Origin of the sequence: Mycolicibacterium insubricum, from assembly GCF_010731615.1 — a bacterium.
Lineage (GTDB): Bacteria > Actinomycetota > Actinomycetes > Mycobacteriales > Mycobacteriaceae > Mycobacterium > Mycobacterium insubricum.
Window position 1 is genome coordinate 685040 of record NZ_AP022618.1, and the last position, 57671, is coordinate 742710.

The window sequence follows — 57671 nt, forward strand, 5'->3', positions numbered from 1 at the left end:
ACGCTACGCGCGGGCCCCCAACTTTACAAGTATTGATGATCTGTAACGCCGGGCCACTATCATGGCGGCATGCCCGACACCGAGAGTGCACAGGCCTGGCGGGAACTACTGTCCGCATTCGCCGACCTCGACCAGAACTTCCTCGCCGGGCCCAAGGAGGTGCGCGGACAGACCGCCGTCGCCGAGGGCTACCGCAACCTCGCGACCATCCTCGGCGTCGCCCTGGACATGAATCTGTTCGCCGACCCGGTGGCGCCGCGATTCATCGACAACCTCACCCCGACGCGCCCCGACCGGCGCTGGGGCGGGGACAACACCGACTGCTACTACAGCTACGCAGTCATCGATCCCCGTCGTACCTACCGGGTCAGTGGCACCCCGGGCGACAGCGCCATGTACTCGGTCACCGTCTACAACGAACCCGAACCGGGCGCCTGGCCCAACAAGACCGTCGGCCTGCTGTACGACACCGATATGCTGCCCGGCGACGACGGCAGGTTCTCCTGCCTGCTCGGCCCCCGCCGCCCCGACGGCTACGACGGCCCGTTCATCGAGCTGAGCGCGGACGCCCACGGCGTGCTCACCCGCGACTACCACCGGTTCCCGGCCGAGGAGGCCCGGGTGGACTGGCACATCGAGGTCGTCGACCACGCCGGGCTCGACGTCGTGCCCGACCACACCGATGCGGGCGTGGCCCGGTCGCTGCGGGCGGCGTTGCGCTTCGCCCAGGACGTCTACGCGCTGACCCCGCTGATCCTGGCCGGCCAGAACTTCCTGGCCCCGCCGTATCGGGCCGGCGATGCCACCCACGGCTACTCGATGGCCGACGCCTGCTACTGCTTGGGAGGGTTCAACCTCGAACCCGGCCAGGCCGCGGTGATCACCGTTCGACACCCGCGGTCGCGGTTCTGGAACTTCACCCTGTGGAACCAGTACATGGCGGCGCTGGACGTGGAATACGGCCGCGGCGGAATCAATATCGGCACCGCCGTACCCAACAGCGACGGCAGCGTCACCATCGTCATCGCCCGCGAACAGCTCGAGCACCCCAACGCCCTGTCCACCAAGGACCACACCGAGGGCCTCATGTCGTTCCGCTGGTTCCACGCCGACGAGCTCCCCGACCAACCCACCCTGGACGTCGTCGCGATCGCCGATGCACCCCGCACCGTGAGCTGACCGGCCGGAATCGCCCACTACCCTGGTGACGGTGTCCGAATCGTCGCGCCGGGAGATCCGCGTCCTGCGGGATCGCCTGGACACGCTGACCCTGGCGGACGCCGCCCGGCTCGGGCGACGGCTGCGCGGCCTGCGCGACCCCGGCCCGCAACAGCTGGAACGCCTCACCGAAGCGTTCGTCACCGCCGAGGCCCGCATCGCCGCCCGGCTGGCCGCGATGCCGACCATCAACTACCCGGAGCTGCCGGTCAGCGAATTCCGCGACGAGATCGCCGCCGCGATCACCGCCCACCAGGTCGTGGTGGTCGCCGGCGAGACCGGATCCGGCAAGACCACCCAGCTGCCGAAGATCTGCCTGGAGGCAGGTCGGGGGATTCGCGGCACCATCGGCCACACTCAGCCGCGGCGCCTGGCCGCCCGCACCGTCGCGCAACGGATCGCCGACGAACTCGGCGCCCCGTTGGGTGGGGCTGTCGGCTACACCGTCCGATTCACCGACCAGGCCAGCGACGCCACCCTGATCAAGCTGATGACCGACGGCATCCTGCTCGCCGAGATCCAGCGCGACCCCCGGCTGCTGCGCTACGACACCCTCATTCTCGACGAGGCTCACGAACGCAGCCTCAACATCGACTTCCTGCTCGGCTACCTGCGCGATCTCCTCCCGCGCCGCCCCGACCTGAAGGTGATCGTCACCTCCGCGACCATCGAGCCGGCCCGGTTCGCCGCGCACTTCGCCGACTCGGCCGGGACTCCGGCCCCGATCATCGAGGTCTCCGGACGCAGCTACCCGGTGGAAATCCGTTACCGTCCACTGGAAGTCGAAATCCCCGCCGCCGCGACGGGCGCCGAAGACGATGTTGATGATCCCGACGGGGAAATCGTGCGCACCGTGCTGCGCGACCAGACCGAAGCGATCATCGACGCCGTCGTCGAGCTGGAAGCCGAACCGGCCGGTGACGTCCTGGTGTTCCTCTCCGGTGAACGCGAAATTCGCGACACCGCAGAGGCATTGAACGCCGCGCTGGCCGACCGGGTATTCGGCGTCGAGGTGCTGCCGCTCTATGCCCGGCTGCCCACCGCCGAACAGCAACGGGTTTTCGCGCCGCACACCAACCGACGGGTGGTGCTGGCGACCAACGTCGCCGAGACCTCGCTCACCGTGCCGGGCATCCGCTACGTCGTCGATCCCGGCACCGCCCGGATCTCGCGCTACAGCCGCCGAACCAAGGTGCAGCGGCTGCCGATCGAACCGATCTCGCAGGCCTCCGCCGCGCAGCGAGCCGGCCGCGCCGGCCGCACCGCCCCCGGGGTGTGCATCCGGCTCTACGCGCAAGACGACTTCGACGTCCGCCCGCGCTATACCGACCCCGAGATCCTGCGCACCAACCTGGCCGCCGTCACTTTGCAGATGGCCGCCCTGCGGCTGGGAAACATCGCCGATTTCGGTTTCCTCGACCCGCCGGACCCGCGCGCCATCCGAGACGGCGTGGCACTGCTGGTCGAACTCGGCGCCTTCGACGACGCCGGGACGATCACCGAGCTGGGCCGGCAGCTTGCCCGGCTGCCCGTCGACCCCCGGCTGGGCCGGATGATCCTGGCCGCCGACGCCGAGGGCTGCCTGGACGAGGTGCTGGTGATCGCCGCGGTGCTGGCGATCCCCGACCCGCGGGAGCGGCCCACCGGCGCCGAGGAGGCCGCGCGTGCCAAACACGCCCGCTTTGCCGACCCGAACTCCGACTTCCTGGCGTTCCTCAACCTGTGGGACTATCTCGGCGAGCAACGAAACCAGCGCTCCGGCAGCTCGTTTCGGCGGATGTGCCGGGATGACTACCTGCACTACCTGCGGATCCGGGAGTGGCAGGACCTGGTCGGCCAGTTGCGCAGCATCAGTCGTGACGTGGGGCTGGGCGGTTCGGCGAGGCTCAGCGGAGTGGACGGGAGCGTAGCGAGTGGCCGCGGAGCCGAGGGGAAGCCGGGACCGCCCACAAATAAACAGGGCGGTTCGGCGAGGCGCAGCAGCGCCACCGAACAACCGGCCGACCGCATTCACGCCGCGCTGCTGGCCGGGTTGCTCTCCCACATCGGGACGCTGCCCGAACGCAGCCGCGACGGCCGCCGGGACTCGCGTGAATACCTGGGCGCCCGCAACGCCAAATTCACCCTGGTGCCCGGATCGACACTGGCCAAACGCCCGCCAGCCTGGGTGATGGTCGCCGAACTGGTGGAGACTTCCCGGCTCTACGGCCGCATCGCCGCCCGGGTGAACCCCGACGCCGTCGAACGCGCCGCCGGGCACCTGGTCACCCGCAGCTATTCCGAACCGCACTGGGATGCCGAGCGCGGCGCGGTGATGGCTTATGAGCGTGTGCTGCTCTACGGCCTGACGCTGGTGGCCCGCCGCCGGATCTCCTATGCCCCCGTCGATCCGGTACTGGCCCGGGAGATATTCATCCGCGCCGCCCTGGTCGACGGGCAGTGGCAGACCCGGCACCACTTCTTCGCCGACAACACCGCATTGCGCGCCGAACTCGCCGAGATCGAGGAACGCTCCCGGCGCCGCGACCTGCTCGCCGAAGACGACGAGGTGTACGCCTTCTACGACGCCCGGGTGCCGGCCGAGATCGTCTCCACCCGGACCTTCGACGGCTGGTGGCGCAAACAACGCCACGCCACCCCGGACCTGCTCACCATGACCCGAGCCGACCTGCTTCGCACCGAGGTCGACGACGCCCACCCGGACAGCTGGCACTCCGACGGCCTGGATCTGCCGCTGAGCTACCGGTTCGAACCCGGCGCCACCGACGACGGCGTCACCGTGCACGTACCGGTCGCCGTGCTGGCGCGCCTCGGCGGCGAGCAATTCGCCTGGGCGGTACCGGCATTGCGCCAGGAACTCATCGTCGCCCTGCTCAAGTCCCTGCCCAAGGACCTGCGCCGAAACTTCGTTCCGGTCCCCGACACCGCCCGCATACTGCTGGATACCCTGGACCCCGGCACCGGCTCGCTGCCCGACGCCCTGGCCGCCGAACTACGCCGGCGCAGCGGCGTTTCCGTCACCGCCGAGGACTTCGACCCGGAGAAGATCCCCACGCACCTGCGGCTGACGTTCGCCGTCCAAGGGGCCGACGGGACCGAGGTCGCCCGCGGCAAGGACCTCGCCGAACTGCAGCACCAACTGGCCGCATCGACCCGGACCGCGGTCACCGAAGCCGTCGACCACGGACTGACCCGCACCGGCCTGCGCGACTGGCCCGAGGATCTCGACGAACTGCCCACCGTCGTCGAAACCGAGCGGGACGGACACACCGTGCGCGGCTACCCGGCGCTGGTCGACGACGGCGACGCCGGAGTATCCGTCGCGGTATTCGCCACCGCCGCCGAGGCGGCGAGCAACCAGAAACCGGGCCTGCGGCGGCTACTGCGGCTGTCGACCCCCTCGCCGGTCAAGGCCGTCGAACGCGGCCTGGCCCCCGGACCCCGGCTGATGCTCGGCAACAACCCCGACGGGTCGGCGGGCGCCCTGATCGAGGACTGCGCGGACGCCGCCGTCGACACCCTGGTCACCGCGCCGGTGCGCACCCGCGCCGAATTCGCCGCCGCCCGCATGACCGTCGCCGACCACCTGGTCGCGCGCACCACCGACCTCCTGGGCCGCGTCACCGCCGTCCTCACCGCCGCCCACCAGGTTGCCGTCGCGATCCCCGACGCGCCTAGTGCCGGCCAGCGTGCCGCGATCGCGGATATCCGCTCACAACGCGACCGGCTGCTGCCGCCGGGATTCGTCACCGCCACCGGTGCGGCACGGCTGCCGGATCTGACCCGCTACCTGACCGCCATCGTGCGCCGACTCGAGCGGCTAGCGCAGGCGCCGAGCGCCGACACCGAACGAATGACCCGGGTGCACGCCGTCGAGGACGCTTATGACGAACTGTGCCAACGACTCTCGCCGCAGCGGCGGGACTCCGACGCGGTTCGGGCCATCGGCTGGCAGATCGAGGAGCTTCGGGTCAGCCTGTGGGCGCAGCAACTCGGCACCCCGCGCCCGGTCAGTGAGCAGCGCATCTACAAGGCCATCGACGCCATCTGATGGATCACCCGCCCTAGCTCCGTTGGGAGCTCAGTCCTGCCGGTGCAGGAAGCCGTGCAGGGTGGCCGCCACCAGCTCGTCGACCATGGCCTCCCGCGGTGGGGGCTGGTCGCCGAAGAAGGTGGACCGCAGGGCGACCATCCCGACGATCGTCGCCACCACCGAATGGGCGGGCAGATCCGTTTGGTCGGAACGTATTCCGCGCAAGCTCATGCCCTCGCCGCTGATCCGGCCGAGCAGGCTCAGGGACCGGCGGATGTCGGTGATGCCGGTGCTCTCCAACTCCTCGTCGCCGAGCCCGTCGGCTGCGACCAGGGTGAGCAGCAGGCCCTTGTGGTCGACGAGCACGTCGTAGAGACGACCGACGAACTGGCGGGCCAGCTCCTTTTCGTCGGTTTCCTCGGGGACCACCGCGGCCCAGGTGGCGCCGAACTCGTCGATGAAATCGGTGAACGGCAGCACCAGCGCTTCCCGGAACAGCCCCGCCTTGGCACCGAAGTGCCGGAACAGCAGGTACTCGGCGACCCCGGCGGCTTCGGCGACCTCGCGGGTGGTGACCGCTCGGTAGTCGCGGCGGCCGAACAGCTCACGGGCCGCGCCGAGCAGCAGTTTGCGTGCCTCGCCGGGCGGCCGGCGGGTCGCCGGCTTGGCGCCGGTGGGCCGCTTCCCGGTCGAACTTCCCTGGGGCACGGTTCATCACTTTCTCCGCCGCGGTGTGCGGTCGCATGTTCACGATAGGCGCATCCTTGACCCGCCCCGATTAATAGTGTCCACTATTACGTGGTGAACGGCCCGGTTTAGGAGGCGGCGGTGGGTGCAATCGTCATGCTCGGCACACTGTTCGGACTGATAGCGCTGATTGCGGCGCTGGTGTGCTACTTCGATCCGGAGGCGCGCGGCGCCGCGGCCCCGGAGGGTGACCGGTGAACGTCAGCACGCAGTTCCTGGTCACCTCCGGTGTGGCCTGGGCGTACATCAGCGGTGTGGTGTTCCTGTCCATCGGGATCTACCTGAGTTACCGGCGCGGCCGCCTGCATCCCCTGCTGCTGCTGTCCATCTCGGCGATCTCCTTCTCCTGGATCGAGGCGCCCTACGACTGGGCGATGTACGCCCAGTTCCCGCCGGAACTGCCGCGCATGCCGTCGTGGTGGCCGCTGAACATGACCTGGGGAGGGCTGCCCTCGTCCGTCCCGATCGGCTACATCGGTTACTTCGTGCTGCCGGCCGTGATCGGCGCGGCACTCGGCCGCCGAGCAGCCCGCCGTTTCGGGTGGCGACGACCGCAGACCCTGCTGGCCGTCGGGTTCACCGTCGGCTTCTGCTGGGCGTTCGTCTTCAACGCGATGATCGGCGCCCGGCTGGGACTGTTCCACTACGGCTACGTGATCCCCGGACTGGCGATCGCGGAAGGAACGACACACCAGTACCCGATCTACGACTCCGTCGCCATGGGCGTGCAGATGATGACGTTCACCTACCTGCTCGGACGCACCGATGAGCAGGGCCGCAACGTGATCGACATGCTGGCCGACCGGCTGTCGAAGACCCGGCTGCAGTCGGCGCTGATCTCGATCGCCTCGGTCATCGTCATCGGAAACGTCCTCTACCTGGCGGTGTTTGCACCGCATCTGCTGGCTAAGGAGAAGGGCTGGGCCACGGTCGGGCCCACCGAGCAGTACTATCCCGGCGTCCCCAACCAGCCCCGGTGACGAAAGACGATGGTGCCGTGACGATTCCGACCGAAGATCGCCTCTACTATGACCCCTTCGACTACGACATCGACGACAACCCCTACCCGGTGTGGCAGCGCATGCGGGCCGAGGCGCCGCTGTACTACAACGAGAAGTACAACTTCTACGCACTGAGCCGCTACGACGACGTCGCGACCGCGTTGCCGGACTGGCACACCTACCGTTCGGGACACGGCACCACCGCCGACATCCTGTTCAGCGGACTGGAGGTGCCGCCGGGAATCCTGCTCTGGGAGGACCCGCCGATGCACGATCTGCACCGACGGCTGCTGTCGCGGGTCTTCACCCCGCGGCGGATGCTCGCCGTCGAGGGCCTGGTCCGCGAATTGTGCGTTCGCGCACTGGATCCGCTGCGCGACGCCGACGGGTTTGACTTCGTCGCCGACCTCGGGGCGATCATGCCGATGCGCACCATCGGCTATCTCCTGGGTATCCCCGAGGGAGAACAGGAACACATCCGGGCCACCACCGACGAGAAGATCGCGGTCGGGGAGGCCGGGGGTGACGTCAGCGCAGCGATCTTCGTCGAGTCCCTCGCGCTGTTCGCCGACTACATCGACTGGCGGGCCACCCACCCCTCCGACGACCTGATGACCGACCTCTTGGGCGCCGAAATCGAGGAACCCGATGGCACCCGCCGACGGCTGGACCGTACCGAAGTACTCGCCTACACCGCGATGATCGCCGGGGCGGGCGGTGAAACCACCGCCCGGCTCATCGGATTCCTGGGGGAGCTCCTCGGCGGCCACCCCGACCAGCGACGCGAACTCGTCGACGCCCCGTCGCTGATCCCCTCGGCCGTCGAAGAGGCACTGCGCTACGAGCCCCCGTCACCGGTGCAGGGGCGCTACGTCGCCGACGATGTGCAGCTGTACGGACGGACTGTCGCGGAGGGGTCCTACATGTTGCTGCTCAACGGATCCGCCAACCGCGACGAATCCAAGTACGAAAACCCCGACCGCTTCGACATCCACCGTCAAGGCGGTCATCTGAGCTTCGGCCAGGGTATCCACTTCTGCCTGGGTGCGGCGCTGGCCCGGATGGAGGCGCGCGTCGCAGTGGAAGAGGTGCTCAAGCGCTGGACTGACTGGCAGGTCGACTACGACAACGCCGCCCGGGCACGGACCTCCAGCGTGCGGGGCTGGTCCCGACTACCGGTGAAAACCGGCTAACGAATCGGGGCCAACTCGGCCGAAATCGAGTTCAATACCGCGGGATAGAGCTTCGGCTCCGGATTGCTTCCGGGCTTTCCGCTGCTCACGATCGCCGCCGACAGCCGGCGCGCCGGATCAACCCACACCGCGATGTCGACCAGGCCGGTGTGCCCGAACGCGGCGGCGGTATCCCGGCCAAACGGACCGAAACGCTTGTCGCCCAACATGTACCCGGTGCCCCAGGCCATCGGTTTCCCGCCGGTGGCCATATCCGGGCGCAGTCGCCGGCTCGGCGCGACGGCAGCGGCCAGGGTCTGCGCACCGATCACCCGGACGCCTTCGAGCTCACCGCCGCGGCGCAGCACCTCGGCGAACCGGGACAGCTCGGCGGCGTTGGACACCGTCGTCGACGACGGGACGACGCTGGTCAGGAACAACGGCGTGTTGGTCAGCGGGATCGTCTCGTACAGGGTGCCGCCGATGGCCTTGCGGAACGCGGCCGCCATCGGCGCGGGCAGCGGCTTTCCGGTCGCGTAGCTCGGCGCCACCAGCGCGACGTCGTCGTCGGAGACGCCGAAGTTGGTCCACCGGAAACCCAGCGGGTCGAGAATCTCGGTGGCGGTGATGTCGCGGATGCTGCGACCGGTGGCGGCGGCCACGATCTCCCGGATCAGCGGCCCCCAGGTCAACCCGTGGTACATGTGCAGCAGGCCCGGCGGATACAACGGCCGCATCGCGGCGAGCTGCTCGCGGGTGTACTCGCTGTCGCCGACCCGTTTCACATCCGGGCGGGGACCGAAGAAGAACGGCACCCCGGCGCTGTGGGTCAGCACGTGACGGATGGTGGTGCGGCCCTTGCCGTGGCGGCCGTAGTGCGGCAGATAGTCGGTGACCAGGTCGTCGAGGGAGAAGTAGCCCTGCTCGACCAGCATGTGCACGACTGTGCCGGCGACGAACTTAGCCGCCGAATACACGCAGAATGGGGTGTCGGGGGTGGACAGGACCTTTTCGGCATCGGGGTCGTCGGACGGGCCGTTGCCCCAGCCGTGCCCGATCGACCGGTTCAGGATCACCTCGCCGTCGCGGCGCAGACACACCTGGATCGCCGGGTGCATGCCGCCGCGGTACCAATCGCGCACCGAATCCCAGATCCGCTCGACGGCGGCGCGGTCGCCGGGTCCGGCGCTCTCGGCGCCGAGGGTGCTCACCTCGTCGAGGTCCGCGGGAACCCGGATCCGCCCGTCGTTGTCCATGGCGGTCAGCGTACGGGGCGCGTACGCAGACGACGTTCCAGGAATTTCGCGTGAGCATCGCCGGAATGTAAGCTACATTACATATCTGTTCTTAGTTGTAATGTCAGCGAGAGGCAACAGCGTGGTCCAACCGGTGCGGTTCGCCGTGACATATCCGATCGTCGCCCACCCGGCGAATCCTGAGCTGCTCACCGGGGCATCGGTCGGTGCCGTCGCTGAGGCGCTGGAAGCGGCCGGCTTCGGATCCCTGGGATTCACCGACCACCCGGCGCCCACCCAGCGCTGGCTCGACGCGGGCGGCCACGACAGTCTCGACCCGTTCTCCGCGATGGGCTTCGCCGCCGCGCGCACCTCGACCCTGCGGCTCATCCCGAACATTGTGGTACTGCCCTACTACAGCCCGTTCACGGTGGCCAAGGCCGGCGCGACGCTGGACCGGCTGTCCGGCGGACGTTTCGTCCTCTCGGTCGGGGTCGGCTACCTCAAACGCGAATTCGCCGCATTGGGAGTCGATTTCGATACCCGGGCGCAACGCTTCGACGAGGCGCTGGCCGTCATCCGGGCGATCTGGACCGGTGACGACGTGACGGTGACCGGCGAACATTTCAACGCCTCCGGCATCACCGCGCACCCGCGGCCGGTCAGTGCGCCGCACCCTCCGATCTGGATCGGCGGTAACACCGGAAGTGCCCGCCGCCGCGTCGCCGAGTACGGCGAGGGCTGGGCACCGTTCCCTGCGCCACCCGGACTGGCCAAGACGGCCGGGACCGCCGCACTCGATTCCCTGGACGCGCTGCGCGCCGGTATCGCGGACCTGCGCCGCCGCTTCGACATCGCCGGGCGGGACTTCACCGGCACCGACGTCAGCTTCACCAACTTCGCTGGCGGGCGGCCCGGCGAACCGGACTTCGACGCCGACGCCTACTTGGCCGGTGTCGACGAGTTGGCCGCCGCGGGAGTGACCTGGATCCAGGTGTCGCTGCCCGGCGACAATCTCGGCCGACTACTGGACACCATCGGCGAATTCGGCGAGCGGATCATCACCCGCGCGGGAGGATGAGTTTGGACGTCGCGAAGCAGATTGGCCCGGCCTATCGACTGGGCGCGCACCTGGCCCACGGCATCGCGCGGGTCGGGGTGGACGCCGCGCTGGGCGCCCGTCGCTCCTTCCCGCGCGCGGTCGCCGACCTGGACGCCGCGTGCCTGTCGGCGGTGCTCGGGAAAGAAGTCGAGTCGGTCACCGTGCTCGACGGCGCCGACGGCACGTCCACCCGGGCGCGGTTATGGCTGACCGGCCCGGACGTGCCCCAGACGGTCTTCGTCAAGATGCCCGCGGCCACCGCGGCCACTCGGATGCTCGGCGAGCTCGCCCGGCTCGCCGAGACCGAATGCCGCTTCTACCGCAATCTCGCCGAGGAGCTGGGTGACGGCGTGCCGGTCAGCCACGGCAGTGCCTTCGACGAGTTGACCGGGCGCTACGTCGTCGTCCTTGAGGACATGACCGTCTCCGAGTGTGTCTTTCCCGATACCCTGCACCCGCTGAGCGCCGACCAGATGGCCGGGCTGATGCAGACCCTGGCGAACCTGCACGGCACCTTCTGGAGCCGGATGCCGGCACAGCCCGGCGGACCCGGGCCGCTGGGCTGGCTGTGGCCGCCGTCGAGCGACCCGGCCAATCCGCTGACCCCGATGCTGATGCGCAAGTCCGCCGAAAAGCTGTCGCAGCGCACCGACATCGACGTCTACCGCGGCCGATACCTGTGGGAGAACCTCCAGCGGATCGTCACGTTCAACGACCGCGGGCCGCACGTGGTGCTGCACGGGGATTCGCACCCGGGAAACACCTTCCTCCGCAACGGCGTTGCGGGACTGCTGGATTGGCAGGTGGTCCGCCGCGGTCACCCGTCGCGCGATCTGGCCTACACCCTGGTGCTCGGCATGACACCGGAGGACCGCCGCGAACATCAGCAGGAGCTACTGGATGTGTACCGGGATGCGTTGCCCGCCAACGGTGGACCGCAGCTGGATCGCGACGAGTTGTTCAACCGCTACCGGCAGGGGATGGTCTATTCATTCGTCTCGGCACTGACGACGGCGGGCCTGGGTGGCATGCAGACGGAGAACATCGCGCTGGAAGGACTGCGACGGTCGGTGGCGGCGATGGAGGACCTGGCGACCGTCGCCTCGCTGAGCGCCGAAATGTCTAGCCAGCTTTGATCCCGACGGCGTGCCGCAGCTGGGCCAGGAACTGGTCGGGGTCGTCGCTGCGAACCACGTAGTGTGACACCGCCACCCGGGTCGCGGTCGCCGCCGCGATGGCCGCGTCCGGGCCCGACATCAACCGCTCCAAACGGTCCCGCATGATCGGCAGCACCTCGGCGATCCGGGCGATCACCAGTTCGGGCTCGATGTCGATCATCCGCACCCCGGAGTAGGACTGCTGGAACTCGACGATGAATTTCAGTGCGGCATCGAGACGTTCGGACCCGCGCAGTCCGGCCGTCGCATTGGCGATGCCGCTTTCGAACAGGTCGCGTTCATAGCGGGTAAACGCGTCGATCAGTTCTTCCTTGGATGCGAACCAGCGGTACAGGGTGGGGCGTGACACTCCCGCCTCCTGGGCCACATCCGACAGGCTGAGCTTGCTCATTCCGTTGCGGCTCATGACCTCGGCGGTGGCATCCAGAATCCGACGGCTGGTGTGTACCGATGAAGGATCGGCGCCGGGCCGGCCGCCCCCGGGCTTCGCCACGGCATGCGGCTGCGTACCGACTCCGCCCCGCTTTTTTGCTGTCACCAGCCACCGACCTTCATTTAGCCCCGTCCCGCTTGCCGACCTGATGGTAGCTGGCATGTGTTCGAGCCGGGTCTGGAGCCGGTCGAATTCGCCGCGGAATCATTCGCATAACTTTACATCTCTACGGGTAACTGTCACGCTTTTCGGGTGACTTCCATCGACGCTCCGGACCGCACGTACAGCCAGTGGGACCTCTCGGCCCGGGAGTTCTGGGCGCAGCCCTTCGCGACGCGCGACGAGACGTTCGCCCGGCTGCGCGCCGAGCCGGGTCTGAGCTGGCAGCGCGCCCTGCCGTCGCTGTTCGACATCACCGAACCCGGGTACTGGGCGGTCACCCGACGCGCCGACATCATTGAGGCCAGCCTGCACCCGGAGCTGTTCTGCTCGGGCCAGGGTGTGGCGCTGGACCCGATGCCGGTCGAGGTGCAGCGCATCGCCACCTTCTTCCTCACCATGGACCCGCCGCAGCAGACCGTGTACCGCCGGCTGGTCTCGTCGGCGTTCACCCCGCGCAATGTGCGCCGCATCGAAGAACAGATCCAGGCCAACGCCGTGCGGATCGTCGACGACCTGGTCGGCGCCGGTGACGTCGACTTCGTCGAGGCCTGCTCGGCGCGGCTGCCGATGATGACGATCTCGGAGATGCTCGGGGTGCCCGAGTCCGACCGCAAGGCCGTCGCGCACGCCGCCGAGAAGCTGTTCTCGATGAGCGACGACGAGTACAGCACGCTGGAGGAGCGGGCGACCGCCACCATCAACGAGATGCTGCTGCTGTCAGGCACCGGGATCGAGCTGGCCAAGCACCGGCGCGTGCATCCGGCCGACGATCTGATGACCGCCATCGTCAACGCCGAGGTCGACGGGCAGCGGCTGACCGACGAGGAGGTCGGCGCGTTCCTGGTGCTGCTGGCCTCGGCCGGCAACGACACCACCAAGCAGACCACCACCCACGCCATGCTGGCGCTGGCCGCCCACCCCGAGCAGCGGGAGTGGCTGATGGCCGACTTCGATGCCAGGATCGGTTCTGCCATCGAAGAATTCGTGCGGTGGGCCACCCCGGTCATGCAGTTCGCCCGGACCGCCACCTGCGATACCGAGCTCGGCGGCCAGCAGGTGCGCGCCGGCGACAAGATCGGACTGTTCTACTGCTCGGCCAACCGCGACGAGGCGGCGTTCGACCGCCCCGGACAGCTCGACCTGAGCCGCTCGCCGAACCCGCATCTGGGCTTCGGCGGCGGGGGACCGCACTACTGCCTGGGTGCAAGCCTGGCCAAAACCGAACTGCGCCACCTGCTTCGGGAACTGCTGACCCGCATCGACGACATCGAGTTCGGGCAGCCGGTGTTCCTGCAGTCCGGATTCGTCCATGGCATCAAGCGGGTGCCCGCCCGGATCGGATAGCGACCGCCATAAACGCGAATACGGTGACTATCGGTGAACAGGCTGCAAAACTGGTGCAATGTCACAAGCTGCCGCGCACAGCTACTCGACGGCTTTCGATGACCCCGCTTCCGTGGCTCCCCCAGAGTCGGCGGCTCACGGCAGGGGCGCCACGCACACCGGGAGCGCAGCGGTGAGGCTGGCGAGCTGGCTGGGCCTGGCCGCGATGGCCAGCCCCCTGGTAGCGGCCGGTATGGCCGGGGCTCGCGAGGTGGTGCGCGCGGATACGGCGCGCCGGCGTGGCGTCATGATGCGCGACGGCGTGCCGGTGCCTGAGCCGTCGATCGGGCTCGGGATGGCCGCAGCCGTCGACGCGCTGCTGGCAGCCCCGATGCCGCTGCTGTCTTCGTTCGGGTCACCGCAGCAGTACGCGGCCGCATCGGCCGAACTCGATGCCGCCGTCCGCCACTACCGTGACGCGGGTTGGCTCGACGCCCCGGAGCTGCGGCACCGACGTCCGGACGCGCCGGACGACGTTGCAATCGAAACGCGTTCGCCCGAGCTGGAAGTCGCCCGCTTCGACAGTGGGTGGCGACCCGAGGCGGGCGAACCCGGCGGCGAGCGCTGGCTGACGTTCTTGGCCAACGAACGGGTGCCGGTCCGGCTGCTGCGCCATCCCGGCGGTCCGCGTCCGTGGCTGGTCGCCGTGCACGGGCAGGGGATGGGACGGCCGTCGGACATCAATATGCTGCGCGTGCGCCGGCTCCACGACGAGCTCGGCGTCAACGTCGCGCTGCCCGTACTCCCACTGCACGGCCCCCGCTCCTGCGGCTTCTCCCCGACACGGCAGTTTGCGTCCAACGTCTTCGCGACGAACAACGTGCTGGGGCTCACCCAGGCGGTGTGGGACATCCGCCGGCTGCTGCGGTGGCTGCGCGAAGACCAGCAGGCACCGTCGGTCGGCCTGCTCGGCGTGTCGCTGGGCTCCTACGTCGGCAACCTGCTGTCCACCCTCGAGGGTGACCTGGCCTGCCTGGTCGCCGTCGTCCCGACGAGCGACCTGGCCGCCTCGATGCGCGACGCGGAGCCGGTCACACCGGCGAGACGGCGACTGCACCGCCAGGTGCACGACCACCGCTCGACGCTCGTGCACCGGGTCGTCTCGCCACTTGCCCGGCCGTGTCTGGTCCCACATGAGCGGCGGTTCATCGTGGCGGGACAGGTCGACCGAATCGCGCCGCCGCGCGGTGCCGCCGAACTCTGGCAGCACTGGGACGAGCCGTCGATCGCCTGGTGCCCCCGGGGTCACGTCACCGCGTGGCGCGGGTCGGACTACGACGACTACATCGCCTCGGTCCTGCGCTCGTCCGGTCTGCGGCACCAATCCTGAGGAAGCGGAGGAGGAACAATGCGCCAACTTTCCAGTGCCGACTGGACGATGGTGGCACTCGACACCTCGACCGCCCACAACACCATCGGCATCGTCGGCATCTACGACCCGTCGACGCGCGGTGAGTCGCGCGGCCCGGTCACCTACGAGGAGGTGCTGAAGTACCTCGAAGCGCGCCTGCACGTCGCCGAAAGCTTCCGGGAACGGCTCGTCGAAGTCCCGTTCGGGCTGGACCGGCCCTGGTGGATCCGGGACGGGGACTTCGACCTGGAGTACCACCTTCGGGAGATCGCGCTGCCCGCGCCGGGCAGTTGGCGGCAGCTGTGCACTCAGATCGCCCGGATCCACGCGCGACCCCTGGACCTCAGCAGGCCGCCCTGGGAGCTGTACCTGATCGACGGGCTCGACGGGGTCGACCACCTGCCGCAGGGTGCCTTCGCGGTATTCCTGCGGATACACCACTCCGCCATCGACGGTGTCGCCGGCGCCGAGATCCTCACCGCGATCCACAGCCAGGAACCCGGGGACAGTGCACCGCCGATCCCGGAGGGTTACCACTGGGAACCGGACACCGTCCCGTCCGACCTGGACCTGCTGAGCCGCGCGGCGCTGCACGGTGTCGCCCGGCCGGTCGACGTCCTGCGCCAGGTCGTCTCGGTGGCGCCACAACTACCCGCGCTGGTATCCGACACCCGCGACCCGTCCGTGACGTCGCCGGCGACGCTGCCCAAGGCGACCCGGTTCAACCAGGTGGTGTCGCCACACCGGGTGTTCGGCACCGCGTACACGACACTGGACGTCCTCAAAGAGATCCGCGCGGCGGTGCCGAACGCGACGATCAACGACGTCGGTGTCGCCGTCGTCGGCGGGGCCATCCGGCGCTACCTCCTGGACAAGGACGAGTTGCCCGACGAGGCCATGGTGGCGATGATGCCGATCTCGGTCCGCCCGACGGCCACCCGCGCCAGCGGCACGGCAACCTCGGAGACCAGCACTCAGACCAGCGGAAACGAGTATTCCGTCGCGCCCATCACAATGGCGACCGACGAGGAGGACCCGCTGGTCCGGCTGGCGCGCATCGTGACCTCGACCGCGCACGTCAAGGAGTCAGGAGCCCACCCCGTCCGAGCGCTGATCGCGATGTCGGAGGAGGCCATCGGCGGGCTGATGGGCACGGTGCAACGGGCCGCGGTGCGTGCCCTGAGCCGGCGGGGGCGCGCCGTCGCCGCCCACACCCTGGTGAGCAACGTCCCCGGACCGCAGACCCCGATGTACTTCTGCGGCGCACAGATGGTCGACACCACCGGCCTGGGCCCGGTGCTCGACGGCATGGGGCTCAACAACGGCATCGGCAGCTACGGCAACCGGGTGACGTTCTGCTTCACCGCCGACCGCAAGGCCCTCCCCGACCCCGAGGTGTACGAGCAGTGCCTGAGCGGCGCCGTCGAGGAACTGCTCGATGCCGCCCGCGCGAAGGTGCAAGCCGAGCCGGCGAAGAGAGCGCCGGCCAAGAAGGCGCCGGCTAAGGCAGCACCCGTCAAGGCAGCAGCGGCCAAGCAAGCCCCGGCCAAGAAAACGGCCGTCAAGAAGGCGCCGGCCAAGTAAGCGCCCAGCTCCTCGCGGGCGTGCGCGGGGGCTGCGGAGTCCTGGGATTGCCGGCCCGGTCGATCCTGAATCGCGGTGGGTTCGGCTTGACGGCGGGGGAGGTGCCTTTTAGCGTCGCGGGCGACAGGCCCCGAACACATCGGGGTCGACGGCAGGGGGCGTGATGGCGGAGTCCGGGGACCCGGGTGAGGAATCGCCGCAGCCCGGAGTGGCTCCGGATGCCGAGAAGGGCGCGCCGGACGGGCGCTCGCCCAGGTTCTGGTTGGTCGGTGGCGGGCTGGTCCTGGTCGTCGTTGCCATTGCGCTCACGCTGCTCGGTTCCGACAAGCCCAAGCCCGACATCATCACCCTGACCGACACCATGTTCCTGACCGCAACCGAGTTCCCCGTCGTCGACGGCGGTCGGTACCGGCTGTCGTCGGTGATCACGATGCGTGACGAGCAGGACCCCAAATGCGGCTGGGGAGGCATGGTGCAGCGCGGCGAGGCCGGCGTCGCCACCGATTCCCGGGACAAGACCATGGAAGTGCTGCTGGTGGTTGCCGAACGCAAGCCCGACCTGGGCGCGTTTCCCGATTGCCTCCCCGACAGCGTGCACACGTTCGATGTCCCCGGGCTGCCGTCGGGGGCCGTGGCCTTCTCATTGGCCGGCGATGGCGAGGGAGCCAACCTCAGCGCCTTCGGGTATGTCCGCGGAGTGCTCATGCGTGTTGCGGTGAAGGACCGGGGTGGCGCCATGGACCAGGTCAAAGCGGATCTGGTGACCGTCTACAACCGACAGGCCGACAAGCTCGACAAGGCCTGATCGTCACGCCTCGAGCGTTGGCTTGCGTTCGATGACCCGCCGGCGCGGTGGGACACAAGGCAAGACTGGACGCCCGGCGGGCCGCTTGACGAGGGGGGAGGAGCCTCTTAGCGTCGCTGGGAAGTGGCTGTGAAGAAGTGGCTGTGAAGAAGTGGCTGTGAAACTGTCCCGGGAGCGCGGGGCGGAGACGGGAGAGCGTCGTGACGGTGCTGACTGCGGTGACGGCGGGGTGGGTTCGATGACGGGTCCGTGGGATCCGCAGGCGGGTGGACCGTCGGGGAACCCCTGGCCGGGCCAGCCGGGCGCGCCGCAACCGGGGCCGGATCAGCCGGGTGACCCGAGTGCGCAGTACCCACCGGGCTGGCAGCCGGCACCCGGTACGGCACCGCCGCCCGCGGCCAAGGGGCGCTCCACCAAGTTTTGGCTGATCGGCGGCGGGGTGGTCTTCGTTGTCGCCGCCGTGGTGATCGCAATGATCGCGGTCCTGACGGCGACGAAGTCCAAGCCCGACATCACCGACCTGACCGCGTCGATGCTGTTGACCGAGAACGAGTTTCCGTCGGTCGATGGCGGCAGATACAAGCAGCGGGGTGTGAAATCAGTCGACGAGGAATCAACGGATAGGTGCCCGTGGGGCGGCAAGGGCCAGACCGCCCAGGCAACCCTGGACGGTTCTGGTAAGACGCGGGAGTTCCGTACGATGCTGGCCCTCATCGATCCGACACCCGACCCCGCGGCAGCACCCCGATGTGTGTCCAGTGATGCGGAGACGATCAATGTCACGGGGCTGCCGTCGGGGGTGGTTGCCGTGTCAGACCCGCAAGATGCGAGCGTCGAGCTCACGGCGGTTGGTTTGGTTCGCGGCGTTCTCGTTGCGGCCGAGGTCCACAATCCGGACAACTCCATGGACCAAGCCAAATCGGACCTGGTGGCCGTCTACAACGCGCAGGCGAACAAGCTCAACAAGGCTTAGCGGCTCACGCTTTGGGCGGGCGGGGCCGCACCAGCACCGACTGCGCGATGGCACCGACCGGGCCGTCGTCGTCGAACAGGGTGCCGACCGTCGTCCCGATGCCGTCGGGACCGTAGAACGTCTCGGCGCGGATACCGGTCCACTCACCCGTGGGCACCCGGTACAGGTGCACCGACATGTCGGTGTTCAGGAACGTCCAGCGCCGGATGTCGATCTTGGTGCCCAGGCCGTTGGCGCAGTCGGCGACGGTGAACAACCGCTGGATCGGGGTCAGCGGCTCGTCGTCGACCAACGTCACCCGCGGGCGCATCCACGATTCTCCCGGTCCGTCGTGCGGCGGAACTTTGCACCACAGCCAATCCACGCTGTGCACGTAGTTGGGATCCCACTTGGCGTCCAGCTTGCGGTCGACGGCATCCGCGCGATCGCCCAGAGCAACGTCAGGAGCCGAACCCAGCTCCGCGGTGTCCAGGGTCTGCAACCGCCAGCCGCTGGCCCGGGCCGCGGGGCGGGGCTCGCCGTCGGGGCCCGGCGCCCACAATGTCGCGCCGACCAACTCGATCTGCTTGCCGGAGCGCTCCAGTTCTGATGTCAGCCAGAGGTTTTCGGCCATCGGGACGGGACCGATCAGGTCGACGACCACCCGGGACAGCCGGGTGTCTTCCCGCGGTTGGCACTGCTCCAGGCCGCGGACCAGCAGCGCCGAGACGGGTGCGCCGTGCTGGATGGCCGAGGTCCAGGTGCTGATCGCCATCTCGGTCGGGCGCAGGCGCTGGCCCACCGTGCCGGCGACCGTTGCCCGGTCGTCGAGGAGTTGGTAGTAGGACACGGTCACGCTTTCTCCGGGGCGGGATGGGTCACGTCCAGCACATCGACCCGGGACAGGGCCGTGCCGATCAGCTGCTCGGGATAGGCCGATGTGCTCGACAGCAGGAACAGGGTGCGGCCGTCCGGCCCGCCGAGCGCGCCGGCGATGGCCACCCGGTCGCCGAGCTCGATCCGGTCGGTGACAGTGCCGCCGTAGGTGATCCGGTCGAACCGGTGAGCCAGGGTCAGCGCCGTCCAGATCCCGCCGTCGGCATCGATGGCCAGCCCGTCGGGCGGGCCATCGAGCCCTTCGGCGAACACCCGCGGGCCGGACAGCTCACCGTCGGACAGGGTGAACGCGGTCAGCCGCCGCCCCGTCGACTCGGCGACGACCAGCGTCGTGCCGTCGGGGGTGATGACCATGCCGTTGGGGAACTCGAGCCCGGATGCGACGACGTCTGCCGTCCCGTCGGGATCCACCCGGACGACGACGCCGTCGGTGCGGGCCTGCGCGCCGACGTAGACCCGGCCCGCGCCGTCGACGACCATGTCGCCGAGGTTCGCCGGCGCCAGGGCGGCCAGATCGGCCAGCACCGACACCTCGCCGTCGGCGTAACGCAGCAGCTGCCGGTCCTCGGTCGAGACGATCAGCAGGGACCCGTCGGGCGCGAAACCCAGACCCGAGGGCGCCCGTCCGGGCAGCGGGAGCGTCGTCACGGCACCGGTGAGATCCACGGTGTGCACCGCCGCCCCCAGCATGTCGGAGAACCACAGCGCGCCGTCGTGCCAGCGGGGTCCCTCGCCGAAGCAGAAGCCACCCGCCAACGGCTCCGCTTCTTTACAAATCACGGTCCAAGTGTCACGCTTTTCGGGTGTCGTTGTCAATGAAGACGGGTGCGCGTCAGGTGAAGAAGCGATGACCATGAAGAAGTACTACGGCCACACCCTGCTGTATCTGCACGAGACGATATCCCTGGGCTCCGGTGACAGCGCCGAATTCACCGAGAGGTTCACCGCGATCTACCAGCCGATGATGACCGAGCTCGGTGCCCGGCTGTTCGCCCTCTGGGAGACCACGACCTACAACGGGCACTGGCCGCAGGTCACCGTCATCTGGGAGATCGACTCCTTCGCCGACTACGCCCGCATCGGCCGCGCCCAGGCCGCCGGCGGCAGCGCCCACGCGCAGGCGAACGCGTGGAAGGCCTACCTCCGGACGATCGGTGCACATGGCGAGGGCCGGATCATGTACGCCGGCAAGTACAACAAGACGCTGGCCCAGCTGACCGCCGACGGCTTCGGCGCCGGACTGGTGATCCAGGAGATCATGGAAACCAAACCCGGCCGCCAGGACGACTACATCCGCGAGCTGGAGCGGCTGTACGTGCCGTGGTCGGAATCCACCGGGAAACGTTGGCTGGGCTCGTTCATCACCACGTTCCGGTTCAACGAGGTCATCCACTACTGGGCCCTCGACGGAGACTGGGACTGCTTCGAAAACCACTACCCGTCCTGGAAGGGACAACCGCCGGCCGAGATCGTCACCTGGATGAGCGTGGCGCCCGCGCTGCGCGACGGCTGGGAAGACTCGATCCTCTCCGCGCTGCCCCCCTCGCCGCTAAAGTAGGCGACCCGATGACTCACACGGTATTTCGGTACAACCCGTTCGACCCGGACGTGATGGCCGACCCGCTGCCCTACTACCGGGTGCTGCGCGACGAGCACCCGGTGTACTACATCGATGAGTTGGACACCTTCGCGCTGTCGCGGTTCGACGACATCTGGACCGTGCTGGGCACCACCGACGGGACCTTCGTCGCTTCCGAGGGCACCCTGCCGTCGGCGGCGGTGCTGGAACACCGCAACTCTGGTCCGGTGCCCGATCCGCCGTTGCACCCCATGGTTTTTCACGCGAACTACGATTCGCCGGTCTACGAGAACGTGCGCCGGTGCACGTCCGCGCAGTTCCGGCCGCGGTCGGCGGCCAAGCTCGCCGACCGGATCCGCACCCTGGCCAACGAGCGGCTCGACGAACTGCTGCCCCGCGGCCGGTTCGACCTCACCCAGGACTTCGGCGGCATCGTCGCCGCGACCATGACGTGCGACTTCCTCGGCCTGCCGGAGGAACTCGCGCCCGAGGTGCTGGCCACCGTCAACGGCGGCACGCTGGCTCAGCCCGGTGAAGGGGTAGAGATCGCCAACGCCCGCCCCGGCTACCTGTCCTATCTCACTCCCATCATCGAAAAACGCCGCGCCGCCGGCGCCGACGGCTCCGAACCCATCGCCGACGCGCTGATCAACTTCCGTCTCGACGACGGCTCGGCGCTGGGCGACGTCGAGGCCGCCACCCAGATGCTGGCGGTGTTCATCGGCGCCACCGAAACCGTGCCCAAGGTGACCGCGACCGGGCTGTGGCACCTCAGCCGTCACCCCGACCAGCTGGCCGCCGTGCGCGCAGACCTGGACGCCAACGTGCCCGTCGCCCGCGAGGAGATCATCCGCTACAGCGCGCCCGCGCAGTGGTTCGCCCGCACCGTGCGACACCCCTACGAAATCCACGGCGTCACGCTGCAACCCGGTCAGCGGGTGATCGCCCTGCTCGGCTCGGCGGCCCGCGACGAACGCGAATACCCGGACCCGGACAGCTTCATCTGGAACCGGCCCATCGAGCGGCTGCTGTCCTTCGGTCACGGCCAGCACTTCTGCATGGGCGTGCACGTAGCGCGGCTGGAGATCGCCATCATGATCACCGAATTCCTCAAGCGGGTAGGCGAATACCGCATCGACGCCGAAGCGGCGTCGCGCCCCCCGTCGAGCTTCCAGTGGGGCTGGAACAACATCCCGGTGGAGGTCTGAGCATGTGGTGCCACCGGGTCATCGCGCCCTACACCTTCGAGAAAATCGAACTGCCCGAACCGGATCCGGCCACCCTGGATCCCGGCCAGGTACTGCTGAAGTTCGCCGCCGCCGCCATCTGCGGCAGCGACATGCCGGGCTTCCGCGGCACCCAGGGCAAGCTGCCCGCCGACACCGGCCCGTGCGCGGCCGACATCGACGGGTTCCCGATCCACGAGATCGTCGGCGAGGTGATCGCCAGTGCCCACCCCGAGCACCAGGTCGGCACCATGGTGGTCGGCTGGGCCTCGGCATTCGACGGACTCAAGGAGCAGGTGGTCTCCGACGGGGAGGGCCTGGCCCGCTACCACCCGGCACTGAGCCCCGAGCAGGCGGTCGCGCTGCAGCCCTTGGCCTGTGTGCTCTACGCCGTCGAACAACTACCCCCGCTGGCCGGCAAACACGTCGCGGTGATCGGACAGGGCTCGATCGGCCTGCTATTCAGCTACGTCGCCAAGGCCGCCGGCGCCGCACGGGTCACCGGCGTCGATCCGGTGGACCGCAGCGCGGTCGCGGCGAATTTCGGCGTCGATAACGCGGTGCGCGCCACCAGCGATCGCTGGATCGCACACCTGGACGCGTGGGACAAACCCGACATCGTGATCGAAGCCGTCGGGCACCAGGTCGCCACCCTCACCCACGCCATCGAAGCCGCCGCGTGGCGCGGCACGGTGTTCTACTTCGGCGTCCCCGACGACGACTGCTACCCGATCAGCATGCGCGCCATGCTGCGTTCCAACCTGACCCTGATGTCCGGGGTCACCCTGGACCGGCGCCGGGTGCTGGCCGCTGCGGACGCCTTCGCCCGCGAGCACCCCCAACTGCTGCCGGCGTATGTCACCCACACCTTCCCCGTCGACGAGGTCCAGCAGGCCTTCGAACTCGCCGCCCGCCCCACCCCGGGGCGCATCAAGATCGTGCTGGTGCCGTGACCGGCCCGCAGTGGGGCGGCTGGATCACCGGACCCACCGCGCTGGGTCCCGAACAGTTCGCCGCCGCCGGCTACGACTACGTCGGAATCGACATCCAGCACGGCTATCTCGACGACGCCGACGCCGCGGTCCTGCTGCGCCGGTTGACCCACGTCCCGATCCGGGCCCTGGTCCGCGTGCCCTCGGTGGACCCCGCACCGATCGGCCGGGTGCTGGATGCCGGCGCGGACGGGATCATCGTCGCGATGGTCGACTCGCCGGACCAGGCCGCCGCGGCCGTCGCCGCCACCCGCTACCCGCCGCACGGGTATCGCAGCTTCGGTCCGCTGCGCCCGGACCTCGGCTCGGACCCCGCGGCGCTGGCCGCCCGCGCCGCGGTGTTCGTGATGATCGAGACCGCCGCCGGCCTGGCCGCCGTCGAGCAGATCTGCGCGGTCGACGGACTCACCGGCATCTACACCGGCCCCGCCGATCTCGCGCTGTCCCTGGGTTTCGGGATCCCCGACGCCCTGCGGGCACCGGAGATGCTGGACGCCATCGACCACATCGGCGCGACGGCAACGGCCGCCGGGCTGGTCGCCGGAATCCACGCCGGAACCGGGCCGGCCGGCCGGGCCCTGGCCGCCCGCGGCTACACCATGCTCACCCTGGCCGCCGAGTCCCAGGCGCTGCGCCACGGTGCCGCCGACATCCTCGCGCAGGCCCGAACGACCATCGAGACGAAGGAGCCGCAATGATCGAACACGGGATCGTGCTGGTCACCGGAGCGGCGCGCGGCCAGGGCGCCGAGATCGTAAAACGTCTGGTGGCAGCCGGATACCGGGTCGCCGCCGCCGATGTACTGACCGCCGAGCTCGCCGAGACCGTGCAACCCCTCGGCGACGCGGTGATCCCGGTCGCCCTCGATGTCAGCTCGGCCGAGCACTGGCAGGCCGCCGTCGCCGACACCCGAGCGGCATTCGGCACCCTCACCGCCCTGGTCAACAACGCCGGGGTGCTGCACCGCGCCCCGGTGTCCGAGGAGACCGAGGAGGCCTTCGAACGCAGTTGGCGGATCAACTGCCTGGGCCCGTTCCTCGGCGTGCAGGCCGCCCTGCCCGAACTGCGGCGCAACCCGGGCGCGTCGATCGTCAACACCTGCAGCACCGGGGCGATCCGTCCGTTCCCCAACCACGCGGCGTACGGCGCGGCGAAGTGGGGACTGCGCGGACTCACCCAGATCCTGGCCGCCGAACTGGCGCCGGAGGTCCGGGTCAATGCCGTGCTGCCCGGACCGGTGGCCACCGACATGCTCGACGCCGCAACGCAATCCCGGCTGGCGCAACGGGTTCCGGCCGGGCGTCTGGGTACGCCCGCCGACATCGCCGACGCCGTGGTGTTCCTGCTGTCCGAGCACGCGTCCTTCATCACCGGTGCCGAACTCGTCGTCGACGGCGGCCAGTCGCTGACGATCGGCTGACCCGGTGCGCGACCGGCTCGCACCGCGGCTGCGTGAATTCGCTGACCTCCGAACGGTTATCGACGCCGAGGTCCTCGACGGCGTGCGCGCGGGCATCGATGCCCGCCGCCGCACCGAAGCCGCGGGCATGGATGTCACCGGGCTGACCGTGAGCGACGCGGTGGTGCCCGTCGGCGACCGTGAGATCGCGGTGCGGATCTACCGCCCGGCCGACCCGGTAGCGTCCGCGTTGTTCTGCCACTCCGGTGCGTTCGTGCTGGGCAACCTCGACATCGACCATCGCCTGTGTGTGGAGCTGGCCCGCCGCGCCGGGGTGTCCGTCATCTCGGTCGACTACCGGCTGGCACCGGAGCACCCGTACCCCGCCGCGCTGACCGATGCCCTGGACGCGCTGTCCTGGATCGCCGACACCGCGGCGGGCCCGGTCGGGGTGATCGGCAGCAGCGCCGGGGGATGCCTGGCCGCGACGGTGGCCCAGCGCAGCGCCGACGGGCACGCGCCGACCCTGGCCTTTCAGGTGCTGCACCAACCGGTGCTCGACGACCGGCCCAGCCCGGCCAAGGAGGAGTTCACCGCGGCGCCGGGCTTCGACGGGCCGGCCGCGGTACAGATGTGGCGGTACTACCTGGGTGCCCACCAGCCGGAGGCGGCGTCGGTTCCCGGCCGCCGGGAGGACCTGACCGGGCTGGCCCCGGCGTTCGTCAGCTGCGCCGAACTCGACCCGCTGCGCGACGAGGCCCTGGACTACGCCATCCGACTGACCTGGGCGCAGGTGCCGACCGAACTGCACTTGTTCCCCGGCGCCTGCCACGGTTTCGACGCCCTGGCGCCGGACTGGGAACTGAGCAGAACGCTGTTCGAGCTGGTGGCGGCGTTCATCCGCAGGCGGGTCGGTTGACCGCGCTACCGGTGGGCGGCGGCGCTGCGGGCGGCCGCCAGGATCGCGGCGTGCGCCAGCTCGGCGGCGGTGCGCCAGTCCTTGCCGCCCTCGATCTGCACCGCCGCGGTGAAGTGCGGGCTCAGGTGCGCGCCGACGGTGTCGACCAGGATCGCCGGGGGCGGCTGCGCCGAATCGGACACCGCCAGCCATACCGTCTCCGCGACCCGCGTGGCGACCTCGCGAAAATCCCTGCGGCGCTGGCGTTCCGAACGCGCCAGGTCGACCGGGAGATCCGACCGCGACGCCAGCTCGAAGAAACCGGGCCCGATGACGGCATTCATCCGGTGCGCCTCGGCGCAGGTGATCTGCAGCCAGCCGTCCAGGTCCCCGTCGTAGCGGGGGAGTTGGCGGCCGTAATTCTCCATGCCCGCGTCGAACGCGGCGGCGATCAGTGCCTCGCGGCTGTTGAACATCCGGAACAGCGTGCGGCGGCTGACCCCGGACGCCTCGGCCAGCTGGTCCATGGTGACGTCGAGACCGGTGTCGAGCACCAGGCGCCGGCTCGCGGCCAGGACGTGTTCGGCCGCGGCTCGGCGTTTGGCCTCGGTCAGCGACCGCGCGGTCGATTCGGACACCGGGGCAGCCTATCCGAAAACCACTTCTTGACACTAAGCAGTGCCATAAAAGACACTCTGAGATGTCACAGAAAGGGGTGCGCATGGACACCGCGCAGCTCGACGGCATCCGGATAGGCCGGCGCCACCTACGGTTCGACCCGATCACCGACGACGACGCCACCATCGCCGCCCACCTGGAGCAGCTGTCGGTACCCGCGCTGATCGCATCGGTCGTCGGTATCACCGGCGACCCGTCCCTGCTGCGCACCGCGATCCGGCCGCGGGAATTCATCCAGAACGAGTTCCAGGGCAAGATGACCCCCGCCGAACTGGCCGAGCTGCGGCGCCGGGCGCTGGCCGGCGTCACCGCTTGGCGCGACGCCGGCTGCCCGCAACCACGCGACCCCAGCCCGGAGCTGATCCGCGAGACCATGGAGTGGATCAACTGCGGCCCGGTGCCCGACGACTACGCGGCGCTGTACGCCGAGGAGATGGACCTGGCCGGCGCCAACCCCCGGGCGATCGGCCTGGCCGGCGACGCCGTCATCCCGCCGGGCTTCTCGGTGCTCATCATCGGACTCGGCGAGGCCGGGCTGCTGGCCGCGCTGCGGCTGCAGGAGGCCGGGATCGCCTTCGAGATCATCGAGAAGAACGACGACGTCGGCGGCACCTGGTACGAAAACTCCTATCCCGGCTGTCGGGTGGACGTCGCCAGCCACTTCTACTCCTACTCGTTCACCCATGCCGACCAGTTCTCCGACTACTACGCGCGCCAGCCGGAACTACACCGCTACTTTCGCGCCCTGATGGACGAGTTCGGCATCGGCGAGCACGTGCACTGGGGGCACGAGGTCACCCGCGCCGAATGGGACGAGGACGCCGGGCGGTGGACCGTCACCGCGACCGCAGCCGATGGGACACGTCTGACCCGCAGTGCGACTGTCGTTTTCGCCGGTGTCGGGTTCCTCAATCGGCCGCTCATCCCGGATCTTCCGGGCCTGGAGCGTTTCGCCGGGCCGGTGTTCCACGCCGCCCGGTGGGACCACGACGTCGACCTGACCGACGCCAGGGTGGCGCTGGTGGGCGCCGGTGCCAGCGGCTTCCAGATCGGCCCCGCCATCGTCGACGACGTCGCCGCGCTCACGGTGTTCCAGCGCACGCCGCAGTGGATGGCCCCCAATCCGCGCTACCACGCCGCCGTCGGCGACGGGGAGCACTGGGCGATGCGGCACCTGCCCGGCTATTCCCGCTGGTATCGGTTCATGCTGATGCTGCAATCCAGCGACAAGATGCTGGATCTGGTTCGCGCCGACGAGAACTGGCCCGACTTCCCGCGCACCGCCAACGCCGCCAGCGCCGCGCGCCGCGAAGTGTTCGTCAACTGGATCACCGACCAGCTCGGCGAGGATCCGGCGCTGATGGCCAAGGTCACGCCGAACTACCCGCCGATGGCCAAGCGAATGCTGCAGGACAACGGAAGCTGGCTGCGCTGCCTGCGCCGCGACCACGTCGAACTGGTCACCGACCCCATCCTGGGCATCGACGAGACCGGAATCCTCACCGAGTCCGGGCATCACGACACCGACGTCATCGTGCTGGCCACCGGGTTCCGGGCCAGCGAGATGCTCTGGCCGATGGATATCATCGGCCGCGACGGTGTCTCGATCGCAGACTGGTGGGACGGAAAACCGGCCGCCTACAACGGAATCTCGGTCCCCGGGTTCCCCAACTTCTTCATCTTCTCCGGGCCCGGCACCGGACTCGCGCACGCCGGCAGCGTCATGTTCATGACCGAATGCCAGATGCGTTACGCCGGAGCGGCATTGCAGACGCTGATCGAGGGCGGTCACCGCAGCATCGAACCCAGCGAGGCTGCCTACCACCGGTACCGCGACCGGCTGCAGACCGAGATCTCGGCGCTGATGTGGGGCCACCCGAGCATCGAGCACTCCTGGTACAAAGCCGCCGACGGCAACGTCTACGTGCTGAGCCCGTGGCGCTCGGTGGACTACTGGACGATGACCGGCGCCGTCGACCCGGACGATCACGTGCTGAACGGAGCGCACCGATGACCCACTCACCGATGACCGGCGACCCGGAAGAGGAGTCCATGACAGACCGACTGAGTTACCGGCTCGACGTCATCGGTGCCGACGTGGCCGACGTCGTCACCGGCACCGGCGGGTGGATATTCGACCGGTCGATGGACGGCTGGACCGTCACCGTCCTGTGCCGGACCGACCCCACCGACTCCGATGCCCGGGCGCTGCACATCCTGGGCGCGCAGGCCGAACGGATTACCGCCGGGCTCGCCGGCCGACGCCCGGACGCCGTCGCCGTCTCGGCGGCCGTGCTGCGGGAGGTTCCCGCGATCCGCGAGCAGCTACTGGGCCTGCAGGCCACCGGTTCGGTGGCGATCACCGTGTGGGGCGGCGACGGTCCCGGCACCCCGCCGTGGCAGGGCTCCCATCGGCTGAGTGCGGCCGCTCGCGCCTTCAAGGCGCAGGCGTTGTTGGCCGCGGCCGGCGGGCGGGGCCCGGCCGGCGCCGACGAGCCGTACCGCCGCGGGATCGCGCAGCGCGCCGACGTCGAAAACGCCGGTTGAGCCGACTTCGGCGAAAATCCGGCCAAAACGCCTGATTTCGGGGTGATATGGATCCATGAGGTCGATGGTGCGGCGGGTGCTCGGTCACCGGGTGAGCGTCGAGGCGCTGATCGAGGTCGGGCTCTGGCTGGCGCTGCCGTACCTGCTGATCGGGATCGGCTACTCGTTCCTGACGGCCGACCGGGTGGACTTCATGGAGGCCCAGCTCAGCCACTACCTTCCGGCCGGCGCCAATGTCGCGGCCTTCGGGGAATCGATTCTGCTGTGGCCGTTGCTGGTGCTGCACCCGCTGTTCTGCATCTGAGCACCCGAGGACGAAGTCCTGACCCGATCCGGGTCCCTCCCGGGCTATGTTTGATCCCGATGAGCACACCGAATACCCCGCCGGCCTGCTATCGGCATTCCGGTGCACCGGCCCGGGTCGCCTGCACCCGCTGCAACCGCCCGATCTGCCCGGACTGCATGACGACGGCCGCGGTCGGTTTCCAGTGCCCGGACTGTGTGCAGGAGGGCAAGAAGTCGGTGCGCGCGGTGCGGACGGTGTTCGGCGGCCGGGTGCACGACGGCCGGCCGTTGGTGACCTACACGCTGATGGCCGCCTGCGCGGTGGTCGGGGTGCTGCAGATCGTCATCCCGGGTTTCACCCAAGACTTCAGCATGTGGCCGCTGCGCGTCGCGTTCTTCGACCAGTGGTACCGGATGATCACCTCCGGATTCCTGCACTACGGCGTCGTGCACCTGCTGTTCAACATGTGGGCGCTCTACGTGGTGGGCCCGCCGCTGGAGTCCTGGCTGGGCCGCGCGCGATTCTCGGTGCTCTACGGCGTGAGCTTGCTCGGCGGGTCGACGCTGATCTATCTGATGGCCCCGCTGAACACCGCGCACGCCGGGGCGTCCGGTGCGATCTTCGGGCTCTTCGCCGCGACCTACGTGGTCGCCAAGCGGCTGCAGTTCGATGTGCGGTCGGTGACGATGCTGATCGTGCTCAACCTGGTCATCACCTTCGCCATCCCGGGCATCAGCTGGCAGGGACACGTCGGCGGCCTGATCACCGGCGCACTGATCGCCTGCGCCTACGCCTTCAGTCCCGAGCGCTACCGCACCCTGTTCCACGTCGGGGTTCCCGTCGCCCTGCTGGCGGTATTCGTCACCCTCACCGTGTGGCGCACCGAGCAACTGCGTTCCCTGATCACGATCGTCAGTTCCTGAGGCGTTAAAGCCGGTCCCGCAGTTCCCGTTTGAGCACCTTGCCGTAGGAGCTCTTCGGCAACTCGTCGACCAGCACGTACCGTTTCGGCCGCTTGAACCGGGCGATGCGGTCCAGCAGATGCGCATCGAGTTCGTCGGTGAGGCCATCGCCCGCCGCGGGACCGGGCACCACGAACGCCACCACCACCTCGCCCCACTCGGGATCCGGCGCCCCGACGACGGCGGCCTCGACGACGCCGGCGTGTGCGATCAGCGCCTCCTCCACCTCACGGGGATAGATGTTGGAGCCGCCGCTGATCACCACATCCTTGGAGCGGTCCCGCAGGGTGAGATTGCCACGTTCGTCGAAGGTACCCATGTCGCCGGTGTGCAGCCAGCCGTCGACCAGGGTCGCCGCGGTGGCCGCGGGATTGCGCCAGTAGCCCGACATCACCACGTCGCCGCGACAGACGATCTCGCCGATTTCCCCGATATCGGCGGGGCTGCCGTCGCCGCGGAGCACCGCAACCTCGACACCCGAGCGGGGATACCCGACCGAGCCGAGCACCGCATCCTCGGCCCACCCGCCGTCGGGCCCGAGGTGATCGCGACGGCGCAGGCCGGTGATGGTCATCGGTGCCTCGCCCTGGCCGTAGAGCTGGGTGAAGACCGGGCCGAACGCGGCCATCGCGGCCTTGAGGCTCTCCACGTACATCGGGCCGCCGCCGTAGACGATCGTGCGCAGGTGCGCGGGTCGTTGCCGCCCGGTGGCGACCAGCCGGCCGACCATGGTGGGCGCGAGGAACGCCGCGCACCCCGGATGGTGTCCGCACAGGTCGAGGAACTCCTCGGCGTCGAACACCCCCGACGCCGGGATCACCTGGCGCGCCCCGCGCAGCACGTACGGTGGGATGTAGAGCCCCGAGCCGTGCGACATCGGTGCGGCGTGCACCAACGCGGCGTGCTCGTCGGGATCGTCGAAATCGGCCAGATGCGCCACCGTCATCGCCATCAGGTTCCGGTGCGAGAGCATCGCGCCCTTGGACCGCCCGGTGGTGCCGCTGGTGTAGAACAGCCAGGCCAGCGCGGCCGGGTCGGTGTTCGGCGGGAGGGTGGGGGATTCGGCGAACCACTGTCGGTACTCGTCGCCGCCGATTCGGCACACGGGTGCACAGTCCTGTTCGACCAGCCCGGCGGCGAGCTTGTCCGAGGTGAAAACCATTGCTGCACCAGAGTCTTCGAGGATCTGGCCCATCTCGCTCGCGTGCAGTTTGTAGTTGATCGGCACGTACACGCATTCGGCCGCCCAGATGCCGAACATCAACTCCAGGATCTCGGGACGGTTCTCGGCGGCCACCGCGATCCGCGCACCCGGCCCGAAACGCTCGCGCAGCGCCGCGGCCAGCCGCAATGCCCGGTCCCGCAGCTGCGCCCAGGTCGCCACCTGCCGGGCGCCGTGGAACACCGCACCGGCATCGGGGAACCGGGCGGCGGCCTGATCCAGCACCGCGAACACGTTCACGGCTGCTCCCACCGGCTGGAAAGGGCATATTCGGACAGGTATTTCGTCGAACTCCAGCCACCGTCGACAACGATGGTCTGCCCGTTGATGAAACTCCCGCCCGGCGAGCACAGGAACGCCACCGTCGCGGCGATGTCCTCGACCCGGCCGAGCCGGGTGTGCGGCGTCATCTCGGTGTTGATCCGGCGGAACCGGTCGTCGTCGAGGCGGTGCTCGACCATGGGGGTGACGGTGACCCCCGGCGCCACGGCGTTGCACCGGATGCCCTGGGCGCCGTACTGGCAGGCGATATGGGTGGTCAGCGCGGTCAACCCGCCCTTGGCCGCCGAGTACGCGCCGCCGCGCAGGCCGCCGACGACGGCGAACGTCGAGGTGATGTTGATGATCGCCGAACCCGGCTGCAGGTGCCCGATGACCTCGCGGGCCAACCGGAACGGCGCCCGCAGCATCACCCCGAGGAACCGGTCGAGGGTCTCATCGTCGGTCTCGTGCAACGGTTTCGGGCTGCCCAGCCCGGCATTGTTGACCAGCACGTCGATCCGGCCCCAGCGCGCAAGTGCCGCCGCGGTCACCCGCGCCGGTGCGTCGTCGTCGGTTAGGTCGACGGCCACCGTCGCGACCGAGTTCGGGTCGCCGGTCGCCTCGGTCACCGCCTCGGCCAGGGCGGCCAACCGTGGCTGGTCCCGGCCGGTGCCCAGCACCGCGTAGCCCTGACGCGCAAGTTCGACGGCGCAGCCGAATCCGATGCCGCTGCTGGCACCGGTGACAATGGCGACCGGCATGTTCACCCCTCCCCGGTCTCCGGGCACAGTGTCGCCCGGATCTGCTGCTTGAGAATCTTCCCGGCGTCGTTGCGCGGCAGTGACTCCCAGATCTCCACCCGTTCCGGCACTTTGAACAGCGCGAGCCCGGCTTCGGTCAGCACGGTGCGCAGTGCGGAGACGTCGGGCACCGGCGCGCGGTCATCGGGCACGATGACCGCGCACGCCCGCTCGCCGGTCCGCCGGTCGGGGATACCCACCACGGCCACCTCGCTGATGCCCGGTGCGGTGGCGAGAATATCCTCGATCTCCTTGGGGGAGATGTTCTCCCCGTTGCGGATGATGAGGTCCTTGCACCGGCCGGTGACCACCAGATAGCCGTTGTCGATCCGACCCAGGTCCCCGGTCCGGAAGAACCCGTCGTCGTCGAAGGCGTCGGCGGTGTCGCGATTGTGCCGGTAGCCGAGCAGCATCTGCGGTCCGCGGGCCCGGATCTCGCCGTCGACGATGCGGAGCTCGGCGATGCCGGCGCGACCGTCGGTGTGCGCGGCGTGCTCGGTGTCCCCGGGGTCGGGCGAACCGACGGTGGTGACCGGAACCTCGGTGGACCCGTACACCCGGGTGACGACGGCGTTGTCGAAGAAGTCGGTCGCGTCCAGGATCAACGACGGCGGCACCGACGCCCCGCCACAGATGAACACCTTCAGATCCGGCAGCCGACTGCCGGCGCGCCGGGCGGCTTCCAACAGACCGGTCAAAAACGGTGTGGCCCCGGCCATATGGCTGCACCGGTGAGTCTGCATGAGTGCGACGGCGACGTCGGGGTCCCAGCGTTGCATCAGCACCGCGGTGCTGCCCAGCAGTAGCGGAGCCTCGAATGCGTAGATGGATCCGCCGATGTGGGCGATCGGCGACGGCACCAGGAAGGTGTCACCGGACTCGACGCGCCAGTAGTGCCCGATCTGGGTCAGCAGGGCGCGCAGTCCACGTTGGCTGTGCAGCACACCCTTGGGCGCCGCCGTGGTACCCGAGGTGTACAGCAGCAGTGCCACGGCATCCGGATCGACGTCGGGCAGCGTGACCGCGGGCGTACCGCTGAAAAGTTCTTCGTACCCGGTGAATCCGGTCTCGGCGCCGCGGACCACCACCACCTCCGGCGGGGTGGGCAGATCCGCGGTCACCCGGGCCAGCATCGCCGGATAGTCCTGGCCGCGATAGAGCCCGGGGATGACGATCATCGCCGCCCCGGTGTCTTCGAGGATGTAGCGCAGTTCGCGGTCCCGCAACGACGGCAGGATCGGATTGACCACCATGCCCGCCAGCGTCGCGCCGAGATAGACGATGGCGGCCTCGTGCCAGTTCGGCAGCATGAACGACACCACCGAGCCCGGTTCGAACCGGCGCAGCAGCGCCGCGGACAGGGTGCGGGCCGCGCGGTCGGTACCGGCGGCGTCCAGGCGCACGTCGTCGTCGATCAGCAGAACCCGTTGTGGGGTAAGGATGGCTGCGGTGGCCAGTGCGTCGGCGAGCGCGGTAGCCACGGCTCAGCCCGAAATCCGGCGCAAGGTCATGGAATACCGGTAACGCGACGCCGGGTGGGTGTTGATGGTGACCTGGGCGGTCTCGCCGTCGGAGGTGATGTAAGTGCGGCGGACCTCCAGGGCCGCGGTACCCGGATCGACGTCCAGACGGGCGGCCAGGTCGGTGCGCATCAGCACCGCCGAGATCTCCTGGTGCACTTCGGTGATGGTGCGGCCGAACATGTCTTCGATCAGCGGGAACACCGGACCGTTGTGCCGGTGCAGCAGCCGGCCGACCGACGCGAACTCGCGGTTGATGTAGTACTCGGTGAAGCACACCGGGTGCGAGGCTCCGTCGGCCTGCCGGTAGCCGCCGATACCCAGCCACTCCTGCCCGACCGCCAGGCCGGTGCGCTGGGCCAGATCGGCGTCGACGGTCAGCATCCGGCTGGCCTGGATGACCAGGTGCGCCCCGGAGGCGAACGCCATCAGATCATCGATGGACATCACGTCCTGGGCGTAGGAACTGATGGAGGTCCGCGGTACCACCATGGTGCCGGCGCGCGGCTTGGAGGAGATCAGATTGTCCTCCCGCAGCCGGCGCAAAGCCTCGCGGACGGTGTACCGGCTCACCGAAAACCGGTCGCACAGTGCATGTTCGGTGGGCAGCTGGGATCCGACGGGATAGACCCCGTCGACGATCTCCTGCCGCAGCGCCCGGGCGACCTGGAGATATCGGGGATCGGCGGCGGTGTTCACGGACGGGGCTTATCGGGACGCAGTGCCAGCACGCTGCCGTCGGCGTCGGCCGAGACGAACAGGGTGCCGTCGGCGCCGGCGGCGATCCCGGCGAACGGTCCCTGCGGCCCGGAGAACGGCGGCATGCCCAGCAGCGGCTTCGGGGTCACCCCGGTCGGCGCTCCCACCGGCAGCCCGGCGGCGATGACGCTGCGGGTGCCCTCTGCCAGGTCGACGGCGATGACCTCCTTGCTGCCGGCGTCGACGACATAGACCGTGCCGTCGCGCACCAGCAGCCCCTGGGGCTGAACCAATCCCTCGATCAACGGGCGAGAGCGGCCGCCGGCCACCGTTACCACGCGGCCGGCCCCGGACTCGCTGACCAGTACCTCCCCGACGGGGGTGATCGCGATGCCGACGGGCGTGTCCAGGCCGTCGGCCAGGATCTCGGTGTCGCCGTCGCGCACCGCCAGCACCCGTCCGGTGCCCTGCTCCACGGCGAGCGCGGCGCCGTCGGGTGCCAGGGCGACGCCGTAGAGCTGATCGAATCCGCTTGCCAGTACCTCGGTTTCGCTGGTCGCCGGCCGCCACCGTGCCACGTCTCCGTTGGCGGTGGTGACCAGGAACTGCCCCGGTCCGGCGGGGGTGAGACCGCGCAGGAACCCGGGGTAGCCGGGGGTGAACAGCATGCCCGCGATCTCTTTCTCCCCTTTGTCGCCGGGGGAGCCGGTGGACAGCCGGTAGGTGAACGTCCCGTCGGCCACATACAGCGCGCCGTCGTCACCGACGGCCAGATCCAGCGGCCAGTTCAGGCCGCCGGGCAGTGCGGTCCGCACACCGCCGTCGGCGCCGATCTCGGTGATCTCCCCGGTGAAGTTGGAGACGAACAGCCGGTCGCCGACGAGGGTGCAGTTGTCCAGGCCGGGGGACAGCTGCGCCAGCAACGTCTGCGACCCGGTCTGCGGGTCGATCTGCAGCACCTGCCCGCTGAACACCTGGGTGGAGACGATCTGTCCGTCCGGGCCGAACTTCACCGAGTCGGGAACGCCGAGGCCGCCGGCGACGGTCTGCGGCCCGGAGTCGCCGTCGACGTCGATGCGCCAGATCTCGTTGGCGTCCATCACCGGGAAGTACAGCAGGCCGTCCGGGCCGAACTCCATGGCATTCGGTGACGGCAGGTTCTCGCAGATGACCCGGGGTGCGCCGCCGGCCAGGTCGAGCTCCAGCAGCCGGCCGCCGGGCCGGCACTCGCCGACGAACAGCCGCCCGCGGTGCACGGTGATGCCGTTGGCCGACGGGACGTCGTCGCGCAGCACCCGGGTGACGCCGCCGTCGAGCATGCTGACCCGGCCGTTCATCACCTCGGTGGCGATCAGCCGGCCGGCGTCGTCGAAGGCGACGTCGTCGGGACCGACGATGCCACCGCCCTTGGGGCTGATGGCCTCGACCGTGCCGGCGTCGATGTCGAGTGCGCTGACCTGGCTGCCGGTGACCTGCGCGATGTAGACGCGGCCGTCCGGCCCGGTGCGCAGACCGTTGGCGCCGAACACCCGGCTGGGTGGGGTCAGTCGGTGCAGCGTCCAGCCGAAAGCGGTGCTCGAGGGCACGGTGTTGGGATAACGCGTGGTTGATCCGCGGCTCACGGTTACCGACCCTATCAACCATATTTGGTCCAGACAATAGAGCCGAACATTCCGGACTAGCCCCCTTGACTCGCCGCTGAACTGTAGAGAATGATGTTCTTCACTACGGCGAAGGGCATTAATTGTCCGTACAAAAAGGGGTTTGTGTGGCGGATCAGCTGGGCCTGTCGGGGCGTGTGGTGCTGGTCGCCGGCGCGTCCGGCGGCGGCATCGGCACCGCGGTCACCGAGGCCGTCGCCCGCGCCGGCGCCACCGTGGTGGCCCTGGGACGGTCCGCCGAGAAGCTGGAGCGCGACCTCGGTCCCCTGGTCGACGCCGGCCTGCCGATCGTTCCGGTGGCCGCCGACGTCGGCACCGACGAGGGGATCGCCACCGCGATGGCCGCCGCGCGCGCCGCCGACGGCACGCTCTACGGACTGGTGAACATCGCCGGCGGCGCCGACCCGTCGACCTGGATGCCGTGCACCCGGGTCAGCCGCGCGGACTGGCGAAACCTGTTCGCGCAGAACCTGGAGACCATGTTCTTCATGAGTCAGGCGGTGGCCGCCGAACTGCACGCGGCCGGGCTGCCCGGATCCATTGTCTCGGTCTCCTCGATCAGCGGCATGAACAGCGCGCCGCTGCACATCGGATACGGCACCGCCAAGGCCGCGATCGTCGCCGCCACACGCACCATGGCCGTCGAACTGGCCTCCTCGGGCATCCGGGTCAACGCCGTGGCGCCCGGGGTCACCGAGACCCCCGCCTCGGGCACCTACGTCGCCGCCGACCCCGACCGCGACGCCCGCGCCATCGCCATGGGCCGCCGCGGCCGGCCCGCCGAGCAGGCCGGCGCCATCCTGTTCCTGCTGTCCGACCTGGCCGGCTATGTCACCGGGCAGACCCTGTTGGTCGACGGGGGCCTGAACCTGCGCTGGACGCACCTGGGCGCCGACAACACCTCGCTGTTCCTCGCCGACGAGGGGTTCCGCGCCGCCATCACGAGTTGGGATAGGGGTGGCCCCGGTTTCGCCTCGACTCCACCGGCACTCGCTCCGCTCGTGCCACCTCCGTCGAGCCTCGCCGAACCACCCCGTTGGGAGAACCCGAATGACTGACACCGCGGAGCCGCTCTCCGAGCCGATGACCATCGACGTCGCGGCCTACATCAGCCCCGAATACGCCCGCGCCGAGCGAGACCGGTTGTGGCGCAAGGTCTGGCAGCAGGTCGGGCGGGTCGAGGAACTGCCCGAGGTGGGCAGCTACCTGACCCACGACATCCTCGACGACTCGATCATCGTGGTCCGCACCGCGCCCGGAACCGGAGGCGAAAGCTTCACCGCGCACCACAACGTCTGCATGCACCGCGGGCGACGGCTGATCGACGTCCCCGAGGGCGCCAAGCAGGCCGCCGGGCGGGCCCGCAAGTCCTTCGTCTGCGGGTTCCACGGCTGGACCTACGGTCTGGACGGCGCCTGCACCCACATCCGGGAGTGCGACGACTGGCAGGGCGCGCTGACCGCCGCCAACACCCATCTCGCGCCGGTGCGGGTGGACACCTGGGGCGGGTGGGTGTGGATCAACATGGATCCCGACGCCGAGCAGCTGGCCGACTACCTGTTTCCCGCCGCGAAGATCCTCGACCCGTTCGGTCTGGAGAACATGCGCTGCAAGTGGCGCAAGTGGGTGCACTTCGACTGCAACTGGAAAGTCGCCCTGGAGGCGTTCAACGAGACCTACCACGTCTTCACCACCCACCCGGAGTTCAACCGGTTCGGCGAGTTCAAGGGCTGGGCGCGAGCCCAGGGCCGGCACAGCAACATCGGCTACGACGCGCCCAAAGATCTGGAGGAGACCCAGTCCAAGATCCGCCTCGGCACCGGCGATCCCCGGATCTCCACCGCTGAGATGCAGATCTACACCATGGAGGAGACCAACGCGACGACCACCGAGACGCTGGTCAACGCGGCCCGGCGGCTGGTCGACGAACTGCCCGAGGGCACCCCGGCGGACAAGGTGCTGGAACACTGGCTGGCCTCCGCGCGTGCCGACGACGCCGCCCGCGGCGTGGTCTGGCCGACCATCCCGGCCGACATCCTCGGGCAGAGCGGAACCGCCTGGCAGATCTTCCCGAACTTCCAGATCGGCCAGGGCCTGACCAGCGCGCTGTGCTACTCGGCGCGGCCCGACCCGAGCTACAACCCCGACAAGTGCATCTTCGAGGTTTCGGTCTTCGAGCTGTACCCCGACGGCGCCGAACCCGAAACCGATTGGGAATACACGCCGGTCGGCGACCCGCGGTGGCGATCCGTGCTGCCCCAGGACTTCTCGAACATGGCGGCCGTGCAGCAGGGCATGAAGTCGGCCGGCTTCCCAGGGACCCTGCCCAACCCCTATCGCGAACGCAGCACCGTCAACCTGCACTACCAACTCTCGACCTATATGGGGACCGGTGTGCCCCGCGAGCTCGACCACTGAACCGCGTAACGCCCAAAGCTTAGGAGCAGAAATGTTAGTCAACCTCGGAACCGGAGCGCAGAACTCCCAGGACTGGGACCGTGTGCTGGCCGGGGACTTCTCCCGCCCGCCGGTGACTCCGGACTACAAATGCGTGCAGGCCGCGTTGGCGCTGGGCGACCTCGCCGAACCCCTGGGTTTCGATGGCATCTGGTTCCCGGAGCATCACGGCACGCCCTACGGCATGACCCCCAACCCCCTGCAGGCACTCACCTACTTCGCCGGGCGCACCGAGCGGGTCAGCCTGGGCACTTTCGTCGCTGTCGCGCCGTGGTGGAATCCGATCCGGCTGGCCACCCAGATTGCCTACCTGGACATCGTTTCGGGCGGCCGCTACACCACCATCGGCATCGGGCGCGGTGTCTCCAAGAGTGAATTCGACGCCGTCGGCGTACCGCGGGAGGAGAGCCGGGACCGGTTCAACGAAACCCTCGACATCCTGGAACTGGCCTTCTCCGGCGAGCGGTTCTCCTACGACGGCAAGATCTTCTCCTTCCCGGAGATGTCGCTGCGCCCCGAACCGCTCAGCAAGGATCTGTTCTCCCGGATCTACAGCTCGTCGTCGACCGCGGAATCACTGGAGATCCTGTCCCGGCGCGGCATGGTGCCGCTGTTCGTCGGCAACAAGCCGATCTGGGACGCCGGCGAGGAGGTGCGCAAGGTCAACACCTTCCGCGCCGAGGAGGGCTTCGCCCCGTGCCAGCCCAAGAACGTCATGTTCATGTACTGCGTCGCCGACGAGGACGAGGTCGCCGCGACCGAGGAATGGATCTGGACCGCCAACCGGGATGTCAACGTGCACTACGGTTTTGCCGACGCCTCCAACTTCACTGGGGTCAAGGGCTATGAGGCCTACGCCGCCCGGGAAGCCTCGGCGACCGCGCTGCTGGCCTCCGAGGTGGGCAACCAGAAGAAGGGCGGACCGCCCGGATACCACGCGTCGAACCTGCTGATCGGCACCCCGGAGACGGTGTTCGACAAGCTCAAGGCCGCCCAGGAGGCCTGCTCGTTCAGCGAGGTCACCATCGTCCCGCAGTTCGGCACCATGCCGTATGAGAAGGCGATGGAATCCACCCGGCTGTTCGCCGCCGAGGTGCTGCCGGCCGTGCACGACATGCCCGCCCCGCTGCACGCCGCCGCGCTGCCCGAGGGCGTCCGCGCATGACCGTGCAGGGCTGTGGTCCCACCGACACCCCGCAGGACATCGACATCGAGGCGATGCGGGCGAAGTACGCCGTCGAGCGGGAGAAGCGCGTCCGTACCGAGGGCGCGTCGCAATACCTGGAGCTGAAGGACGATTTCGCGGAGTTCGCGGAAGTAGACCCGCACACGACGGTGACGCCGCGGGACCCCATCGATGCCGATATCGAGGTCGCGGTGCTCGGCGGCGGCATCGCCGGACTGCTCGCCGGCGCCTACCTGAAGAAGGCCGGGGTCGAGGACGTCCGGGTCATCGAGATGGCCGGCGACTTCGGCGGCGTGTGGTACTGGAACCGGTTCCCCGGAATCCAGTGCGACAACGACGCCTACTGCTATATACCGCTGCTCGAAGAACTCGACTTCATCCCGTCCAAGAAGTACGCCGACGGCGCCGAGATCTTTGCGCACTGTCAGAACATCGGCAAGCACTTCGGCCTCTACGACGGGGCGATCTTCTCCACGCAGGTGCGTACTGTCCGCTGGGACGAGGAGATCAAGCGTTGGCGGCTGACCACCAACCGCGGCGATGACATCCGCGCCCGGTTCGTGGTCATGGCGCAGGGTTCCTACAACAAGCCGAAGCTGCCCGGTATCCCCGGGATCAAGGACTTCAAGGACGCCGGCGGGCATGTGTTCCACAGTGCCCGCTGGGATTACGACTACACCGGAGGCGACGCCGACGGTGGCCTGGACAAGCTGGCCGACAAGCGGGTCGCGCTGGTCGGGACCGGAGCGACGGGAGTGCAGCTGGTACCGCACCTGGGGCGGGATGCCAAGCAGCTCTTCGTGTTCCAGCGAACTCCGTCGTCGGTCGACTTCCGGGGGAACGAGCCGACCGATCCCGAATGGGCGGCGTCGCTGCAGCCGGGCTGGCAGGCCGAACGCAAACGCAACTTCCACCGCTGGTCGCCGTTCGAAGGTGTGGTTTTCGACGCCGCCGACATGGTGTGCGACTTCTGGACCGAGTTGGGCCGCAACCTCACTGCGCGCATCGGCGCCAGCCCCGATCCCACCGCGCTGGGCATCGAAGAGATCATGGCGATGCGGGAGGAAGAGGACTACCGGATCATGGAGCGGCTGCGCCGCCGGATCGCCGACATCGTCGATGATCCGGACACGGCGGAGGCGCTCAAGCCCTACTACCGGTTCATGTGCAAGCGGCCGACCTCCAGTGACACTTACCTCCCCGCGTTCAACCTGCCGAACGTGACCCTGGTCGACGTAGCCGAATCCAAGGGTATCGACAAGCTGACGCCGAACGGCATCGTCGCCAACGGTGTTGAGTACGAGGTCGATTGCGTCATCTTCGCCAGCGGCTTCGAGATTTCCACGGAGATCAGCCGCCGGTACGCGATGGACGTCATCGAGGGCCGGGACGGGGTGTCGCTGTTCGACCACTGGCGCGACGGCTACCAGACGCTGCACGGGATCACCAGCCGTGGATTCCCCAACCAGTTCCACACCGGCTTCATCCAGGGCGGTGTTTCGGCCAACACCACCGCGATGTTCGAGCAGCAGGCCGAGCACATCGCCTACATCATCGCCGAGGCGATCAACCGGGGCGCCACTGTCGTGGAGCCCAGCGCGGAGAGCCAGGACGCCTGGGTGGCGACCATCCGGGAACTCGCGTTCGACAACTCGGCCTTCGACCTGTCCTGCACGCCGGGTTACTACAACAACGAGGGGCGCGGGTTCGGCGACGCCAGCCGCTCGTTCCTCGGTGAGGTGTACTCACCCGGTTTCTACGCCTTCGACGACCTGTTGAGGCAATGGCGCGACGCCGGTGACCTCGCCGGACTGACGCTGGTCTGCGACGACGCCGGACAGTGATGACAACTCCTGAGCTGCGCTTCGACGGCCGCGTCGTCGTCGTCACCGGCGCCGGCCGCGGGCTCGGCCGCGAATACGCGCTGCTGCTCGCCGCGCGCGGGGCACAGGTCGTCGTCAACGACGTCGGTGGCGCACTCACCGGCGCCGGAACCGATCCGGGTCCCGCGGCGGCCGTCGTCGACGAGATCACCGCCGCCGGCGGGTTCGCCGTCGCTTGCACGGCATCGGTGGTGACCCCGGAGGGTGGTGCGACGATCATCGACGCGGCGCTGTCCGCGTTCGGTCGCATCGACGCGCTGATCCACAACGCCGGCAACGTGCGCCGGGCGCCGCTGGCGCAGATGACTCCCGAAGATTTCGACGCGGTCCTCGACGTGCACCTGCGCGGCGCGTTTCACGTGCTGCAACCCGCGTTCGCCCGCATGCAGCACGCCGGCTACGGCCGCATCGTGCTGACCTCGTCGATCGGTGGGTTGTACGGCAACCATCAGGTGGCCAACTACGCCGCGGCGAAGGCCGGCATCCTCGGCCTGTCCAATGTCGCCGCACTGGAGGGCGCCGCGCACAACGTCACCTGCAACGTGATCGTGCCCGCCGCCGTCACCCGGATGGCCGAGGGTATCGACACCAGCGCCTACCCCCCGATGGGCGCCGACCTGGTCGCCCCGGCCGTCGGCTGGCTGGCGCACGAAAGCTGCGGAATCACCGGGGAGGTGCTGGCCGCGATCGCCGGACGCATCGCCCGCATCGGGATCGCCGAATCCCGCGGCGTGTACCGCCCGCACTGGTCCATCGAGGACGTCGCCGCCGATATCGACCGCATCCGCGACCTGGAAGACCCGGTGATCTATCCGGTGGTGCCCGATGCGCACAACCGGCACATCGCCGACAGCTTCGCCCTGGCGGCCGGAGGCGCGCCGACCGCGGAAGACCGCGCATGACCGGGCCGCTGCACGGGATCCGTGTCGTCGACCTGACCGCGATGGTGATGGGCCCGTACTGCACGCAGATCATGGCCGACATGGGCGCGGACGTCATCAAGGTCGAGCCGCCCGCGGGGGACAACACCCGCTACATCTCGGTGGGCCCGGCGCCGGGCATGTCCGGGGTGTTCGTCAACGTCAACCGCGGAAAGCGCGGCGTCGTCCTGGATCTGCGCACCGAGGAGGGCACCGAAGCGCTGCGGGCACTGATTGCTACCGCCGACGTTTTCATCCATTCCATGCGCGCCAAGGCCATCGCCAAGCTCGGGTTCGACTACGAGCAGGTGGCGCAGATCAATCCGGGCATCGTCTACACCAACTGCTACGGCTACAGCCGCCGCGGACCCGAAGCCGACCGGCCCGCCTACGACGACACCATCCAGGCCGAATGCGGATTACCCGCCGTGCAGGAGCAACTCACCGGCGAGGCCAACTACGTCGGCACCATCATGGCCGACAAGGTCGCCGGGCTGACCGCGCTGTATGCCACCATGATGGCGCTGTTCCACCGCGAACGCACCGGCGAGGGCCAGGAAGTCGAGGTCTCGATGTTCGAGACGATGGCCGCCTTCATGCTGGTCGAACATGCCAACGGGGCGATGTTCGACCCGCCGCTGGGTCCCGCGGTCTACCCGCGCACGGTCGCACCGAACCGGCGGCCGTACGCCACCAAAGACGGCCACATCGCAGCGCTGATCTACAACGACAAGCACTGGAACGCCTTCATCGAGGCCGTCGAACCCGCCTGGAACAGCGAGGAATACGCCACCCTCGCCGGCCGCGCGCGGCACATCGACACCGTCTACGGCCTGCTGGCCGAGACGCTGGTCGAACGGACCACCGCTGAATGGCTGGAACTGTTCCGGGAACTGGAGATACCGGCTGCGCCGATCCACACCCCGGATGCGTTGTTCGACGACCCGCAACTTGCCGCGTCGGGCCTGTTCGAAACGATCGACACCCAGCACGGAACGGTGCGCCTGCCGGGCGTGCCGACCTGGTTCTCCCGGACACCGGGCCGGGTTCGCGGCTACGCCCCGGAACTCGGCGCGGACACCGCGGCGGTACTCGACGAATTGGGAATGGGATAGGGGACACATGGACTTCGACATGGGAGACGCCGCAGCCGAGCTGCGCACACAACTGCGCGAACTGATCGCCGCACAGGTACCGCACGACTACCTGGGCGCCTTCACCGACGACCCCGCCGACCTGGACATCGCGCAGAAGTTCTGCGCCACCCTCGCCGAGGACGGGCTGCTGTGCATGTCCTGGCCCCAGCAGTACGGCGGCCGCGACGCCTCCGTGTGGGAGCAGACCGTCGTTCGGGAAGAGATGTGGGCCCACCACGAACCCCGCGGCGCCCAGTACATGGGCGTCAACTGGGTGGGCCCGATCGTCATGAAACACGGCACCGGCGCCCAACGCGCCCAGCATCTTCCGCCGATCGCCGCCGGTGAGGTGATCTGGTGCCAGGGCTTCTCCGAACCCGAAGCCGGATCCGACCTGGCGTCGCTGCGCACCTTCGCCACCCGCGACAGCGACGGCTGGCGGATCAACGGCCAGAAGATCTGGACCTCCTACGCCACCATGGCCCAGTGGATCTTCTTGCTGGCCCGCACCACCAAACTCGAGCCCGGCGGACGAAAACAACAGGGCCTCACAATCTTCCTGGTCCCGATGGATGCCCCCGGCATCCAGGTCCGGCCGATCCGCACCATGCTCGGCCCCCACCACCTCAACGAGGTCTTCTTCGACGACCTGCGGGTCACCGACGCCGACATTCTCGGCGAGGTGGGCGCGGGCTGGTCGATCGTCGCCGACGTGCTGTCCTTCGAACGGGTCGGAATCGCCCGCTACGCCCGCTGCGAACGCCTGCTGCACGCCGCACCGCAGGTCCTCGGCGACGCCTGGGAACAGCTGCCCGGTGAACTGCGGAGCCGTTGGGCGCGCATGCTGGTGCACTGCCGGCGGGCGCGGCTGCTGGCCTACCGGTTGGTGGCGGCCCAAGCCGCCGGAAACGTCGGCCCGGGAGATGCGGCCGGCTACCGCATCGCCGTCACCAAACTCGACCAGGACTCAGCGGAGGTGCTGATGGAAATCCTCGCCGAGGCGCCGAACAGCGCGCCCGACTACCACTGGTTCCGCGGCGAGGTGGAGGACCACTGGCGCTACTCGCAGGCGTCCACGGTGTCCTCGGGCAGCATCGAGATGCAGCGGATCCTGCTGTCGCGCGCAATGCTGGCGGCGTCATGATCCTCGAACTCTCCGATGAGGCAGCCGAATACGGACGCCAGGCCCGCCGCGCACTGGAGGCCGCCGGCGGCGACGACCTGCTGGTCGCCGCCGACGCCGAACCGCTGCGGCGCGAGCATCTGGGCGGACCCGCGCTGACCGAGCTGGGCGCCTGGGAACTGGAACCCTACGACGACACCGACAGCCTGGAAGCCGCAGCGGCGCTGTGCCGGGCCGCCGGCTACTGGGCGCTGCCGTATCCGGTCGCCGAGCGGTTGGCCCGCATCCCCGGATACGACGGGCTGGTGGTGGTCGCCGACACCAACCCGTCCGCCGCCATCGGCGGACTGGAATCAAACTGGGCTGCCGTCGATCTCACCGGACACTGCCACGAAATCGGCGATATCGGCGAAATCCGGCCGGGCTTCGTCGTCGACCTGGAGCTCGGGCCGCCCGCGGCCCGCCTCGGCGTCGAACTTGCCGTGGCGCTCACCCTGCCGTGCTGGACGCTGCTGGGCATGCTGGATCGCGCCATCGAACTCACCGTGGCCCACGTGCAACTGCGTCAGCAGTTCGGCCAGCCGCTGGCGAAGTTCCAGGGCGTGCAGTTCCAGCTGACCGACGCCGAGGTGGAACGTAGCGGCCTGGACATGCTGGCCAAGTACGCACTCTGGAGCATCACCGCGACCCCGGAGGACGCCGTCGACGACGCGCTGGCGCTGCGGGCCGCGGCCATCGAGGCAGCCGAAGTTGTTTTCCGGGTGTGCCACCAACTGCACGGGGCCGCCGGATTCTGCGACGAGACCACGCTGTCCTGGCTGTCCCGGCACAGCCAGCCGCTGCGCCGACTGCCGTTGGGCCTGTCGGCGACGCGGGATCTACTCGCCGCGCGGATCGGACGGCGCGGACTGACCGGGCTGTACACCCCGTGACCGATATCGTGACGTTCCGCTCGCGGGTTCGGCAGTGGTGCGCCGAACACGTGCCCACCGACTGGCGGCAGACCCAGACCGGGGCCGACGACGCCGAGTTCGTGCGCTTCCAGAAGTGGTGGTTCGCCGAGCTGAACTCGGCCGGTTTTGCCGTTCCGCACTGGCCGGCCGAATGGGGCGGCGGGATGTCGGTGGCCGAACAGGTGGTGCTGTACTCCGAGCTGGCCGCCCACGACGCACCGCGGCTGGTGCTGGCGTTCGTCGGAATCCACCACGCCGCATCGACCCTGCTGGTCGCCGGCACCGAAGAACAGCGCAGCCGGCACCTGCCCGCGATCCTCGACGGTGAGATCTGGGTGCAGGGTTTCTCCGAGCCGGAGGCCGGATCCGACCTGGCGTCGCTGCGCACCACGGCGCGCCGGGACGGCGACCACTTCGTGGTCAACGGGCAGAAGCTGTGGGCCAGTGGCGGTGCTCATGCCGACTGGTGTCTGCTGCTGGCTCGCACCGATCCCGACGCGCCGAAACGTCGAGGCATCTCGTATTTCCTGATGGACATGCGCGCGCCCGGAATCGACGTGCGGCCCATCCGCAACGCCGTCGGCGACTCGCACTTCTGCGAGGTGTTCCTCAACGACGTTCGGATACCCGAGGTGAATCTGGTCGGGGCGGAGAACGCCGGATGGCAGGTCGCCCAGGAGACGCTGGGCGCCGAACGCGGTATGACGATGCTGGAGCTGGCCGAGCGGCTCGGCAACGCCGGCCTGGGCTGGCTGGCGCAGGCCTGCCCGGCGGGGGACGCGGTGGCCGCCGACCGGCTGGCCGGGTTCGAGATCGAGATCGCCGGGCTGCGCGGGCTGTGCCGAGATCTGGTCGAACGCAGCCACGCCGGCACGGCCGGTGCCGCGGACGCATCGATCGTCAAGTTGTACTACAGCGAACTGCTGCAGCGGATGACCGACTTCGGCGCCGAACTCGGCGGAGTCGCCGCGAGCACTGTGGTAACCAAGCCCGCCTCCAGCGGCTGGGAATCCGGCGCCTGGGTGCTGGATTTCGTCGGGTCGTGGGAGTGGACCATCCCGGGCGGGGCCAGTGAGATCCAGCGGACCATCATCGCCGAGCGCGGGCTGGGGTTGCCGCGGGAACCGGGTGTGGCATGACCGATTTCGCCGAACTGCACGACGAGTTGCGCGCGGTGGCCGCCGACGTGCTGGCCGCCCGCGTCGGTGAGCCGGTGGATTCCGCCGTGCTCGCCGAACTGGGCTGGACCGGGCTGGAAGTCGCCGATGAACTCGACGGCGCCGGTGCCTCCTTCCGCGAGGTCGCGGTGGTGGCCGAACAACTCGGCCGAAACGTCAACGGGGGCGGCTACTTCGGGTCCGCCGTGCTCGGCGTCGGGCTGTTGAACCAGCTGACTGGCGGCGCTGTTCGCGACGGGCTGCTCACCGGCATCGCCGCCGGAACCACCACGGTCACCGTGGCGATCTCCTCCGAGGCCGGGGCGCAGCCGGGATTTGTCGTGGCGGAGACCGCCGACGGCCCGCGCATCACCGGGCGGGCGCCGCTGGTGCTCGACGCGGGGAGCGCCGACACGCTGTTGGTCCCGGTCCAACTGCCCGACGGCAGGTCCGCCGTCGCCGCGGTGGGGCGCGACGCGGTGGGGCTGGCCGTGAGGGCGCGTCCGGTGGTCGACGAAACCAGAAGCCTCGCTGATGTTTCCGCAGACTCGGTGTTGCTGGCCGCCGATGCGCTGCTCGGCTACACCGACGGCGTCGACGAGCCCGACGCACTGACGGCCCGCGCCCGCGCGGCAGTCGCCTGCGACAGCCTGGGCTTGTCCGCGGCGATGCTCGACGCCACCGTCGACTACGTCGCGGTACGACAGCAGTTCGGCCGGCCCATCGGCTCGTTCCAGGCCGTCAAACACGCGTGTGCGGACATGGCCGTCCAGATCGCGGTATCGCGCCAGCTCGTCGCGACGGCCGTCGCCGCGGTGGCCGACGGGTCTACGGATGCGCCGCGGGCCGCGGCAATGGCCAAGGCCTACAGCACCGAAACCGGGGTCGCGGTGGCCGGCAAGGCCATGCAGCTGCACGGTGGCATCGGCTACACCTGGGAGGCGGGCATCCACCGCTACCTCAAGCGCGCGACGCTCAACCGGGCCCTGTTCGGCTCGCCGGCGCGGTTGCGACGGGAACTGTCGCGGTACCGGACCGGTTGAGACAGCGGCTCTTCAGACCCTGTCCAGCATTGTCAATGTTGGCGTTCCAGTGGCACAGTGCGATGTAATCCGTATCGGCGGCCCGCCCACGGTCAGAAGATGTTGTCCTTGTGGTTGACGTCGGTGACCAGTCCGCCGTCCACCACGAACTCGGCGCCGGTGGCAAACGACGACTCGTCGCTGATCAGGAACACCACGAAGGCGGCCACTTCCTCGGACTGTCCGGGGCGACCCAGTGGGGCGATGACCATGTCGTCGGGAAAGTGTTCGGTCATCGGCGTTTTGATGAAACCGGGGTGCACCGAGTTGACCCGGATATTGCGCCGTCCCAGTTCCAGGGCTGCAGACTTCGCCAGCCCGCGCACCGCCCATTTGGATGCCACGTAGGGGTGGACCATCGGCGCGCCGCGCAGGCCCTCGATCGAGGACACATTGATGATCGACCCGCTGCCGGCCTTCTTCATCTCACCCACGACGGCCTGCATGCCCAGGAAGGTCCCGGTGAGGTTGACGTCGATCACCTTCTGCCACTGGTCCATATCGAAACTGCCGATCTTGCCCAGCGCCACGATCCCGGCGTTGTTGACAAGCCCGGTCAGCGAGCCGAAGGCCTCGACGGCGGTGGCGACCGCGGCGTCCCACTGGCCGGCCTGGGTGACGTCGAGGTGGACGTAGCGGGCGGCATCGCCGAGCTCTTCGGCCAGCGCGCCCCCGGGCTCGTCGAGGATGTCGCCGATGACGACTTTGGCGCCCTCGGCGACCAGTGCCCGCGCGTGTGCGGCGCCCATGCCCTGCGCGCCGCCGCTGATCAGTACGACTTTTCCGGATACCCGTCCCATACGTCGCACGCTACCGAAGAAAGGCAGAAATTAGAACCTGTTCCAATTTTTGCTTTCGCCCCGCATACTGCCCAGTGAGAACGAGCCATCGAGGAGACCCGATATGCCCATCCGCGTCGCACTGTTCGGCACCGGCAACTGCGGCCGCCTGGCCCTGATCCAGCTGATCGAGGACCCGCGCTTCGAGCTCGTCGCCGTCGGCGTCTCCAACCCGGACAAGGTGGGCCGCGACGCCGGACACCTGGCCGGGCTGGACGAGACCACCGGGATCACCGCCAGCCTCGGCCTGGACGCCATCCTGGCCGCCGCCTCGGACGCCGCGGTCTACTGCGCAATGGGCGACACCCGGCCCATCGAGGCGACCCGTGACGTCAAGGCACTGCTCGCCGCCGGCATCAACGTCGTCGGCTCCGCGCCGAACACCCTGCAGTTCCCCTGGGGCGCCGCCCCGCAGAAGGTCATCGACGGTGTGGAAGACGCGGCCCGGCAGGGTAATTCGAGCCTGTTCATCACCGGTGTGGACCCGGGGGTGGTCACCGACCTGATCCCGTTCGCACTGGCGTCGACCTGTCAACGCATCGAGCAGATCCGCACCATGGAGATCGCCGACTACGCCAGCTACGACGGCGTGGAGGTCATGGATGCGGTGATGGGCTTCGGCAAGCCGCTGGACCAGCCGGGACTGCTGTTCCTGCCCGGGGTGCTGGGCCTGGCCTGGGGCACCGCGATCCGCGAACTCGCCGCGGGTCTGGGCGTCGAGGTCGACGAGATCGTGGAGAGCTTCGAGCTGGAGCCTGCGCCGGAGGACATCGAGGTCGCGATCGGGGTGATCAAGGCCGGTACCACGGCGGCCACCCGATTCGAGATCACCGGCATGGTCGGCGGCAAGCCCGCCATCGTCGTCGAGCACATCACCCGGGTGCGCGGCGATCTGCGGCCGGACTGGACCCAACCGGCGCAACCCGGAGGGTCCTACCGGATCGAAATCACCGGGGAGCCTTCCTATGTCGTCGACATTTGCCCGTCCAGCAGCCGTGGTGACCACAACTACGCGGCGATCCTGCTGGCCGCCGGGCGCATCGTCAACGCCATTCCCGACGTCGTGGCCGCACCGGCCGGGCTGCGCACCACGCTGGACCTGCCGCTGGTCACCGGCCGGGGCACCTACCGCGGCTGAGCGTCCGGCTGCGATCGGCGCCGCCGGTCAGTCGGTGGCCGCGGCGACTTCCTTGGCCCACCGGTAGTCGGCCTTGCCGGCCGGGGAGCGCATCACCTTCTCGGTGCGCACGAATGCCTTGGGCACCTTGTAGCGGGCGATGTGGGTGCCGCAGACCTCGGCGAGCTCGTCGTCAGTGGCCTCGGCGCCTTCGGCCAGCTGCACCACCGCAACGACTTCCGAACCCCAGCGCTCGGACGGGCGACCCACCACGACGACGTCGTAGATGGCCGGGTGTGAAGCCACCGCGCGCTCGACCTCCTCGGCAAAGATCTTCTCGCCGCCGGAGTTGATGGTCACCGAGTCCCGGCCCAGCAGCTCGATCCGGCCGTCGGGCAGGTAACGGGCCTTGTCGCCGGGCACGGACCAACGGACCCCGTCGATCGTCGGGAAGGTCCGGGCGGTCTTGTCCGCGTCGCCGAGATAGCCCAGCGGGATGAGGTCGCGGCGGGCCAGCCAGCCGGTGTCCTCGTCGTCGCCGGGCTGCAAGATCCGGGAGAAGTCGCCAGCGACGATGGTGGTGTCGGCCTGCGGGGTGAACACCGCCGAGTGGGTCGAGTCGTCACCGAGGACGGTGCTCATTTGCTGGCCGCCCTCCGAGGAGCCGACGGCGTCCATCAGCAGGATGTGCGGCAGCGCGGCGCGCAGCCGGTCGCGGATCGCCGGCGACAGCGGTGCGCCGCCGTTGGTGATGGACACCAGACACGAGAGGTCGTAGTCACCCTTTTCGATCTCGTCGGCCAGCGGGCGGGCCATCGCGTCGCCGACGACCGGGATGCTGACCACCTTCTCCCGCTCGACCAGTCGCAGCACCTCGTCGGCCCGCATCCGCTCGACGTCGTCGGGGATCACCATCCGGCCGCCCATGGTCATGATGTTGTAGGCGGCCCACTGGGCGGCACCGTGCATCAGCGGCGGCAGCATCAGCAAAGACATGTGCCCGGCGGCCACGCGGACCCGGTCGGCGAGCTCGTCGTAGGAGCCCAGTGCGTCCGGGCTGCCGAACGGCCGGCCGCCCATGGCGGAGACGAAGATGTCGTGGTGGCGCCACAGCACGCCCTTGGGCATGCCGGTGGTGCCGCCGGTGTAGAGGATGTACAGGTCGTCGCCGGTGGGGGCGGGCAGTGCGTCGGCCGGCGCCGGGGTGTCCACGATGGATTCGTAGTCGACCGCGCCGGGCAGCAGGTCGTTGCCGGATTCGTCGGCGACCTGGATCAGCACTTTCAGGTCGGGCAGCTGGTCGCGGATGTGCGCGACCCGCGGCGCGAACTCGGCGTTGTAGACCAGCGCGGCGGCGTGGCTGTCCCTGAGGAGATAGAGCAGTTCCTCCTCGACGTAGCGGTAGCTGACGTTGAAGGGGGCGACGCGGGCCTGGTAGCCGGCGATCATCGACTCCAGATACTCGTTGCCGTTGCGCAGGTACAGCCCGATGTGGTCCTGCCCGGATTCGTGGCCGGCCAGATCGGCGCGCTCGGCGCGCGCGCCGAGGCCCTGGGAGACCAGGAAGTTGGTGACGCCGTCGACCCGAGCGGCCAGCTGCGCGTAGGTGAACCGCTTGTCGCGCCACACCAGGACCTCGTGATCGGGAATGGTCGCGGCGATGGTGCGAAACACCGTGGCCAGGTCGAAGTTCACCGGGTCAGCTGCGGTGTCGGCCATGATCCTCCTCGGCTGGGGACGCCCGGTTGATCGGACGGCATCCCTGCAATCTAGAACACGTTCTACTCGCGCGTCGAGGGCGGCCTCGACGCGCCGGAAATGACGTGACAGTATCTGAGAGCGGGATTCTCGTAAACCGTACTGTCGAGTTTTCAGTTTGAGGAGTGAGATGGCCAAGGCCTACATCGTCATCACCGAGGACATCAAGGATCCGGAGGGCTTCAAGGAGTACGCGAAGACCGCCGCCGGTGCCATGACGCCCGCCGTCAAGGTGCTCGCCGTCGCCCCGAAAGGTGAGGTGATCGAGGGCGAGTGGGTCGGCCAGACCATCATCATGGAATTCGAGTCGGTCGAGGCCGCCAGACAGTGGTACTACTCCGACGCCTACCAGGCCGCAGCCAAGCTGCGTCAGGCCGCCGCCGACTGCAACGGGGTCATCATTCCGGGTTTTTGAGTCCACCGGCCGGTCGGAGGGATGGCTTGTCAGAATGGGTCGTCCCCCGATCGGCGGGGGCTGGAATCCCCCGGTTGATCCGCTGATCGGGTGAGGGGATCGGGCTCGTTGTCTTCCTAGCGTGAACGGTGCCCCGGGTGAACGCCCGGAACGCCAAGGAGGCAATGATGTCCAGCACACCGACTGCCTGCGGCCCCGTGGTCCGACTGACTGCTCTCGCTATCACCGTTGTTCCCGCGGGTATGGCCGTCGCCATGTTCGCGGCGGGTCCCGCCTCGGCTGCGGAGAGCACCGTGGAGACGCGCTACACCATCTCGCAAGGTTCGATGGCCACCGTCGGTGTGCGGGCGCAGAGTTGCCCGGCGGACACGCCCTACCTCAAGGATCAGAATTTCTCGCCCGGTCGTCTGGCGCCCAACGGTGTCGAGGTCATCGAGATGGGCGGGATCGGCGTCAGCATCGGCCCCGCGTATGGGCCGAAGATTCCGTACAACCCCCCGCAGGGCGCCGGTGGCTTCCCGGGAATCTCCAACCCGACGATTCAGTTGGCCACCGGAATCGCCGGGGGAACGGCCACCAACTGGGGTACCGAGCCGCGGGACTTCATCGTCAAGCTGTGGTGCACCTCCGACACGCGGCAGGCGACCAGCAAGGTCAACGAGTACTGAGCGCGACGCAGTACCGATTTCGCCCCGGACCGGACCGAGGTTTCACCACGGCAAACTGCGCCCCGCTCCGGGGCCAGATCGGTACAGTCGCGGGCTCAGGTGTTACGGCCCCCGTTGACGCCGAGGATCTGCCCGGTGATGTAACCGGCTTCCTCCGACGCCAGGAATGCCACCGCGGCGGCGATGTCCTCCGGCCGGCCGATTCGGCGCACCGGAGTGGCCTCGATGCTCTTGTCAATGTCGCCCAGGTAGCCCTTGTCGGCGGCCTTGCGCAGCATCGGGGTGTCGATGAAGCCCGGCGGCACCGCGTTCACCGTCACACCGGCCGGGCCGAACTCCAGCGCCAGGGTCTTGGTCAGCCCGTTGACGCCGGACTTCGCCGAAACATAGTGGGACATATAGGGAACCCCGGAGTGCGTCGATGACGACGAGATGTTGACGATCCGACCCCAGCCAGTGCCGAGCATGTCCGGCAGCACGGCCTGGCACATGTGGAAGACGCCGTGCAGGTTGACGCCCACCACCCGCTGCCAGTCCTCGAACGAGATCTTCAGGAACGGCTTGAACCCGTCGAGGCCGGCGGCGTTGACCAGGATGCCGACCGGGCCGAGGTCGGCGTGGATCTGCTGCAGCGCGGTATCGATCTGCCCGCGGTCGGTGACGTCGGCGGTGTAGGCGTACGGGCCGTCGCCGGGGACCAGGTCAAGGGTGGCGACGCGGTGGCCGTCGACGGCGAGCCGTTCGACGATGGCCTTGCCGATCCCGGATCCGCCGCCGGTCACCAGGGCGACGCGGGGCGTGTCGGTTTCGTTGCGGGCTGCTGACATTGGGGTTCCTTTCCCGTGGGCGCGACGGCCCGGCGGCATCTCAATCGGTTGGTGATCAGTGCTTTTCGGAATCTGTGCGACGACGGGAGGTCCGCAGGCCCAGGGTTCGGCGGCCGGCGTCGACCAGCTGCCGGCTCAGTTCGGTGCGGTCCATGTCGTCGAACGCCGGCCCGGAGGCACCGGCGATGCCGGCCAGCACCATCGACGCTCGCACCCGGCCGGTGGGGCCGGGGTCGAGGTCGGTCAGCAGGGCCAGTTGCCGTTCGATGAGAGCACTCCAGTCGCGGTTGGCGCGCAGCATCAGCGCCACGGCGGGATCCGCGGCCAGCACGGCGACCGCGCGGTTGTGGACCGCGAGCTCGGCGAAACCGGCGAGCATGTGATCGGCGCGGGCATTGCTGCCGCGCAGCCCCTCGGCGGTCTCGACCACCGTGCGCAACTCGGCGAGGATCGGGGCCACCACCGCGTCCAGCAGTTGTTCGCGGGTCCGGAAGTGGTGGTAGATGGCGGCTTTGGTGAACCCGAGCTCGTCGGCGATCATCTGCAGCGACGTGCCGGCGAAGCTGTGCCGGGTGAACAGGTCGACGGCGACGTCGATCAGCCGGGCCCGGGTGTCGACGGCGCCGTCGGCGGCGTGCGCGGTAGCCGTCATCGTCGCCTCCTTCGCCGGATCCTCGCCAATAGCCTTCTCGACTTTACGATCGTATAGTAACTTCCTAGTCGATCGTAAAGTTTTCACGAGAGGTGGGCGGCCGATGGCCGAGCTTGAAGAGCTGGATTTTTTCACCGACCAGTCCCTGGTCGCCGACCCGTACCCGTACATGGAGGCCATGCGGGAGGGCTGCCCGGTGCGACGGGAGCCGCACAAGGACGTCCTGGTGGTCACCGGGTACGACGAGGCCGTCGCGGTGTTCGGCGATGCCGACACCTTCTCATCGTGCACCGCGGTGACCGGACCGTTCCCCGGCTTCCCGATCCCGATCGAAGGCGCCGCCGACGACGTCTCCGACCTGATCGACCAGTACCGGGACCAGCTGCCGTTCAGTGACCAGGTCACCGTGATGGACCCGCCCAAGCACACCGAGCACCGGGCGCTGCTGATGGGCCTGATCACGCCGAAGCGCCTCAAGGAGAACGAGGACTTCATGTGGCGGCACGCCGACCGCGCTCTGGAGCCGTACCTGGCCGCCGGCGGCGGCGAATACATCGCCGACTTCGCCCAGCCGTTCACCCTGGCGATCATCGCCGACCTGCTCGGCGTCCCGGAGTCCGACCGCGCGGAGTTCGCGTCGAAGATGAGTCACCAGAACAGCGGCGGCGGCGTCGGAAGTACCTCCACCAGCTCGATCGGGCACAGCCCGCTGGAGTACCTCTACGAGAAGTTCTCCCGCTACATCAGCGACCGGCGGGCCAACCCGCGCGACGATGCGCTGACCGAGATGGCCAACGCCACATTCCCGGACGGTTCGACGCCGGAGGTGATGGACGTGGTGCGCATTGCGGCCAACCTCTACACCGCCGGCCAGGAGACCACCGTGCGGCTGTTGAGCACCGCGCTCAAACTGCTGGCCGAGGACCCCGAACTGCAGCAGCTGCTGCGCAACGAGCCCGAGCGCATCCCGAACTTCATCGAGGAGACGCTGCGCATCGAAAGCCCGGTCAAGGGCGACTTCCGGCTGGCTCGGCGCAACACCGTCGTCGGCGGCGTGGACGTCCCCGCCGGGGCGACCGTCATGGTGATGAACGGCGCGGCCAATCGGGATCCCCGCCAGTTCGAGAACCCGGACGCCTTCGACGTCGACCGACCCAACGCCCGACGGCACATCGCGTTCGGGCGCGGCCCGCACAGTTGTCCGGGGGCGCCGCTGGCCCGAGCGGAGGCGAAGGTGGCCCTGGACCGGCTGCTGGCCGCCACCGCCGACATCCGGCTGTCCGAGGAGCATCACGGTCCGGCTGGGGCGCGCCGGTTCAATTACGTGCCGACGTTCATCCTGCGCGGGCTGACCGACCTGTATCTGGAAGTGACGCCGGCGGTGCAGCGATGATCGCCGTCGTCAACGACGGCCTGTGCCGTGGGCACGGCGTCTGCGTGGGACTGTGCCCGGAGGTGTTCACCCTCACTGAGTGGGGCTACGCCGAGGCGATCGACACCCCGGTGCCGCCGGAACAGGCCGAGCGGGTCGCCGAGGCGATCGCCGCCTGTCCCGAACACGCCATCAGCGCCGAATAGCGGCCGGCGGATCGGGCAACCGCCGGGTTCTGCGCGGCGGTCCCGGCTTCCCCTCGGCTCCGCGGCCACTCGCTTCGCTCGCGCCCACTCCGCCGAGCATCGCCGAACCGCCGGGTTTTGCGCGGCGGTCCCGGCTTCCCCTCGGCTCCGCGGCCACTCGCTTCGCTCGCGCCCACTCCGCCGAGCATCGCCGAACCGCCGGGTCAGGCGTTGACGATCACCGGGTCGCCGACGCCGACGGTGTTGTAGTACCAGGCCGCGTTGTCCGGGCTGATGTTGATGCAGCCGTGGCTGACGTTGGAGTAGCCCTGCTGGCCGACCGACCACGGAGCGGAGTGCACGTAGACCCCGCCCCAGGTGATCCGCACGGCGTAGTTGACCGTCAGCTTGTAGCCCTCGGGGTCGTTGAGCGGGATGCCGATGGTGCGTGAATCCATCACCACCGGGTTCTGCTTCTCCAGCACGGTGAAGGAGCCGACCGGGGTCGGGTGCTTGGGCTTGCCCATCGAGGCGGGCATGGTGCGGGCGACTGCGCCGTCGATGCTGACGGTGAAGGTGTGCTTGGAGATGGAGGCCACGCCCAGCACGGCGGCACCGGTCTCGAAGTTCAGCGGCACCGCGCCCACCGACCCCTTGATCTGGGAGTGCGCCGGCCAGAACTCGGTCGGGACGAACTGCACGGTGTGATCGTCGAGCCACTCGAAGCTGCCGGTGGGATTGGCCGGCGCGGTGATCTTGATCGTGCTCTCGACGCCCGCGCGGGCGCTCTCGGCGACCGGGGCGGCGAAGGTGACGATCACCGGGTGCGCGACACCGACCGTCGAGCCGGTGGCCGGTTGCACCCGGACCACCGTCGCGCCGGTGTCACTGGCCACCGATGCGCTACCGACGGCTGCGGTGTTCAGCATGGCCAGCAGCAGTGCCGTCAGCAATGTGAGGGCCATACGCACAGGTCGCCGCATTGATCGGTATCCCTTCGACTTCGGTGAATCACCGATGGTAGTGATTCGCCCGGACTGAACAGTAACGTCGCTGCTCACCTCTGTTTTGTTACCGCGGCTCGGGGGTGGGATCGGTCACACCGCCACCCCGGCCGCCCGGCTGCTGCGCGGAGACCCGCGACAAATCTCGGTCGACGAACGATCGGATGAACCTGTGGCTAAGGGTCTGTAACGATCCGTGCGGGCCGCGGGACGCACCGAGAGTGGAATTTTGTGCCGATCGTGAGAAATTCCACTCGGCCTCTGTTCGACCCTTCCCGATGCCTTCGCGGTCGGCAGTGGCGTTTCCGCTGGTGGAGGCGTAATCTTGCGCTCCCCGGCAGGTGCGGTGCGGCCGGAACCCAGGCTGATCACGCGGCGGATGTAACGCCAGGTCACCCCGCCGACGATGACCTGATCGGAGAGCCTGCGGCTTTCCCAGCGCGGGATGTCCCTGTTAGGGTCAGCCCGCAAGCACTGCGGTTGGCGCATGCCAAAACTTCGTCAGTAGTCGTTTTCCGCAGCAGGTGTGGAAAGCATGAAGTCGCGACGGTTGTGCGTCGCATAACAGAACGGCTGGAAAGCAAGGATGAATCTCGTTCAGAAGATCCGAGGAAAGTGGGCCAAACGGGCCGCCGTCGCCGCGGTTACCGCCGCAGCCCTGCCGGGCCTGGTCGGCCTGGTCGGTGAAACCGCCACTGCCGGCGCGTTCTCGCGTCCCGGCCTGCCGGTGGAGTACCTGGACGTCCCGTCGGCCTCCATGGGCCGCGACATCCGGATCCAGTTCCAGAGCGGTGGCCAGGGCTCCCCGGCCATCTACATGCTCGACGGTCTGCGCGCGCAGGACGACTACAACGGCTGGGACATCAACACCCAGGCCTTCGAGTGGTACCTGGACTCGGGCCTGTCGATGGTCATGCCCGTCGGTGGTCAGTCCAGCTTCTACAGCGACTGGTA

The 57671-nt window shown here is 68.9% G+C and carries 52 protein-coding genes and 1 pseudogene (1 of these 53 cut by a window edge); 37 read left to right on the forward strand and 16 right to left on the reverse strand.

Annotated elements, in window-relative coordinates; translation table 11 throughout:
• The first annotated feature begins 69 nt into the window (after nt 1–69).
• On the forward strand, nt 70–1179 hold the full coding sequence (locus G6N16_RS03215) for a DUF1214 domain-containing protein (protein WP_083031815.1): 1110 nt from the start codon (nt 70–72) through the stop codon (nt 1177–1179).
• Nucleotides 1180–1210: 31 nt separating this feature from the next.
• Nucleotides 1211–5269, forward strand: a complete 4059-nt coding sequence (hrpA, locus tag G6N16_RS21700; RefSeq protein ID WP_234805904.1) for an ATP-dependent RNA helicase HrpA — start codon at nt 1211–1213, stop codon at nt 5267–5269.
• Between the two features lie 30 nt (nt 5270–5299).
• Here hrpA and G6N16_RS03225 read toward each other — a convergent pair whose 3' ends face one another.
• The gene (locus G6N16_RS03225) at nt 5300–5959 is read right to left on the reverse strand and encodes a TetR/AcrR family transcriptional regulator (RefSeq protein ID WP_083031813.1); all 660 of its coding nucleotides are present in this window, start codon (nt 5957–5959) and stop codon (nt 5300–5302) included.
• A 233-nt stretch (nt 5960–6192) separates the two neighbouring features.
• Here G6N16_RS03225 and G6N16_RS03230 point away from each other — a divergent pair, with 233 nt between their 5' ends.
• On the forward strand, nt 6193–6978 hold the full coding sequence (locus tag G6N16_RS03230; protein ID WP_083031812.1) for a spirocyclase AveC family protein: 786 nt from the start codon (nt 6193–6195) through the stop codon (nt 6976–6978).
• Nucleotides 6979–7079: 101 nt separating this feature from the next.
• The gene (locus tag G6N16_RS03235) at nt 7080–8192 is read left to right on the forward strand and encodes a cytochrome P450 (RefSeq protein ID WP_083031827.1); all 1113 of its coding nucleotides are present in this window, start codon (nt 7080–7082) and stop codon (nt 8190–8192) included.
• Here G6N16_RS03235 and G6N16_RS03240 read toward each other — a convergent pair.
• Nucleotides 8189–9436, reverse strand: a complete 1248-nt coding sequence (locus G6N16_RS03240; RefSeq protein ID WP_179961236.1) for a serine hydrolase — start codon at nt 9434–9436, stop codon at nt 8189–8191. The genes G6N16_RS03235 and G6N16_RS03240 overlap by 4 nt on opposite strands.
• A 124-nt stretch (nt 9437–9560) precedes the next feature.
• Here G6N16_RS03240 and G6N16_RS03245 point away from each other — a divergent pair, with 124 nt between their 5' ends.
• The gene (locus G6N16_RS03245) at nt 9561–10487 is read left to right on the forward strand and encodes an LLM class F420-dependent oxidoreductase (RefSeq protein ID WP_083031826.1); all 927 of its coding nucleotides are present in this window, start codon (nt 9561–9563) and stop codon (nt 10485–10487) included.
• Nucleotides 10484–11644, forward strand: coding sequence for a phosphotransferase (locus G6N16_RS03250; protein WP_083031809.1), 1161 nt, complete (start codon nt 10484–10486; stop codon nt 11642–11644). The genes G6N16_RS03245 and G6N16_RS03250 overlap by 4 nt, the downstream gene beginning before the upstream one ends.
• Here the strand turns inward: G6N16_RS03250 and G6N16_RS03255 are convergent.
• On the reverse strand, nt 11631–12179 hold the full coding sequence (locus G6N16_RS03255; protein ID WP_234805903.1) for a TetR/AcrR family transcriptional regulator: 549 nt from the start codon (nt 12177–12179) through the stop codon (nt 11631–11633). The genes G6N16_RS03250 and G6N16_RS03255 overlap by 14 nt on opposite strands.
• Nucleotides 12180–12371: 192 nt before the next feature.
• On the opposite strand from G6N16_RS03255, the gene G6N16_RS03260 reads away from it, so the two are divergent.
• The 5 genes from G6N16_RS03260 to G6N16_RS03280 all read left to right on the forward strand — a co-directional run bounded on the left by G6N16_RS03260 (nt 12372) and on the right by G6N16_RS03280 (nt 18377).
• Complete coding sequence (locus tag G6N16_RS03260) at nt 12372–13625, forward strand: cytochrome P450 (protein WP_083031806.1); 1254 nt, start codon at nt 12372–12374, stop codon at nt 13623–13625.
• Between the two features lie 172 nt (nt 13626–13797).
• Nucleotides 13798–14994, forward strand: a complete 1197-nt coding sequence (locus tag G6N16_RS03265; protein WP_083031804.1) for an alpha/beta hydrolase — start codon at nt 13798–13800, stop codon at nt 14992–14994.
• An 18-nt stretch (nt 14995–15012) separates the two neighbouring features.
• The gene (locus G6N16_RS03270) at nt 15013–16599 is read left to right on the forward strand and encodes a wax ester/triacylglycerol synthase family O-acyltransferase (protein ID WP_083031803.1); all 1587 of its coding nucleotides are present in this window, start codon (nt 15013–15015) and stop codon (nt 16597–16599) included.
• 163 nt (nt 16600–16762) lie between these two features.
• Nucleotides 16763–17404: a hypothetical protein gene (locus tag G6N16_RS03275; protein ID WP_083031801.1), complete on the forward strand. Its 642-nt coding sequence runs from the start codon at nt 16763–16765 to the stop codon at nt 17402–17404.
• Nucleotides 17405–17561: 157 nt separating this feature from the next.
• Nucleotides 17562–18377 (forward strand): hypothetical protein, encoded by an 816-nt coding sequence (locus G6N16_RS03280; RefSeq protein WP_133052961.1) that lies wholly within the window; start codon nt 17562–17564, stop codon nt 18375–18377.
• Nucleotides 18378–18381: 4 nt separating this feature from the next.
• On the opposite strand, the gene G6N16_RS03285 is transcribed toward G6N16_RS03280, so the two are convergent.
• Together G6N16_RS03285 and G6N16_RS03290 are read right to left on the reverse strand one after the other, a co-directional pair.
• The gene (locus G6N16_RS03285) at nt 18382–19212 is read right to left on the reverse strand and encodes a thioesterase family protein (RefSeq protein ID WP_083031798.1); all 831 of its coding nucleotides are present in this window, start codon (nt 19210–19212) and stop codon (nt 18382–18384) included.
• Nucleotides 19209–20030 carry an SMP-30/gluconolactonase/LRE family protein gene (locus tag G6N16_RS03290; protein ID WP_407663676.1) on the reverse strand — a complete coding sequence of 274 codons (822 nt, stop codon included), beginning with the start codon at nt 20028–20030 and terminating at the stop codon, nt 19209–19211. Before G6N16_RS03290 ends, G6N16_RS03285 begins: the two co-directional genes overlap by 4 nt.
• 76 nt (nt 20031–20106) lie before the next feature.
• Between G6N16_RS03290 and G6N16_RS03295 the strand changes: the two genes are divergently transcribed.
• The 6 genes from G6N16_RS03295 to G6N16_RS03320 are packed head-to-tail and all read left to right on the forward strand — an operon-like array spanning nt 20107 to nt 25368.
• A complete protein-coding gene (locus tag G6N16_RS03295) occupies nt 20107–20811 on the forward strand; it encodes an NIPSNAP family protein (protein ID WP_083031795.1) in 705 nt (234 codons plus the stop codon).
• A gap of 8 nt (nt 20812–20819) precedes the next feature.
• Nucleotides 20820–22040: a cytochrome P450 gene (locus G6N16_RS03300; protein ID WP_083031794.1), complete on the forward strand. Its 1221-nt coding sequence runs from the start codon at nt 20820–20822 to the stop codon at nt 22038–22040.
• A gap of 2 nt (nt 22041–22042) precedes the next feature.
• Nucleotides 22043–23011 (forward strand): zinc-binding dehydrogenase, encoded by a 969-nt coding sequence (locus tag G6N16_RS03305; protein ID WP_083031792.1) that lies wholly within the window; start codon nt 22043–22045, stop codon nt 23009–23011.
• Nucleotides 23008–23748 (forward strand): HpcH/HpaI aldolase family protein, encoded by a 741-nt coding sequence (locus G6N16_RS03310; RefSeq protein WP_083031791.1) that lies wholly within the window; start codon nt 23008–23010, stop codon nt 23746–23748. The genes G6N16_RS03305 and G6N16_RS03310 overlap by 4 nt, the downstream gene beginning before the upstream one ends.
• Nucleotides 23745–24470 carry an SDR family NAD(P)-dependent oxidoreductase gene (locus G6N16_RS03315; RefSeq protein ID WP_083031789.1) on the forward strand — a complete coding sequence of 242 codons (726 nt, stop codon included), beginning with the start codon at nt 23745–23747 and terminating at the stop codon, nt 24468–24470. Before G6N16_RS03310 ends, G6N16_RS03315 begins: the two co-directional genes overlap by 4 nt.
• A 4-nt stretch (nt 24471–24474) precedes the next feature.
• Nucleotides 24475–25368, forward strand: a complete 894-nt coding sequence (locus G6N16_RS03320) for an alpha/beta hydrolase (RefSeq protein WP_083031788.1) — start codon at nt 24475–24477, stop codon at nt 25366–25368.
• Nucleotides 25369–25373: 5 nt separating this feature from the next.
• On the opposite strand, the gene G6N16_RS03325 is transcribed toward G6N16_RS03320, so the two are convergent.
• On the reverse strand, nt 25374–25985 hold the full coding sequence (locus G6N16_RS03325; RefSeq protein ID WP_083031786.1) for a TetR/AcrR family transcriptional regulator: 612 nt from the start codon (nt 25983–25985) through the stop codon (nt 25374–25376).
• 83 nt (nt 25986–26068) lie between these two features.
• Between G6N16_RS03325 and G6N16_RS03330 the strand changes: the two genes are divergently transcribed.
• From G6N16_RS03330 to G6N16_RS03345, 4 genes are read left to right on the forward strand one after another with little or no spacing between them, the layout of a single operon-like run.
• Entirely contained in the window at nt 26069–28039 is a 1971-nt protein-coding gene (locus tag G6N16_RS03330) for a flavin-containing monooxygenase (protein ID WP_083031785.1), read from the forward strand.
• The gene (locus G6N16_RS03335; RefSeq protein ID WP_133052960.1) at nt 28036–28572 is read left to right on the forward strand and encodes a hypothetical protein; all 537 of its coding nucleotides are present in this window, start codon (nt 28036–28038) and stop codon (nt 28570–28572) included. The genes G6N16_RS03330 and G6N16_RS03335 overlap by 4 nt, the downstream gene beginning before the upstream one ends.
• Before the next feature lie 55 nt (nt 28573–28627).
• Nucleotides 28628–28876 (forward strand): hypothetical protein, encoded by a 249-nt coding sequence (locus G6N16_RS03340; RefSeq protein WP_083031782.1) that lies wholly within the window; start codon nt 28628–28630, stop codon nt 28874–28876.
• Nucleotides 28877–28935: 59 nt separating this feature from the next.
• A complete protein-coding gene (locus G6N16_RS03345; protein WP_083031780.1) occupies nt 28936–29781 on the forward strand; it encodes a rhomboid family intramembrane serine protease in 846 nt (281 codons plus the stop codon).
• A gap of 4 nt (nt 29782–29785) precedes the next feature.
• Here the strand turns inward: G6N16_RS03345 and G6N16_RS03350 are convergent, their stop codons facing one another.
• The 5 genes from G6N16_RS03350 to G6N16_RS03370 are packed head-to-tail and all read right to left on the reverse strand — an operon-like array spanning nt 29786 to nt 35944.
• Complete coding sequence (locus G6N16_RS03350; RefSeq protein ID WP_083031779.1) at nt 29786–31282, reverse strand: AMP-binding protein; 1497 nt, start codon at nt 31280–31282, stop codon at nt 29786–29788.
• Nucleotides 31279–32064, reverse strand: a complete 786-nt coding sequence (locus G6N16_RS03355) for an SDR family NAD(P)-dependent oxidoreductase (protein WP_083031777.1) — start codon at nt 32062–32064, stop codon at nt 31279–31281. Before G6N16_RS03355 ends, G6N16_RS03350 begins: the two co-directional genes overlap by 4 nt.
• A gap of 2 nt (nt 32065–32066) precedes the next feature.
• Nucleotides 32067–33584, reverse strand: coding sequence for an AMP-binding protein (locus G6N16_RS03360; protein ID WP_163787756.1), 1518 nt, complete (start codon nt 33582–33584; stop codon nt 32067–32069).
• Between the two features lie 3 nt (nt 33585–33587).
• Nucleotides 33588–34322 carry a GntR family transcriptional regulator gene (locus tag G6N16_RS03365; RefSeq protein ID WP_083032401.1) on the reverse strand — a complete coding sequence of 245 codons (735 nt, stop codon included), beginning with the start codon at nt 34320–34322 and terminating at the stop codon, nt 33588–33590.
• On the reverse strand, nt 34319–35944 hold the full coding sequence (locus G6N16_RS03370; RefSeq protein WP_110810920.1) for an SMP-30/gluconolactonase/LRE family protein: 1626 nt from the start codon (nt 35942–35944) through the stop codon (nt 34319–34321). Before G6N16_RS03370 ends, G6N16_RS03365 begins: the two co-directional genes overlap by 4 nt.
• 146 nt (nt 35945–36090) lie before the next feature.
• On the opposite strand from G6N16_RS03370, the pseudogene G6N16_RS03375 reads away from it, so the two are divergent.
• From G6N16_RS03375 to G6N16_RS03420, 10 genes and pseudogenes are all read left to right on the forward strand, one after another.
• Nucleotides 36091–36924: pseudogene (locus G6N16_RS03375) on the forward strand (SDR family NAD(P)-dependent oxidoreductase); the annotation flags it as partial.
• 109 nt (nt 36925–37033) lie between these two features.
• Nucleotides 37034–38401, forward strand: coding sequence for an aromatic ring-hydroxylating oxygenase subunit alpha (locus tag G6N16_RS03380; protein WP_083032405.1), 1368 nt, complete (start codon nt 37034–37036; stop codon nt 38399–38401).
• A 31-nt stretch (nt 38402–38432) separates the two neighbouring features.
• Nucleotides 38433–39605 carry an LLM class flavin-dependent oxidoreductase gene (locus tag G6N16_RS03385; protein WP_083032407.1) on the forward strand — a complete coding sequence of 391 codons (1173 nt, stop codon included), beginning with the start codon at nt 38433–38435 and terminating at the stop codon, nt 39603–39605.
• Nucleotides 39602–41470, forward strand: a complete 1869-nt coding sequence (locus G6N16_RS03390; RefSeq protein ID WP_083032409.1) for a flavin-containing monooxygenase — start codon at nt 39602–39604, stop codon at nt 41468–41470. The genes G6N16_RS03385 and G6N16_RS03390 overlap by 4 nt, the downstream gene beginning before the upstream one ends.
• Nucleotides 41470–42411, forward strand: coding sequence for an SDR family NAD(P)-dependent oxidoreductase (locus tag G6N16_RS03395; protein ID WP_083032410.1), 942 nt, complete (start codon nt 41470–41472; stop codon nt 42409–42411). The genes G6N16_RS03390 and G6N16_RS03395 overlap by 1 nt, the downstream gene beginning before the upstream one ends.
• Nucleotides 42408–43544, forward strand: a complete 1137-nt coding sequence (locus tag G6N16_RS03400; protein WP_083032412.1) for a CaiB/BaiF CoA transferase family protein — start codon at nt 42408–42410, stop codon at nt 43542–43544. The genes G6N16_RS03395 and G6N16_RS03400 overlap by 4 nt, the downstream gene beginning before the upstream one ends.
• 7 nt (nt 43545–43551) lie before the next feature.
• Nucleotides 43552–44709, forward strand: coding sequence for an acyl-CoA dehydrogenase family protein (locus tag G6N16_RS03405; RefSeq protein WP_083032413.1), 1158 nt, complete (start codon nt 43552–43554; stop codon nt 44707–44709).
• Entirely contained in the window at nt 44706–45620 is a 915-nt protein-coding gene (locus tag G6N16_RS03410) for an acyl-CoA dehydrogenase family protein (RefSeq protein WP_083032415.1), read from the forward strand. Before G6N16_RS03405 ends, G6N16_RS03410 begins: the two co-directional genes overlap by 4 nt.
• On the forward strand, nt 45617–46780 hold the full coding sequence (locus tag G6N16_RS03415) for an acyl-CoA dehydrogenase family protein (RefSeq protein ID WP_083032417.1): 1164 nt from the start codon (nt 45617–45619) through the stop codon (nt 46778–46780). Before G6N16_RS03410 ends, G6N16_RS03415 begins: the two co-directional genes overlap by 4 nt.
• Nucleotides 46777–47841, forward strand: coding sequence for an acyl-CoA dehydrogenase family protein (locus G6N16_RS03420; protein ID WP_083032418.1), 1065 nt, complete (start codon nt 46777–46779; stop codon nt 47839–47841). The genes G6N16_RS03415 and G6N16_RS03420 overlap by 4 nt, the downstream gene beginning before the upstream one ends.
• Before the next feature lie 92 nt (nt 47842–47933).
• On the opposite strand, the gene G6N16_RS03425 is transcribed toward G6N16_RS03420, so the two are convergent.
• Nucleotides 47934–48680, reverse strand: a complete 747-nt coding sequence (locus tag G6N16_RS03425) for a glucose 1-dehydrogenase (protein ID WP_083032420.1) — start codon at nt 48678–48680, stop codon at nt 47934–47936.
• Nucleotides 48681–48783: 103 nt separating this feature from the next.
• Between G6N16_RS03425 and G6N16_RS03430 the strand changes: the two genes are divergently transcribed.
• Nucleotides 48784–49857, forward strand: a complete 1074-nt coding sequence (locus G6N16_RS03430; protein ID WP_083032422.1) for an NAD(P)H-dependent amine dehydrogenase family protein — start codon at nt 48784–48786, stop codon at nt 49855–49857.
• Nucleotides 49858–49884: 27 nt separating this feature from the next.
• On the opposite strand, the gene G6N16_RS03435 is transcribed toward G6N16_RS03430, so the two are convergent.
• Complete coding sequence (locus tag G6N16_RS03435) at nt 49885–51555, reverse strand: acyl-CoA synthetase (protein ID WP_083032423.1); 1671 nt, start codon at nt 51553–51555, stop codon at nt 49885–49887.
• A gap of 169 nt (nt 51556–51724) precedes the next feature.
• Between G6N16_RS03435 and G6N16_RS03440 the strand changes: the two genes are divergently transcribed.
• Entirely contained in the window at nt 51725–52009 is a 285-nt protein-coding gene (locus G6N16_RS03440) for a DUF1330 domain-containing protein (protein WP_083032425.1), read from the forward strand.
• A 167-nt stretch (nt 52010–52176) separates the two neighbouring features.
• Nucleotides 52177–52677 (forward strand): hypothetical protein, encoded by a 501-nt coding sequence (locus G6N16_RS03445; protein WP_163787757.1) that lies wholly within the window; start codon nt 52177–52179, stop codon nt 52675–52677.
• A gap of 95 nt (nt 52678–52772) precedes the next feature.
• Here the strand turns inward: G6N16_RS03445 and G6N16_RS03450 are convergent, their stop codons facing one another.
• Together G6N16_RS03450 and G6N16_RS03455 are read right to left on the reverse strand one after the other, a co-directional pair.
• Nucleotides 52773–53504, reverse strand: coding sequence for an SDR family NAD(P)-dependent oxidoreductase (locus G6N16_RS03450; protein ID WP_083032428.1), 732 nt, complete (start codon nt 53502–53504; stop codon nt 52773–52775).
• Nucleotides 53505–53559: 55 nt separating this feature from the next.
• Nucleotides 53560–54156, reverse strand: a complete 597-nt coding sequence (locus G6N16_RS03455; protein WP_083032429.1) for a TetR/AcrR family transcriptional regulator — start codon at nt 54154–54156, stop codon at nt 53560–53562.
• A 103-nt stretch (nt 54157–54259) separates the two neighbouring features.
• On the opposite strand from G6N16_RS03455, the gene G6N16_RS03460 reads away from it, so the two are divergent.
• Together G6N16_RS03460 and G6N16_RS03465 are read left to right on the forward strand one after the other, a co-directional pair.
• Nucleotides 54260–55549 (forward strand): cytochrome P450, encoded by a 1290-nt coding sequence (locus G6N16_RS03460; protein ID WP_083032431.1) that lies wholly within the window; start codon nt 54260–54262, stop codon nt 55547–55549.
• Nucleotides 55546–55734 carry a ferredoxin gene (locus G6N16_RS03465; RefSeq protein WP_083032432.1) on the forward strand — a complete coding sequence of 63 codons (189 nt, stop codon included), beginning with the start codon at nt 55546–55548 and terminating at the stop codon, nt 55732–55734. Before G6N16_RS03460 ends, G6N16_RS03465 begins: the two co-directional genes overlap by 4 nt.
• A gap of 203 nt (nt 55735–55937) precedes the next feature.
• On the opposite strand, the gene G6N16_RS03470 is transcribed toward G6N16_RS03465, so the two are convergent.
• Entirely contained in the window at nt 55938–56696 is a 759-nt protein-coding gene (locus G6N16_RS03470; RefSeq protein WP_083032434.1) for a L,D-transpeptidase, read from the reverse strand.
• 607 nt (nt 56697–57303) lie between these two features.
• On the opposite strand from G6N16_RS03470, the gene G6N16_RS03475 reads away from it, so the two are divergent.
• Nucleotides 57304–57671, forward strand: partial view of an esterase family protein gene (locus tag G6N16_RS03475; RefSeq protein WP_083032435.1) — the start only. 616 nt of this gene lie beyond the right edge of the window; 368 of the gene's 984 nt are visible here — the first part of the coding sequence; the start codon lies at nt 57304–57306; its stop codon lies off the right edge, out of view.

What these genes read in the sequence shown, in the direction of transcription:
- G6N16_RS03215 (WP_083031815.1), top strand. Translation starts at nt 70, where the DNA reads ATGCCCGACACCGAGAGTGCACAGGCCTGGCGGGAACTACTGTCCGCA.
- G6N16_RS03235 (WP_083031827.1), top strand. Translation starts at nt 7,080, where the DNA reads ATGCGGGCCGAGGCGCCGCTGTACTACAACGAGAAGTACAACTTCTAC.
- G6N16_RS03250 (WP_083031809.1), top strand. Translation starts at nt 10,484, where the DNA reads ATGAGTTTGGACGTCGCGAAGCAGATTGGCCCGGCCTATCGACTGGGC.
- G6N16_RS03270 (WP_083031803.1), top strand. Translation starts at nt 15,013, where the DNA reads ATGCGCCAACTTTCCAGTGCCGACTGGACGATGGTGGCACTCGACACC.
- G6N16_RS03275 (WP_083031801.1), top strand. Translation starts at nt 16,763, where the DNA reads ATGGCGGAGTCCGGGGACCCGGGTGAGGAATCGCCGCAGCCCGGAGTG.
- G6N16_RS03295 (WP_083031795.1), top strand. Translation starts at nt 20,107, where the DNA reads ATGAAGAAGTACTACGGCCACACCCTGCTGTATCTGCACGAGACGATA.
- G6N16_RS03300 (WP_083031794.1), top strand. Translation starts at nt 20,820, where the DNA reads ATGACTCACACGGTATTTCGGTACAACCCGTTCGACCCGGACGTGATG.
- G6N16_RS03305 (WP_083031792.1), top strand. Translation starts at nt 22,043, where the DNA reads ATGTGGTGCCACCGGGTCATCGCGCCCTACACCTTCGAGAAAATCGAA.
- G6N16_RS03315 (WP_083031789.1), top strand. Translation starts at nt 23,745, where the DNA reads ATGATCGAACACGGGATCGTGCTGGTCACCGGAGCGGCGCGCGGCCAG.
- G6N16_RS03330 (WP_083031785.1), top strand. Translation starts at nt 26,069, where the DNA reads ATGGACACCGCGCAGCTCGACGGCATCCGGATAGGCCGGCGCCACCTA.
- G6N16_RS03335 (WP_133052960.1), top strand. Translation starts at nt 28,036, where the DNA reads ATGACCCACTCACCGATGACCGGCGACCCGGAAGAGGAGTCCATGACA.
- G6N16_RS03340 (WP_083031782.1), top strand. Translation starts at nt 28,628, where the DNA reads ATGAGGTCGATGGTGCGGCGGGTGCTCGGTCACCGGGTGAGCGTCGAG.
- G6N16_RS03345 (WP_083031780.1), top strand. Translation starts at nt 28,936, where the DNA reads ATGAGCACACCGAATACCCCGCCGGCCTGCTATCGGCATTCCGGTGCA.
- G6N16_RS03355 (WP_083031777.1), bottom strand. Translation starts at nt 32,064, where the DNA reads ATGCCGGTCGCCATTGTCACCGGTGCCAGCAGCGGCATCGGATTCGGC.
- G6N16_RS03380 (WP_083032405.1), top strand. Translation starts at nt 37,034, where the DNA reads ATGACTGACACCGCGGAGCCGCTCTCCGAGCCGATGACCATCGACGTC.
- G6N16_RS03385 (WP_083032407.1), top strand. Translation starts at nt 38,433, where the DNA reads ATGTTAGTCAACCTCGGAACCGGAGCGCAGAACTCCCAGGACTGGGAC.
- G6N16_RS03390 (WP_083032409.1), top strand. Translation starts at nt 39,602, where the DNA reads ATGACCGTGCAGGGCTGTGGTCCCACCGACACCCCGCAGGACATCGAC.
- G6N16_RS03395 (WP_083032410.1), top strand. Translation starts at nt 41,470, where the DNA reads ATGACAACTCCTGAGCTGCGCTTCGACGGCCGCGTCGTCGTCGTCACC.
- G6N16_RS03400 (WP_083032412.1), top strand. Translation starts at nt 42,408, where the DNA reads ATGACCGGGCCGCTGCACGGGATCCGTGTCGTCGACCTGACCGCGATG.
- G6N16_RS03405 (WP_083032413.1), top strand. Translation starts at nt 43,552, where the DNA reads ATGGACTTCGACATGGGAGACGCCGCAGCCGAGCTGCGCACACAACTG.
- G6N16_RS03410 (WP_083032415.1), top strand. Translation starts at nt 44,706, where the DNA reads ATGATCCTCGAACTCTCCGATGAGGCAGCCGAATACGGACGCCAGGCC.
- G6N16_RS03420 (WP_083032418.1), top strand. Translation starts at nt 46,777, where the DNA reads ATGACCGATTTCGCCGAACTGCACGACGAGTTGCGCGCGGTGGCCGCC.
- G6N16_RS03425 (WP_083032420.1), bottom strand. Translation starts at nt 48,680, where the DNA reads ATGGGACGGGTATCCGGAAAAGTCGTACTGATCAGCGGCGGCGCGCAG.
- G6N16_RS03430 (WP_083032422.1), top strand. Translation starts at nt 48,784, where the DNA reads ATGCCCATCCGCGTCGCACTGTTCGGCACCGGCAACTGCGGCCGCCTG.
- G6N16_RS03435 (WP_083032423.1), bottom strand. Translation starts at nt 51,555, where the DNA reads ATGGCCGACACCGCAGCTGACCCGGTGAACTTCGACCTGGCCACGGTG.
- G6N16_RS03440 (WP_083032425.1), top strand. Translation starts at nt 51,725, where the DNA reads ATGGCCAAGGCCTACATCGTCATCACCGAGGACATCAAGGATCCGGAG.
- G6N16_RS03445 (WP_163787757.1), top strand. Translation starts at nt 52,177, where the DNA reads ATGTCCAGCACACCGACTGCCTGCGGCCCCGTGGTCCGACTGACTGCT.
- G6N16_RS03450 (WP_083032428.1), bottom strand. Translation starts at nt 53,504, where the DNA reads ATGTCAGCAGCCCGCAACGAAACCGACACGCCCCGCGTCGCCCTGGTG.
- G6N16_RS03455 (WP_083032429.1), bottom strand. Translation starts at nt 54,156, where the DNA reads ATGACGGCTACCGCGCACGCCGCCGACGGCGCCGTCGACACCCGGGCC.
- G6N16_RS03460 (WP_083032431.1), top strand. Translation starts at nt 54,260, where the DNA reads ATGGCCGAGCTTGAAGAGCTGGATTTTTTCACCGACCAGTCCCTGGTC.
- G6N16_RS03465 (WP_083032432.1), top strand. Translation starts at nt 55,546, where the DNA reads ATGATCGCCGTCGTCAACGACGGCCTGTGCCGTGGGCACGGCGTCTGC.
- G6N16_RS03470 (WP_083032434.1), bottom strand. Translation starts at nt 56,696, where the DNA reads ATGCGGCGACCTGTGCGTATGGCCCTCACATTGCTGACGGCACTGCTG.